Source organism: Microtetraspora fusca, assembly GCF_001570365.1.
Taxonomy (GTDB): domain Bacteria; phylum Actinomycetota; class Actinomycetes; order Streptosporangiales; family Streptosporangiaceae; genus Microtetraspora; species Microtetraspora fusca.
Window position 1 is genome coordinate 1 of the sequence record NZ_BBYK01000050.1, and the last position, 55,073, is coordinate 55,073.

General features: G+C 71.9%; 56 protein-coding genes (1 of these 56 running past the window's edge). 29 read left to right on the forward strand and 27 right to left on the reverse strand.

All coding sequences use genetic code 11. From position 1 onward, the window contains the following. Window positions 1-17 precede the first annotated feature (17 nt). Both AWQ68_RS19905 and AWQ68_RS19910 read right to left on the reverse strand, forming a co-directional pair. Window positions 18-2,810 (reverse strand): SpoIIE family protein phosphatase, encoded by a 2,793-nt coding sequence (locus AWQ68_RS19905; RefSeq protein ID WP_218006938.1) that lies wholly within the window; start codon window positions 2,808-2,810, stop codon window positions 18-20. Between the two features lie 423 nt (window positions 2,811-3,233). Next, window positions 3,234-4,253 (reverse strand): helix-turn-helix transcriptional regulator, encoded by a 1,020-nt coding sequence (locus tag AWQ68_RS19910; RefSeq protein ID WP_066942387.1) that lies wholly within the window; start codon window positions 4,251-4,253, stop codon window positions 3,234-3,236. Between the two features lie 143 nt (window positions 4,254-4,396). On the opposite strand from AWQ68_RS19910, the gene AWQ68_RS19915 reads away from it, so the two are divergent. Together AWQ68_RS19915 and AWQ68_RS19920 are read left to right on the forward strand one after the other, a co-directional pair. Then, window positions 4,397-4,834 carry a VOC family protein gene (locus AWQ68_RS19915; RefSeq protein ID WP_066942388.1) on the forward strand — a complete coding sequence of 146 codons (438 nt, stop codon included), beginning with the start codon at window positions 4,397-4,399 and terminating at the stop codon, window positions 4,832-4,834. A 215-nt stretch (window positions 4,835-5,049) separates the two neighbouring features. Beyond that, the gene (locus AWQ68_RS19920) at window positions 5,050-5,262 is read left to right on the forward strand and encodes a helix-turn-helix domain-containing protein (protein WP_084464200.1); all 213 of its coding nucleotides are present in this window, start codon (window positions 5,050-5,052) and stop codon (window positions 5,260-5,262) included. A gap of 63 nt (window positions 5,263-5,325) precedes the next feature. Here AWQ68_RS19920 and AWQ68_RS19925 read toward each other — a convergent pair whose 3' ends face one another. Both AWQ68_RS19925 and AWQ68_RS19930 read right to left on the reverse strand, forming a co-directional pair. Further along, the gene (locus tag AWQ68_RS19925; RefSeq protein WP_066942390.1) at window positions 5,326-6,111 is read right to left on the reverse strand and encodes a hypothetical protein; all 786 of its coding nucleotides are present in this window, start codon (window positions 6,109-6,111) and stop codon (window positions 5,326-5,328) included. Then, complete coding sequence (locus tag AWQ68_RS19930; RefSeq protein ID WP_066942391.1) at window positions 6,108-6,821, reverse strand: ATP-binding cassette domain-containing protein; 714 nt, start codon at window positions 6,819-6,821, stop codon at window positions 6,108-6,110. The genes AWQ68_RS19925 and AWQ68_RS19930 overlap by 4 nt, the downstream gene beginning before the upstream one ends. A 161-nt stretch (window positions 6,822-6,982) precedes the next feature. Between AWQ68_RS19930 and AWQ68_RS19935 the strand changes: the two genes are divergently transcribed. Both AWQ68_RS19935 and AWQ68_RS19940 read left to right on the forward strand, forming a co-directional pair. Continuing rightward, window positions 6,983-8,131: a sensor histidine kinase gene (locus AWQ68_RS19935; protein WP_169808954.1), complete on the forward strand. Its 1,149-nt coding sequence runs from the start codon at window positions 6,983-6,985 to the stop codon at window positions 8,129-8,131. A 4-nt stretch (window positions 8,132-8,135) separates the two neighbouring features. After that, entirely contained in the window at window positions 8,136-8,783 is a 648-nt protein-coding gene (locus AWQ68_RS19940) for a response regulator (RefSeq protein WP_245656004.1), read from the forward strand. A gap of 117 nt (window positions 8,784-8,900) precedes the next feature. On the opposite strand, the gene AWQ68_RS19945 is transcribed toward AWQ68_RS19940, so the two are convergent. From AWQ68_RS19945 to AWQ68_RS19960, 4 genes are all read right to left on the reverse strand, one after another. After that, complete coding sequence (locus tag AWQ68_RS19945) at window positions 8,901-9,686, reverse strand: helical backbone metal receptor (protein WP_066942392.1); 786 nt, start codon at window positions 9,684-9,686, stop codon at window positions 8,901-8,903. A 287-nt stretch (window positions 9,687-9,973) separates the two neighbouring features. Then, window positions 9,974-10,390 (reverse strand): VOC family protein, encoded by a 417-nt coding sequence (locus AWQ68_RS19950; protein WP_066942393.1) that lies wholly within the window; start codon window positions 10,388-10,390, stop codon window positions 9,974-9,976. Between the two features lie 251 nt (window positions 10,391-10,641). Next, complete coding sequence (locus tag AWQ68_RS19955) at window positions 10,642-11,838, reverse strand: MFS transporter (protein ID WP_218006939.1); 1,197 nt, start codon at window positions 11,836-11,838, stop codon at window positions 10,642-10,644. Window positions 11,839-11,967: 129 nt separating this feature from the next. Further along, window positions 11,968-12,279, reverse strand: coding sequence for an ArsR/SmtB family transcription factor (locus tag AWQ68_RS19960; protein WP_066942395.1), 312 nt, complete (start codon window positions 12,277-12,279; stop codon window positions 11,968-11,970). A 330-nt stretch (window positions 12,280-12,609) separates the two neighbouring features. On the opposite strand from AWQ68_RS19960, the gene AWQ68_RS19965 reads away from it, so the two are divergent. After that, on the forward strand, window positions 12,610-13,548 hold the full coding sequence (locus tag AWQ68_RS19965; protein ID WP_066942396.1) for a GlxA family transcriptional regulator: 939 nt from the start codon (window positions 12,610-12,612) through the stop codon (window positions 13,546-13,548). 124 nt (window positions 13,549-13,672) lie between these two features. Continuing rightward, the gene (locus AWQ68_RS19970; RefSeq protein ID WP_066942397.1) at window positions 13,673-14,386 is read left to right on the forward strand and encodes a GntR family transcriptional regulator; all 714 of its coding nucleotides are present in this window, start codon (window positions 13,673-13,675) and stop codon (window positions 14,384-14,386) included. A 26-nt stretch (window positions 14,387-14,412) separates the two neighbouring features. On the opposite strand, the gene AWQ68_RS19975 is transcribed toward AWQ68_RS19970, so the two are convergent. The 3 genes from AWQ68_RS19975 to AWQ68_RS19985 all read right to left on the reverse strand — a co-directional run bounded on the left by AWQ68_RS19975 (window position 14,413) and on the right by AWQ68_RS19985 (window position 17,662). Then, entirely contained in the window at window positions 14,413-15,657 is a 1,245-nt protein-coding gene (locus tag AWQ68_RS19975) for an amidohydrolase (protein ID WP_066942398.1), read from the reverse strand. Window positions 15,658-15,839: 182 nt separating this feature from the next. Continuing rightward, window positions 15,840-16,463, reverse strand: coding sequence for a response regulator (locus AWQ68_RS19980; RefSeq protein WP_066942399.1), 624 nt, complete (start codon window positions 16,461-16,463; stop codon window positions 15,840-15,842). Then, complete coding sequence (locus tag AWQ68_RS19985; RefSeq protein WP_066942400.1) at window positions 16,460-17,662, reverse strand: sensor histidine kinase; 1,203 nt, start codon at window positions 17,660-17,662, stop codon at window positions 16,460-16,462. The genes AWQ68_RS19980 and AWQ68_RS19985 overlap by 4 nt, the downstream gene beginning before the upstream one ends. Window positions 17,663-17,860: 198 nt before the next feature. Here AWQ68_RS19985 and AWQ68_RS19990 point away from each other — a divergent pair, with 198 nt between their 5' ends. Both AWQ68_RS19990 and AWQ68_RS19995 read left to right on the forward strand, forming a co-directional pair. Beyond that, window positions 17,861-18,403 (forward strand): GlcG/HbpS family heme-binding protein, encoded by a 543-nt coding sequence (locus tag AWQ68_RS19990; protein WP_066942401.1) that lies wholly within the window; start codon window positions 17,861-17,863, stop codon window positions 18,401-18,403. 121 nt (window positions 18,404-18,524) lie between these two features. Continuing rightward, complete coding sequence (locus AWQ68_RS19995) at window positions 18,525-19,199, forward strand: ankyrin repeat domain-containing protein (protein WP_084464203.1); 675 nt, start codon at window positions 18,525-18,527, stop codon at window positions 19,197-19,199. A 108-nt stretch (window positions 19,200-19,307) separates the two neighbouring features. On the opposite strand, the gene AWQ68_RS20000 is transcribed toward AWQ68_RS19995, so the two are convergent. Both AWQ68_RS20000 and cynR read right to left on the reverse strand, forming a co-directional pair. Beyond that, window positions 19,308-20,582, reverse strand: coding sequence for an amidohydrolase family protein (locus tag AWQ68_RS20000; protein ID WP_084464204.1), 1,275 nt, complete (start codon window positions 20,580-20,582; stop codon window positions 19,308-19,310). 150 nt (window positions 20,583-20,732) lie between these two features. Beyond that, window positions 20,733-21,638, reverse strand: a complete 906-nt coding sequence (gene cynR, locus AWQ68_RS20005) for a transcriptional regulator CynR (protein ID WP_066942402.1) — start codon at window positions 21,636-21,638, stop codon at window positions 20,733-20,735. A gap of 123 nt (window positions 21,639-21,761) precedes the next feature. Here cynR and AWQ68_RS20010 point away from each other — a divergent pair, with 123 nt between their 5' ends. The 3 genes from AWQ68_RS20010 to AWQ68_RS20020 all read left to right on the forward strand — a co-directional run bounded on the left by AWQ68_RS20010 (window position 21,762) and on the right by AWQ68_RS20020 (window position 23,536). Then, the gene (locus tag AWQ68_RS20010; protein ID WP_066942403.1) at window positions 21,762-22,367 is read left to right on the forward strand and encodes a carbonic anhydrase; all 606 of its coding nucleotides are present in this window, start codon (window positions 21,762-21,764) and stop codon (window positions 22,365-22,367) included. An 82-nt stretch (window positions 22,368-22,449) separates the two neighbouring features. After that, window positions 22,450-22,920 carry a cyanase gene (gene cynS / locus AWQ68_RS20015; RefSeq protein WP_066942404.1) on the forward strand — a complete coding sequence of 157 codons (471 nt, stop codon included), beginning with the start codon at window positions 22,450-22,452 and terminating at the stop codon, window positions 22,918-22,920. A 118-nt stretch (window positions 22,921-23,038) separates the two neighbouring features. Next, complete coding sequence (locus tag AWQ68_RS20020; RefSeq protein ID WP_066942405.1) at window positions 23,039-23,536, forward strand: nucleoside deaminase; 498 nt, start codon at window positions 23,039-23,041, stop codon at window positions 23,534-23,536. A 118-nt stretch (window positions 23,537-23,654) separates the two neighbouring features. Here AWQ68_RS20020 and AWQ68_RS20025 read toward each other — a convergent pair whose 3' ends face one another. After that, complete coding sequence (locus tag AWQ68_RS20025; protein ID WP_066942406.1) at window positions 23,655-24,152, reverse strand: MarR family winged helix-turn-helix transcriptional regulator; 498 nt, start codon at window positions 24,150-24,152, stop codon at window positions 23,655-23,657. 73 nt (window positions 24,153-24,225) lie between these two features. Here AWQ68_RS20025 and AWQ68_RS20030 point away from each other — a divergent pair, with 73 nt between their 5' ends. The 4 genes from AWQ68_RS20030 to AWQ68_RS20040 all read left to right on the forward strand — a co-directional run bounded on the left by AWQ68_RS20030 (window position 24,226) and on the right by AWQ68_RS20040 (window position 26,566). After that, window positions 24,226-24,645: a DoxX family protein gene (locus AWQ68_RS20030; protein WP_066942407.1), complete on the forward strand. Its 420-nt coding sequence runs from the start codon at window positions 24,226-24,228 to the stop codon at window positions 24,643-24,645. 488 nt (window positions 24,646-25,133) lie between these two features. Further along, window positions 25,134-25,814, forward strand: coding sequence for a phosphatase PAP2 family protein (locus AWQ68_RS20035; protein WP_066942408.1), 681 nt, complete (start codon window positions 25,134-25,136; stop codon window positions 25,812-25,814). Between the two features lie 184 nt (window positions 25,815-25,998). Beyond that, a complete protein-coding gene (locus AWQ68_RS42605) occupies window positions 25,999-26,175 on the forward strand; it encodes a hypothetical protein (protein ID WP_157545501.1) in 177 nt (58 codons plus the stop codon). A 7-nt stretch (window positions 26,176-26,182) separates the two neighbouring features. Then, window positions 26,183-26,566, forward strand: coding sequence for a hypothetical protein (locus AWQ68_RS20040; protein ID WP_157545503.1), 384 nt, complete (start codon window positions 26,183-26,185; stop codon window positions 26,564-26,566). A gap of 306 nt (window positions 26,567-26,872) precedes the next feature. Here AWQ68_RS20040 and AWQ68_RS20045 read toward each other — a convergent pair whose 3' ends face one another. Genes AWQ68_RS20045 through AWQ68_RS20055 form a run of 3 tightly spaced genes read right to left on the reverse strand, consistent with a single transcriptional unit; the run spans window position 26,873 to window position 29,805 of the window. Then, complete coding sequence (locus tag AWQ68_RS20045; RefSeq protein WP_066942410.1) at window positions 26,873-27,463, reverse strand: NADPH-dependent FMN reductase; 591 nt, start codon at window positions 27,461-27,463, stop codon at window positions 26,873-26,875. A 33-nt stretch (window positions 27,464-27,496) separates the two neighbouring features. Continuing rightward, complete coding sequence (locus AWQ68_RS20050; protein ID WP_066942411.1) at window positions 27,497-28,861, reverse strand: DHA2 family efflux MFS transporter permease subunit; 1,365 nt, start codon at window positions 28,859-28,861, stop codon at window positions 27,497-27,499. Further along, a complete protein-coding gene (locus AWQ68_RS20055) occupies window positions 28,858-29,805 on the reverse strand; it encodes a zinc-binding dehydrogenase (protein ID WP_066942412.1) in 948 nt (315 codons plus the stop codon). Before AWQ68_RS20055 ends, AWQ68_RS20050 begins: the two co-directional genes overlap by 4 nt. Before the next feature lie 89 nt (window positions 29,806-29,894). Here AWQ68_RS20055 and AWQ68_RS20060 point away from each other — a divergent pair, with 89 nt between their 5' ends. Then, window positions 29,895-30,593, forward strand: coding sequence for a TetR/AcrR family transcriptional regulator (locus tag AWQ68_RS20060; protein ID WP_066942413.1), 699 nt, complete (start codon window positions 29,895-29,897; stop codon window positions 30,591-30,593). A gap of 63 nt (window positions 30,594-30,656) precedes the next feature. Here the strand turns inward: AWQ68_RS20060 and AWQ68_RS42610 are convergent, their stop codons facing one another. Both AWQ68_RS42610 and AWQ68_RS20065 read right to left on the reverse strand, forming a co-directional pair. After that, a complete protein-coding gene (locus AWQ68_RS42610; RefSeq protein WP_157545505.1) occupies window positions 30,657-30,818 on the reverse strand; it encodes a hypothetical protein in 162 nt (53 codons plus the stop codon). A gap of 288 nt (window positions 30,819-31,106) precedes the next feature. Further along, window positions 31,107-32,039, reverse strand: coding sequence for an IS630 family transposase (locus AWQ68_RS20065; protein WP_157545507.1), 933 nt, complete (start codon window positions 32,037-32,039; stop codon window positions 31,107-31,109). Window positions 32,040-32,281: 242 nt separating this feature from the next. On the opposite strand from AWQ68_RS20065, the gene AWQ68_RS20070 reads away from it, so the two are divergent. Both AWQ68_RS20070 and AWQ68_RS20075 read left to right on the forward strand, forming a co-directional pair. Continuing rightward, the gene (locus AWQ68_RS20070; RefSeq protein ID WP_066942414.1) at window positions 32,282-32,881 is read left to right on the forward strand and encodes an RNA polymerase sigma factor; all 600 of its coding nucleotides are present in this window, start codon (window positions 32,282-32,284) and stop codon (window positions 32,879-32,881) included. Beyond that, complete coding sequence (locus tag AWQ68_RS20075; protein ID WP_066942415.1) at window positions 32,874-34,040, forward strand: CU044_5270 family protein; 1,167 nt, start codon at window positions 32,874-32,876, stop codon at window positions 34,038-34,040. Before AWQ68_RS20070 ends, AWQ68_RS20075 begins: the two co-directional genes overlap by 8 nt. A 28-nt stretch (window positions 34,041-34,068) precedes the next feature. Here the strand turns inward: AWQ68_RS20075 and AWQ68_RS20080 are convergent, their stop codons facing one another. Both AWQ68_RS20080 and AWQ68_RS20085 read right to left on the reverse strand, forming a co-directional pair. After that, a complete protein-coding gene (locus AWQ68_RS20080) occupies window positions 34,069-35,364 on the reverse strand; it encodes an MFS transporter (protein ID WP_066942416.1) in 1,296 nt (431 codons plus the stop codon). A 17-nt stretch (window positions 35,365-35,381) separates the two neighbouring features. Next, the gene (locus tag AWQ68_RS20085) at window positions 35,382-35,981 is read right to left on the reverse strand and encodes a mycothiol-dependent nitroreductase Rv2466c family protein (RefSeq protein WP_066942686.1); all 600 of its coding nucleotides are present in this window, start codon (window positions 35,979-35,981) and stop codon (window positions 35,382-35,384) included. Window positions 35,982-36,332: 351 nt separating this feature from the next. On the opposite strand from AWQ68_RS20085, the gene AWQ68_RS20090 reads away from it, so the two are divergent. Beyond that, entirely contained in the window at window positions 36,333-36,710 is a 378-nt protein-coding gene (locus AWQ68_RS20090; RefSeq protein WP_066942418.1) for a response regulator, read from the forward strand. A 104-nt stretch (window positions 36,711-36,814) separates the two neighbouring features. Continuing rightward, window positions 36,815-37,930, forward strand: a complete 1,116-nt coding sequence (locus tag AWQ68_RS20095; RefSeq protein ID WP_066942419.1) for a PP2C family protein-serine/threonine phosphatase — start codon at window positions 36,815-36,817, stop codon at window positions 37,928-37,930. A gap of 53 nt (window positions 37,931-37,983) precedes the next feature. Here AWQ68_RS20095 and AWQ68_RS20100 read toward each other — a convergent pair whose 3' ends face one another. After that, window positions 37,984-38,517, reverse strand: a complete 534-nt coding sequence (locus AWQ68_RS20100) for a DUF421 domain-containing protein (RefSeq protein WP_066942420.1) — start codon at window positions 38,515-38,517, stop codon at window positions 37,984-37,986. 300 nt (window positions 38,518-38,817) lie between these two features. Here AWQ68_RS20100 and AWQ68_RS20105 point away from each other — a divergent pair, with 300 nt between their 5' ends. Continuing rightward, a complete protein-coding gene (locus AWQ68_RS20105; RefSeq protein WP_066942421.1) occupies window positions 38,818-39,225 on the forward strand; it encodes a four-helix bundle copper-binding protein in 408 nt (135 codons plus the stop codon). Between the two features lie 51 nt (window positions 39,226-39,276). Here AWQ68_RS20105 and bioB read toward each other — a convergent pair whose 3' ends face one another. The 3 genes from bioB to AWQ68_RS20120 form a co-directional block, all read right to left on the reverse strand. Then, on the reverse strand, window positions 39,277-40,419 hold the full coding sequence (gene bioB / locus AWQ68_RS20110) for a biotin synthase BioB (RefSeq protein ID WP_066942424.1): 1,143 nt from the start codon (window positions 40,417-40,419) through the stop codon (window positions 39,277-39,279). 174 nt (window positions 40,420-40,593) lie between these two features. Then, window positions 40,594-41,280 (reverse strand): hypothetical protein, encoded by a 687-nt coding sequence (locus tag AWQ68_RS20115; RefSeq protein WP_157545509.1) that lies wholly within the window; start codon window positions 41,278-41,280, stop codon window positions 40,594-40,596. Window positions 41,281-41,607: 327 nt separating this feature from the next. Beyond that, entirely contained in the window at window positions 41,608-42,588 is a 981-nt protein-coding gene (locus tag AWQ68_RS20120; RefSeq protein WP_066942428.1) for a patatin-like phospholipase family protein, read from the reverse strand. 233 nt (window positions 42,589-42,821) lie between these two features. Between AWQ68_RS20120 and AWQ68_RS20125 the strand changes: the two genes are divergently transcribed. Together AWQ68_RS20125 and AWQ68_RS20130 are read left to right on the forward strand one after the other, a co-directional pair. Further along, window positions 42,822-43,373, forward strand: a complete 552-nt coding sequence (locus AWQ68_RS20125; RefSeq protein ID WP_245656005.1) for a GNAT family N-acetyltransferase — start codon at window positions 42,822-42,824, stop codon at window positions 43,371-43,373. A gap of 291 nt (window positions 43,374-43,664) precedes the next feature. Beyond that, window positions 43,665-47,222, forward strand: coding sequence for a serine/threonine-protein kinase (locus AWQ68_RS20130; RefSeq protein WP_066942432.1), 3,558 nt, complete (start codon window positions 43,665-43,667; stop codon window positions 47,220-47,222). 405 nt (window positions 47,223-47,627) lie between these two features. On the opposite strand, the gene AWQ68_RS20135 is transcribed toward AWQ68_RS20130, so the two are convergent. After that, on the reverse strand, window positions 47,628-48,587 hold the full coding sequence (locus AWQ68_RS20135) for a MurR/RpiR family transcriptional regulator (RefSeq protein WP_066942434.1): 960 nt from the start codon (window positions 48,585-48,587) through the stop codon (window positions 47,628-47,630). Between the two features lie 91 nt (window positions 48,588-48,678). Between AWQ68_RS20135 and AWQ68_RS20140 the strand changes: the two genes are divergently transcribed. The 5 genes from AWQ68_RS20140 to AWQ68_RS20160 are packed head-to-tail and all read left to right on the forward strand — an operon-like array spanning window position 48,679 to window position 53,700. Next, a complete protein-coding gene (locus tag AWQ68_RS20140; RefSeq protein WP_066942436.1) occupies window positions 48,679-49,776 on the forward strand; it encodes a C45 family autoproteolytic acyltransferase/hydrolase in 1,098 nt (365 codons plus the stop codon). A 34-nt stretch (window positions 49,777-49,810) separates the two neighbouring features. Next, complete coding sequence (locus tag AWQ68_RS20145) at window positions 49,811-50,815, forward strand: ABC transporter substrate-binding protein (RefSeq protein ID WP_066942438.1); 1,005 nt, start codon at window positions 49,811-49,813, stop codon at window positions 50,813-50,815. Then, window positions 50,812-51,834: a FecCD family ABC transporter permease gene (locus AWQ68_RS20150; protein WP_066942440.1), complete on the forward strand. Its 1,023-nt coding sequence runs from the start codon at window positions 50,812-50,814 to the stop codon at window positions 51,832-51,834. Before AWQ68_RS20145 ends, AWQ68_RS20150 begins: the two co-directional genes overlap by 4 nt. Further along, the gene (locus tag AWQ68_RS20155) at window positions 51,831-52,859 is read left to right on the forward strand and encodes a FecCD family ABC transporter permease (RefSeq protein ID WP_066942442.1); all 1,029 of its coding nucleotides are present in this window, start codon (window positions 51,831-51,833) and stop codon (window positions 52,857-52,859) included. Before AWQ68_RS20150 ends, AWQ68_RS20155 begins: the two co-directional genes overlap by 4 nt. Before the next feature lie 7 nt (window positions 52,860-52,866). Continuing rightward, the gene (locus tag AWQ68_RS20160; RefSeq protein ID WP_066942444.1) at window positions 52,867-53,700 is read left to right on the forward strand and encodes an ABC transporter ATP-binding protein; all 834 of its coding nucleotides are present in this window, start codon (window positions 52,867-52,869) and stop codon (window positions 53,698-53,700) included. Here AWQ68_RS20160 and AWQ68_RS20165 read toward each other — a convergent pair. Further along, entirely contained in the window at window positions 53,667-54,221 is a 555-nt protein-coding gene (locus tag AWQ68_RS20165) for a Chromate resistance protein ChrB (protein WP_066942446.1), read from the reverse strand. The two genes, AWQ68_RS20160 and AWQ68_RS20165, sit on opposite strands and share 34 nt — an antisense overlap. 89 nt (window positions 54,222-54,310) lie before the next feature. Here AWQ68_RS20165 and AWQ68_RS20170 point away from each other — a divergent pair, with 89 nt between their 5' ends. Beyond that, window positions 54,311-55,073 carry the 5' portion of a COG4280 domain-containing protein gene (locus tag AWQ68_RS20170; RefSeq protein WP_066942447.1) on the forward strand. The gene runs 29 nt beyond the window's last position, so 763 of the gene's 792 nt are visible here — the first part of the coding sequence; its start codon is at window positions 54,311-54,313; its stop codon lies beyond the right edge, outside the window.

Here is a 55,073-nt window from a genome sequence, read left to right on the forward strand (position 1 = left end):
CGTGCCGAGCCGCGGGGTCACTTCGCCGGAGCGACGGCGGGAAGGGACTGTTCGGTCCAGATGACCTTGCCGCCGGCGGTGTGCCGGGTGCCCCAGCGCTGGGCGAGCTGGGCGACGAGGAACAGGCCGCGTCCCCCTTCGTCCGTGGTGGCGGAGCGCCGCAGGCGCGGTGAGGTGCTGCTGCCGTCGGAGACCTCGCAGATCAGCGCGCGGTCGCGCAGGAGCCGCACCTGAATGGGGGCGCCCGCGTACCGAATGGCGTTGGTGACCAGCTCGCTGATCACCAGCTCCGTGGAGAACGCCAGCTCCTCCAGGTCCCAGTCGGCCAGTTGCCGGGTGACCTCCGTACGTATGCCCGAGACGGCCGCCGGATCGACGGGCACGTCCCACTGGGCGACCCGGTCGGCGTTCAGCGCACGGGTACGGGCGACAAGCAGGGCGACGTCGTCGCTCGGCTGGGTGGGGAGGAGCGCTCCGAGCAGCGCGTCGCAGGTCTCGTCCGGCGAGCGGAGGGGGTGGGTGAGAACGCGTCGCAACCGGTCGAGCGCGTCGTCGATGTCGCGGTCGCGGTGCTCGATGAGCCCGTCGGTGTAGAGGATGAGCTGGCTGCCCTCGGGTATCGCGATGTCGACGGTCTCGAACGGCACGCAGCCCAGCCCGAGGGGCGGGCCCGCGGGCACCTCGGGAAGCTCGACGGTGCCGTCGGGGAGGACCAGCGCCGGCGCGGGGTGGCCGGCGCGCGCCATGGTGCAGCGTTGCGAGACCGGGTCGTAGACCGCGTACAGGCAGGTGGCGCCGATGATCCCGGCTCCGCCCGCGCCGTCCGGGTCCTCGTCCAGGTCGAGACGGCCGACGAGGTCGTCGAGGTGGGCGAGCACCTCGTCCACGGGCAGGTCGAGGTCGGAGAAGTTCTGGACGGCGGTGCGCAGACGGCCCATCGTGGCGCAGGCGAGCAGGCCGTGGCCGACGACGTCGCCGACGACCAGCGCCACGCGGGCGCCCGAGAGCGGGATGATGTCGAACCAGTCCCCGCCCACGCCGGCCTGCGCGGGCAGGTAGCGGTGCGCGGCCTCGACGGCGTTCTGCTCGGGCAGGCCGTGCGGGAGCAGGCTGCGCTGCAGGGTCAGGGCCGTCGAGCGTTCGAGGGTGAACCGGCGGGCGTTGTCGATGCACACGGCGGCCCGGCCGGCCAGCTCCTCGGCGAGGGACAGGTCGTCGTCCTCGAAGGGGCCCCGGTGCTCCAGCCGAAAGAAGGTCGCCACGCCCAGGATGACGCCCCGGGCGAGCAGGGGGACGGCGATGGCGCAGTGGATCCCCGACGCGCGGACCCGCTGGGCGCGCCCGGGATCCTCCGGCATCCACTCGGACGCGGGGGTCGGCAGCGCTGAGAGCACCGACTGCCCGGTCGCCAGGCACCGTGCCTGCGGCGTCGCCTGGACGAACGTGACCAGATGGCCCGCCGGGTACAGCTGCGAGTCCGCGTCGACGGCGCCGAGCGCCACCCGGCGCATCGCCGCCCCGTTCACGTCGGCCGGCTCCTCCCCCACCAGCACGACGTCCGGCAGATCGACGGCGACGAAGTCCGCGAGCCTCGGGATCGCGACCTCGGTCAGTTCCTCGGCGGTCCGGGTCACGTCGAGCGTGGTGCCGATGCGGACGCCGGCTTCGGTGAGCAGTTCCAGACGCTGCCGCGCCAGCAGGGCGAGCCGGCCGACTCCCGGCTCACCCACCGCGATCAGGCACTCGTCCGTGACACTGGGCGGCTCGGCGACGGCGGTCCGGGCAAAGGGGACGGTCGCGCGCGGCGGCGGCAGGACGACCGCGTTCGCGACCCGTTCGTACGGCACGGCGGAGCGAGCGGTGGCGAGACGGCGCAGCGCGCCGCCGGGCAGGACCGCCTCGACGGCGATGCCGGTCTCCCCTGAGGAGCCCGTCACCGGCCGGCTCAGGAGCGTGGCCACCCGGCCGTGCGGGAGCGCCACCTCGACGACGGCCGCGCGTCCCGAGGAGATCAGCTCCGCGGCCTTCTCCTCCAAAATGAGCCGGTCGGTCCGGTCGAGCGGGTCGCTACCGAGTGCTCCCGGGCCGGCGAGCTCGCCCGCGTCCGGCAGGAGAAGGGCGGCCTCCGGGGCGCCGCCCGCCGCGAGGCGGGCCTGGACGAACGTCTGGAGCAGTGCCCGCTCGCGCTCCGCGGTCTGCGCCAGCAGGCGCCGCTCGATGTCGCGGGCCCCCTCGCGGACGAGGGCCACCATCGAGGGGTCGGCGTCCTCACGCAGGCAGGTCAGGTCCAGCAGACCGCGGCTCTGTCCGCTCAGAGGGTCGCGGATGGGGACGCCCGCGCAGGTGAACACCTGCAGGGCCTCGACGAAGTGCTCGCGTCCGTGGACGAGGGCGGGCCCCCGCTCGACCAGCGCGGTGCCGATGCCGTTGGTGCCGGCGAACTCCTCGGCGTACGTAAATCCCGGGGCGATCCCCCGCGCATCGAGCATCTTGCACAACGACGGATCGTCCACGCGCCGCCCGACTATCCGTGCCTGCTCGTCACAGACGAAAACGCTCATCCGCATGTCGCCGAACCCGGAGTTCAGCCGATCGAGCACGGGGGTGGCGGCGCGGACGAGATCGCTTTCCAGATCCAGATCCCGGTGGTACGGAACCTCGATGCGATCGGCCGGAATACCCAGGAATTGACAGCGGTGCCACGAGGTCAGCACCGATGCCCGCACACCCGCGCCGACCGGCCTGCCTGCGAGGAGACGTTCACGGGCGTCGGCGAGAGCGTCGTTGTCGCTCCACTCGACCGTCACCACGACCACTCCCCCCAATGGCGGCAAATTACGGCATTCCATGCAGGTATGGCAGCATTTACCCGATTCAGTGCAATAGTGAAGCCTATTAACTCTCCGCAAAATCAGGGGAGATTCCCGCTCTTGATTTCATCGGATTGAGCAAAATCCGCGCAGCCGTACCGGAGCGGCGGCCGGAGGACCGAATTCGCGTCCGTACCAAGGAGCGCTCGTCACGGGTGGCCAGTACCGGCGACAGGCCCCGCGCTTGCTGGGTTCACGTTTCTACGCAAAACGATCAATGGGGAGACATGGACCGCGGCACCCGACGTACCAAAGCCCTGTGGACCGCCGTCACGCTGGGGACGGTGGCACTGCTCGCGGCACCGTTCTGAACAAGGTCGCGGCCGACGTGGGGTGCCGCTGACGACAGGTCCGGTCGTGGGGTCAGGATTCCCATGGCCACCACACCACCCGGCGGTGCCGGTCGCTGCCGAGACCGGGTCCGTCACCGATCCCGGCCATCGCCGTGAGGCGGTGGGCGAGCCGGGCGACGGCCTCCCGCAGCTCCGGAGGGTCCAGCACCTCCGCCTCGAAGCCCAGCCGGGCCACGTGCAGAGCGAGCCAGTCCAGGTCCTCTCCGCCGACGACGAGCACGCACCACCCGTCGCGATCGTCCTCGACGCGCCCCACCTGAGGCGGCACCAGCTCCCGCACCCGTTCGGGGTCGGCGTGCACCCGCACCCGGGCGAGATACCGGTACGCCGCCTCGGTCACGGACCGCTGCACGTAGGCGACCGGGTCCGGATGCTCACTCGTCCGGAAGCGCCAGGTCGTCGCCACCACATCGCGCATCCGGTCCAGCCGGAAGGTGCGCCAGTCGTCGCGGTCGACGTCCCGGGCCATCAGGTACCAGCGGCGGCCGGTGGTGACCATCCGCACCGGCTCGACCGTGCGCTCGCGCTCCCCGCCGACGCGGCCGGCGTACCGGAACCGGACCCGCACGGCGTCGCGACAGGCCCGCGCGAGCGTCATCAGCAGCTCCGCGTCGATCTCGATCCCGGGGCCGACGAGGGTCTCGGTGGCGCCGTACACCGCCCGCACCTCGGCGCGCAGCCGGGGCGGCATCACCTGGTCGAGCTTCGCGAGCGCCCGCAGTGCCGCCTCGCCCGCCCCGGTGACCGTGCCCCCCGCCGCCAGCCGCAGGGACACCGCCGTCGCGATCGCCTCGTCGTCGTCGAAGAGCAGCGGGGGAAGCCGGGTGCCCGCGCCGAGCTGATAGCCGCCGCCGACGCCCGCCGTCGCGTGCACGGGGTAGCCGAGCGAGCGCAGCCGCTCCACGTCGCGGCGCACCGAGCGGTCGGTGACCCCCAGCTCGGCGGCAAGCTCCGCTGCGGTCCAGGACGGCCGGCGCTGCAGCAGCCCCAGCAACCGCAACACCCGCTCGGTGGTCGCCTCGACAGTCACGTGCTCATCGTTCCACAGATCACGGAACGATCCTGTCCGCTATATGTGCGAGGGTGGCACCATGATCGACCAGACCCGGAGCCCCCGGCTCCGCGACCTCCACTTGCACACCCACCACCAGAGCCGTCGGGAGGCGAGCTGAGATGGCGCGCGACGTCCAGATCACTTTTGACTGCGCCGACCCGGCCGGATTGGCGGCGTTCTGGGCCGAGGCCCTCGGCTACCGGCTGCAGGACCCGCCCCAGGGCTTCGAGTCGTGGGAGCAGGCCATGGAGGCGATGGGCGTGCCGCCTGAGAGGCGCAACGACGCCTCAGCGGTGGTCGACCCCGAGGGCTCCGGGCCGCGGCTGTTCTTCCAGCGGGTGCCGGAGCACAAGCAGGCCAAGAACCGTGTGCACCTCGATGTGCGAGCCGCCCCCGGGCTCGTGGGCGACGCGCGGATGGCGGCCCTGGAGGCGGAGGCCGAACGGCTCGTCTCCCACGGCGCCACCCGGCTCCGGCGCCACGAGCCGGCTCCCCCGCTCGGCGCCGGGCACATCGTGATGGCCGACCCCGAGGGCAACGAGTTCTGCCTCGACTGATCAGCCACGCGACGGGGTGGCCGGCATCAGCGCGGCACGGACCGGGATTCCCCGGTCACGAGTACGCGGAACCAACGGTCACCGCCGCGACGCATGAGGCGGCGGCTCCCGCGCGGAGATCGCGCGAGGGCCGCCGCCGTCCCGGCCGACGGCGAGGGGAACCGAAAGACAGCGGCCCGGCAGGCCCCCACCGCCTGTTCGGGCGCACCCGCGCCATGGTCCTGCGGACACTGGAGGGAAGGGTGCGCACGACGGGCGAGATCGCCCGCGTCCTCGACATCTCCCCCGCCTCGGCCAGCGAGCACGCCTCGCTGCTGCGCGACGCCGGGCTCGTGTCCAGCGAGCGCCGCGGCAACCGGGTCTGTCACCGGCTCACACCGCTCGGGCTGGAGTTCCTCCACGGCCCTCGGGGCCAGCTCGACCTCTGACCCGGCGACGTGCCTCGGCGATCAGCAGCGGGTCGAGGAGCGTCCGTCCGGCGAGCTCCGTGCTCAGGTCACCTCTCTGCGGACGGCGCGCGCGAGACCCGCCGCCATCGGCGCGGCGATCCAGAAGGCCACGGACACGACCAGCCGGGCGAGGTCACCGCCCGTCATCTCCGCGGACGCCAGGGGTGCCGCGGTGGTGTTCAGATCGAGCCACCCGGCCACAGCCTCCCCGGCGGCGCCGAGCCTCGCGACGACCCCCCACATGAGCGGGCCGGCCAGGCAGACGACGATCGCGGCCGGGGCGTTCATGAGCAGCATGCCCAGGGCGAGCCCTTCCGCGACCACGAGGACGTTCACCCCGGTCCAGCCCAGCAGGACGAGCGGGGAGACGTCCCAGGTCGCCGGGACATGCCGGACCTCGGCGACGACGGCCGTGACGAGCACCGCCGCCAGCAGCGCGAGCAGCGACGCGGCCACCGCGGCGATCAGCGGCGGCAGGCACTTGGCCGCCAGCACACGCACCCGCCGGGGTTCCAGGGCGAACGTGGTCAGGGCGGTGCGATGGCTCCACTCGGCGGTCACCGTGAGGATGCCGAGCACCGGGAGCAGCGTGCCGAGCGCGATGCCCGCCGTGCCCAGCGCGGTGAGCGCGCGGGGGCCGACGACGACGCCGCGCGCCACGACCGACGCCACCGTCAGGCCGACCAGGACGGCGGTGAGGATCAGGCCGCTGCGGGTGTCGACGAGCTTGCGCGCCTCCACGGCCACGAGGCGTCGGAACGGCGTCGGCTCCCCCATCGGGACCGGTGCGCCGCCGTCTTCGGTGACAGGGACCACGTGATCGCTCATGCCGTGCTCCGGTCGGCGCCGGCGGTCAGGTCGAAGAAGGTCTGTTCCAGGTTCCGGCCCCGGTTCAGCTCGTCCATCGTGCCCTGGGCGAGCACCCGGCCGTGGCCGACGACCACGACGCGGTCGGCGACCTCCTCGACCTCGTGCAGCAGATGGGAGCTGAGGAGCACCGCGCATCCGGAGTCGGCGAGGCCGCGGAGCAGCCCGCGCATCCATCGCATGCCCTGGGGGTCCAGTCCGTTGCCGGGCTCGTCCAGGACCAGTACGCCGGGCCGCCCGAGGAGGGCGTGCGCGACGCCGAGCCGTTGCCGCATGCCCAGGGAGTAGCCCTTGACGGCGCGCCGGCTCTCCCGGTGCGTCAACCCGACCAGGTCGAGGACCTCGTCGACCCGCCGCCTGGGCAGGCCGAGCGTCATCGCGCCCAGAGTGAGGGTCTCCCGTCCGGTGCGTCCCGGGTGGTACGCGTTCGGGTCGAACATCGTGCCCACCCGGTGGGCCGGGCCGTCCAGCTCGGCGTACGCGCGGCCGAACACGGTGGCCGCCCCCGATGTCGCGAGGGACAGCCCGACCAGGATGCGCAGCGCCGTCGACTTTCCGGCGCCGTTGGGGCCGAGGAACGCGGTGACGCTGCCCGCCCCGACGGTGAAGGACACGTCGTCGAGCGCCTTCACCCCTTTGTAGAGCTTGCTGACATGGTTGAACTCGATCACCCGTCCAGTCCAGCGGAGGGGCCGTCACCCGTCATCGGCCCCGGGGCGAGTCCGCTCCGTCCTCGAGGCCGGTTCCGCCGCGCCGATCTCGACCTGAGGCCATGGTGATGTCGACCATGGTCGCTGACGCGCCGGCCGCCGGGCTACGTAGGCTGTGGCGCGTGCACGACCGTACGGACGACCAGCCACCCTTGGACCGGACGGATGTCGCGCTGCGCTATCTCTGCGCCGTGGTCCCGATGCTGTTCTACGGCGTCGTCCTGGTCTGGCTCGTCCTCCGGGAGCCCGACCGGCTCCTGCCGGCCGCGATCGATGTGGCGATGGGCGTGCTCGGGCTGGTCCTGATGCGCTGGCGGCGGCACCGGCCCCTGCCGGTCGCGCTGGCGACCGCCCTGCTCACCGTGTTCTCGACCACGGCGACCGGCCCGGCCCAGGTCGCGTACGTGTCCCTGTGCACGCACCGCCGCCCGCGCCAGATCGTCCTGGCCGCCGCCGTCTCCTGGCTGTGCCTGGCGGGGCATGCCGTCTGGCACGGCATCGGCCAGGCGGCCGTCGTCTCCGTGGCGACCGGGACAGCGCTCCTCGGCGGGCTGACGATCTTCGGCCTGTACCTGCGCGGACGGCGCGATCTCGCCGCGTCGCAGCGCGCGGCGGCGCTGGCGGCGGAGCGCGAGCAGCTCCACCGGATCGAACAGGCCAGGCTCGCGGAACGGGCGAAGATCGCGCAGGAGATGCACGACGTCCTGGCCCACCGCGTCTCGCTGCTGTCGATGCTCGCGGGCGGCCTCGCGTACCGGACGGACCTCGGTCCCGAGGAGACCCGCAAGATCGCGCTGGCGATCCAGGAGAACGCGCACCAGTCGTTGAACGAGCTGCGTTCCGTGCTCGGCGCGCTCCGGCGTGACAGCCCCGTGGAGGCGCCGCAGCCGACCCTGGCCCGGGTGGGCGACCTGTTCGACGAGGTACGCGCCGCCGGGCAGCACGTCGAGGTGGACGACGGCATACGCGACGCCGATCTGCTTCCGGGCCCCACCACCCGGCACGCGTACCGGATCGTGCAGGAGGCCCTGACCAACGCGCGCAAGCACGCACCGGGCAGCCCGGTCACGGCCCGGCTGCACGGGCGGCCGGGGCGTGGCCTGCACATCCGGGTCAGCAATCCGGTGCCACCGGGGACGTCAGCCGGCCCCGGAAGCAGGTTGGGCCTGGTCGGGCTGGCGGAACGGGCCCGGATGGCCGGAGGCACCATCAGCCATGCCGTCCGGGACGGGCGCTTCGTGCTCGACGTACGGCTGCCGTGGGAGGTATGACGCCGTGATCCGACTGATGATCGTGGACGACGATCCGATGGTGCGCACCGGGCTGCGCCTCATCTTCGGCGGGGATCCCGACCTGGAGATCGTCGGCGAGGCCGGGGACGGGCGGCAGGCGATGACGCTGATCCGCGACGTGCGGCCGGACGTGGTGGTGATGGACATCAGGATGCCGGTCCAGGACGGTCTGGCCACCACCGAATCGCTGATGGCCGAGCCGGACCCGCCCCGGGTCCTCGTGCTCACCACCTTCGACGCCGACGACATGGTGCTCCGCGCCCTGCGGCTCGGCGCCTGCGGCTTCCTGCTGAAGGACACTCCTCCGCCGAAGATGATCGAGGCGGTGCGGGCGGCGGCGAACGGTGAGCCGGTGCTATCCCCGAGCGTCATGAACCAGGTGATCGACGCGGCCACCGGCCGGCAGGAGCCGGACCGTTCGGACGCACGCCGGGAGCTGGCCGGCCTCACCGAACGCGAACGTGAGGTCGCCGTCGAAGTGGCGCGGGGCAGCTCGAACGCGGAGATCGCCGAGCGTCTCTACATGAGCGTCGCCACCGTGAAGGCCAACATCACGCGGATCTTCGCCAAGCTGGGCACCGACAACCGCGTCCGCGTCGCGATGAAGGTGCGCGACGCCGGCCTTCTCTGATGCCGGCTTCCGGCCCGCGCCGAGGCGGAGCCTTCTCCCGGGCCGCTTCCGCCGAGCCCGGCCGGGACGCGCGCCTCGCAGGGGACGCGGCCGCCGGATCAGGTGACACGCGCGCGATCAGGCGTCGGCGAGCGGAAGCCCCAACTGCTCCGTGAGGACGCGGCGCGCGTCGGCCATCGAGGGGCCGTACCAGGTGAGATGGCGGCCGCTGACCAGGGCCGCGTCGACGCCGGGAAAGCTCTCCGGCCCGTCGCCCGCGGTGAAGCGGTACGGCTCGTCAGGCAGGACGGCCAGCTCGGGCCGCGCGGCCATGATGTCGGCGAGGGGGATCTTCGGATACCGCTCGGGGTGCGAGGCGAAGACGTTGTCGATCCCCAGCCGGTCCAGCACGTCTCCGGTGAAGGTGTCGCGGCCGACGACCATCCAGGGACGCCGCCACACGGGGATGACGGCACGCCGCCGGAGGGTCGGCGCCGGTGCGGCCCATGCCCGGGCCGCCTCCTCCAGCCAGGCGGGGCGGGGAAGCCGGCACGCCAGGGTGAGCATGCGCTCCAGCGAGGTCAGCGCCTCGTCCACGGTGCGGATCGCGGTCGTCCAGACAGGGACGCCCGCGCCGCGCAGCGCCTCGAGGTCGACGTCCCGGTTCTCCTCGAAGTTGGCCAGCACGATGTCCGGGCGAAGCGACGTGATCGTGGCGAGGTCGGGGTTCTTGGTCCCCCGGACCCTCGTGACGTCGAGGTCTGCGGGATGGCTGCACCAGTCGGTGGCCCCGACGAGCACCTCCTGCCGGGTGGCCGCGACGGCCTCGGTCAGCGAAGGGACAAGGGAGACCACCCGCCGTACCCGCGTGGGGACGGGGACGGCCCGGCCGAGATCGTCGAATGCCACCTCGTTATCCGTCATGCCAGGTAATCGTAGAAGCCCGCCTCGCCCCCGCGTGAAGCCCCTTCCTGAGGCGACCATCGGGCGCGGCGGCGACGCTCACGGCGGCGGGCGGTCATCGAACCGGGGTCTCCCCCGGCGTCACTCACCCGCGGTCTCCTTCTCGTTGTGGTCGAGGGCTGCCCGGATCCACGAACCGCGGCGGCACGTGGAAGTTCCGGCTCACGCCGGGCCGTGGCCTGATCGTCCTGCGCGAGAAGATCTGCCGCATGCGCTGACACCCCCGGGAACCGGGCGGGGATGGCCCGTCACGACTCGGGCACGAGGTCCAGTTGCCAGGCCACCCCGAACCGGTCGACCACCCAGCCGTACTTGGCGCTGAAGCCGTAGTCGCCCAGGGGCATCAACTCCGCCCCCTTCTCCGAGAGCGCCGCATAGAGGCGGTCGATCTCCGCTTCCGTCCCGCACCGGACGTAGAGCGAGATCGCCGGGGTGAAGGTGAAGTCGTGCTTCACCGAGCTGTCGATGCAGGCGAGGCGCTGACCGGCGAGGGAGAAGGCCGCGTGCCGCACGGTGCCCTCGGCTCCGGACTCGCCGGCGCCGTAGCGATCGACGCTGAGAATCCGGGAGTCGTCGAACAGTGACGTGTAGAACGTCATCGCCTCTTCGGCGTCCCCGTGGAACATGAGGAACGTTGTGATCTTCTGCGGTCCGGTCGTGTCCATCGTCGCCTCTCCTGATCAGGGACGGGGCGGCCGGTAGGCCCCTGATGCGGCATCCTGCCGCAGAGGACCGACAAAATCCGGCACGCGTCGCACGGTCCGTGACCAACCCCGCATTCGACGGAGGTTTCCGGTCCGCGGTGCCGGCGCGAGGCCCGTGGGTGCTCCCCGGCAAACCAGTCGAAGTCGCGTTCGAGCCCGGACGACGAGGCCCTCCACCGCCGACGAGCGGCCGCGGCACCAGCGCCGGTTCGTCACCGTGCCGGTGCCGGTTCCCCGATCTCGGGCCCGATGCGCTCCTGGGCGCGCTTGGCCAACGCCAGGCGCGCGAGGACGGCCACCACGGCGGCGAGGGCGAACGCGGCGCCGGTCCAGGGAAGGAGGCGGGCACCGAAGGAGGCCAGGGTCCAGCCGCCGACCGCGGTACCCACGGTGATGCCCAGGTTGGAGAACGAGACGAACAGGGCGTTGCCGAACTCGGGGGCGTCGCGCGCGTCGCGGCCCAGCCAGATCTGGCACACGATGAGGCCTCCGGAGTGGATGGCCGCCCAGAGCGGGACAACCACGATCATCGGGGCGAACCGCGGGCCGAGGGCGAACACCAGGGCGAAGACGGCGAGGCACAGGACGGGATAGGCGAGCACGGTGCGGACGACGCCGGACCGCAGCAGCGCCGCGAAGGCGAAGTTGCCGAAGATCATCACGATGCCGAACACCAGCAGCATCGCGCTGACCCACGACTCGTTCATCGCCGTGACGGCACCCAGGTATTCGGCGAAGTAGCCGTACACCGAGAACATCGCCGCGAACACGCAGACGACGGACAGGAGCGACCACCACATCCCTGGGCTGCGCAGCACACCCAGCTGGGCACGGTAGGAGAGCCGCTCGTCGGCGGGCATCGCGGGAAGGAAGCACAGGATGCCGATGCACGCGGCCAGGTTGACGGCCGCGCCGAACCAGAACGCGGCCTGGAGAGTGACATGCCCGGCCAGGTAGGACGTCACGGGGACGCCGAAGGCGAAGCCGACGGTGACTCCGGCGAAGACCCGCGCGGCGGCGCGGGCCGGGTCCGAGGCCGGGGCCAGCCGGACGGCCGCCGCCAGGGCGACCGAGAAGAAGACCGGGTGGACGAGCGCGGGGATGACGCGGAAGGCGAGCATCACCTCGAAGTACGCGGTCAGCGCGTAGACGGCGTTCGAGACGGCGAAGACGGCCATGGTCGCCGCCAGTACGGTCCTGCGGTCGATGCGGGAGGCCGCGAGTGTCATGAAGGGGCCGAGGGCGGCGACGACGAACGCGAAGGAGCCGACGAGCAGCCCCGCCGTGGACGTGCTGACGTCCAGCCGGGCCGCGACCTGGGGGAGCACTCCGACGATGCCCATCTCGGTCGTGATGATGCCGAACACGCCCAGGGCGAGCGTCAGGAGGGACAGGGAACTTCTTCTCATGATCAGCTTTCGTGCGGAGCGGCCGCGGCCACCATTGATCTACGTATCGCTTTTTCTAGATATGAAAGGGTGCGCCGCACCGCCGCAATCAGGCAGGAGGCACCACCCGGATCGAGGGGCGTCCCGAGGTCAGAGCTCGTCGCGGACGTACGCGGCGTAGGCGGCGATGGTCTGCTCGTTGCGCCGGTAGTACGTCCACTTGCCGATCCGCTCGGACTCCAGCAGTCCGGCGTCCTTGAGCGTCTGCAGGTAGCCGGAGACCACGGACTGGGAGAGGCCGGACCGGGCCTGGATGTCGCCGACGCAGACCCCGATGTGGAATCCCAGCCCCTGCCGCAGGTAGGCGCTCTCGTCGAAGTACTCCGCGGGCGTCTTCAGCCAGCGCAGGAACTGCAGGCGCGCGGGGTTGGCCAGTGCCTTGTGCACGGTCAGCGGATCCACGACGTCCCCCTTCCGGTCGGCACCAGGTCGGACATCACATCTACTTTTCTCGATTTGTAGTGGAGTGTCAAACCAGCGGGCCCTCCCTGACGCCTCGGGGAAGGTCGGTCGGGCCCGTGGTTGAGCGGCCACCGCACTCAGATTTCCTCCGGGTGTACCCCCGCTCGGTGGGCCGCGGATCGCCCGGGGCGGCCGTCGGGAGACGCTGTCCGGGCGGCGTTTTCGACACCTGTCAACGAGATCACGCCACACGGCTCAGCCGGGGAATGTCTCACATAGCTGCAGGTCCACGGCCTTGGCGGGATATACGCGGGCGCGTAAGGTTCCGCCATGCACACCGTGGCCGTCCTCGCCCTCCCCCAGGTGATCCCCTTCGATCTGTCCACACCGATCGAGGTCTTCACCCGTACGCGGTTGCCCGACGGCCGTCCCGGCTACCAGGTGCGCGTCTGCGCCGAGGACCCCGAGGTGGACGCCGGCGCCTTCACCCTGCGAGCGCCCTGGAGGCTGGACGGGCTGGAGGGCGCCGACACGATCATCGTCCCCGGCGTCGCGAACCCGACGGCCCCGCTGTCGCCGGCCGTCCACGACGCCCTCAAGACCGCCGCCGCCGAGGGCACCCGGATCGCCTCCATCTGCACGGGCACATTCCCGCTGGCGGCCACCGGGCTGCTCAGCGGCCTGCGCGCCACCACCCACTGGGCCGGGGCCGGCCTGCTGGCCGCCGCGTACCCGGACATCGAGGTGGACCCGGACGTCCTCTACGTCGACAACGGGCAGATCCTCACCTCCGCGGGCGCCGCCGCCGGGCTGGACCTGTGCCTGCACCTGATCCGCCGCGACTACGGCTCCGCGGTGGCCGCCGACGCCGCCCGCCTGTCCGTCATGCCGTTGGAGCGGGAAGGCGGGCAGGCCCAGTTCATCGTCCAGCCGCTCCCCGCGACGCCCCGAGGGGCCACACTCGAACCCCTGCTCACCTGGCTGCAGTCCTCCCTGGCCCGCGAGCTGACCGTGGACGACATCGCCGCCCACGCCGGCATGAGCCCCCGCACGCTGATGCGCCGCTTCCGCGAGCAGACCGGCACGACCCCGCTTCAGTGGCTGCACCGCGCCCGCATCCGCCAGGCCCAGCACCTGCTGGAGACCACCGACCACACCGTCGAGCGCATCGGCGCCCAGGTCGGCTTCGGCTCCCCCACGGCGTTCCGCGACCGCTTCAAGCGCGTCACCGGCGTCAGCCCCCACAGCTACCGGCGCGCGTTCCGCTGAGCCGGCCGCGGCCGTACACCGGAACCGGCACGTCCGGCAGCCCCCGTCTCGGGCTCGCCGACGGCCCGGCAGGTATGCCACCACCTTGCGGTATACCTTCGGCGCGGGCACAATCGGCCGGGAGATGAACCAGCCCACGCCCGCTCCCGGCTCCTTGCGCGACCTCGCCTACGAGGCCATACGCGAGCGGATCGTCGAGGGCGTGTGGCACCCCGGCCGTCGGATCGTCGAACGCGATGTGGCCGCCGAGCTCGGCATCTCACGCATCCCGCTGCGCGAGGCGCTGCGGCGGCTGCACGACGATGGGCTCGTCATCCTCGTCCCCCGCCAGGGGGCGCTGGTCAGCCCCTTCACCCCGGCCGACGTCTCCGACCTGTTCGACATCCGCGAATACCTCGAAGAACTGGCCGCCCGCCGCGCCGCCGAACGTGCCGACGAGACCATCCTGTCCCGCCTGCGCGAACCCCTCCAGGCGGCGGAGGACGCACGGGAGCGCGGGGACGAGCGCGGCCTGGCCCTCGCCAACGCCACGTTCCACACCGAGGTCGTCAACGCCTCCGGCAACGCGCTCCTCCAGTCGATCATGGATCCGCTCGCCACCAAGCTGCGCTGGCTCTTCCGCCTGACGTCCGTGCGCGACCCCGGCCGGCAGTGCGCCGAGCACGCCCAGCTCTACGAGGCGATCGCCGCGCGCGACGCGGAGAAAGCCGGCACGCTCGCCCGCGCGCACGCCGCCGCGGGTCGCGAGCTGTCGATGCGCATGGCCGAGGAATGGAGCGATCCGCGCTTCAACCCGATCACGGCCACCCGAACCCGGCGGCGCGGCCCCAAACCCTGACCGAGGACGCCTCCCTTCGGGGGTACTCAGACGAGCCGGCCGTCGCGGGCCACGACACGTCCCGCCCGGACCACCACGTCGCGGCGCGGCAGGTCGATCACGACCTGCGGCAGGCACTCGCCCTCGACCAGCATGAAGTCGGCGGGCGCCCCCGGCCGCAGATCCGCCTTCGGCAGCCCGAGCAACTCGGCGCCGCCGTCCGCCGCCAGCCGGAAGCACGCCTCCAGCTCCTCGTCGAGGCGCACGCCGACGGTCCAGCCCAGCAGCCAGGCGCGGTGGAGCATGTCCGCGTTGCCGTACGGGCTCCAGTTGTCGCGTACGCCGTCCGAGCCGAGACCGACCCGCACGCCGCGCTCGGCCAGCCGCCGGAAGGGCAGCACGGTCCTCGCCGACGGCGCGACCGTGGTCAGCGCGATGTCCGCCGAGGCCAGCAGGTCGGCCGTCGCGTCCAGCTCCTCTCCGGAGAGGGCGGCGACCGCGAAGGCGTGGCTCACCGTGACCTTCCCCCGCAGGCCGAGTGCCTCGGTCCGCGCGGCGATCTCGCGCAGCGGGCCGAGCCCTCGCTCCCCGACGTCGTGCAGGTGGATGTCGACCGCCAGCCCGTACCGCTCGGCGATCCCGAAGACGACGTCGAGCTGCCGGTTCTCCCCGGACGCGCCGCCGCCTGACACGCGGTCGAAGCCCGCGGGGTCGATCCCGCCCACCGCGTCGATCAGGCCGGCTGCGGCCGCCTCCTCCAGCAGTTCGGCGGCGCCGGGCGTCCGCTCCACCCCGTGCTGCGGGAACGCCACGAGTTGCACGTCGAGGACGCCGCGCAGCTTCTCACGCGCCTCGGCCACGCCGGCGACCCCGTCCAGCCCGTACGCGGGCGCCACGTCGGCGTGGGCGCGCATCGCGCGCGTGCCCTGCGCGGCGGCGTGCGCCATCAGCCGCCGCGCGCGCTCGGCCACCGGAGTGGGCAGGTCGCGGTACAGCTCCACATCCCCGGTCACGTACTCGGCGATGCCGCGGGCCGGCCGGCGGCTGTGCCAGGGCTCGCCCCAGGCCGTCTTGTCGGGATGGATGTGCGCGTCCACGAGCGTGGGCAGGGCCAGCCGCCCGCCCCCGTCGACGTACTCGACCACGGCACCGTCCGGGACGGCGTCCGCCAGCACACCGTCCACGGCGACCAGATCGACGGCGGGCCCGCCGAAGGGGCGTACGTCGCGGAAGACGGTGGCGGAAGCACCGGCGACGGTACGGGTGTCGGCATCGGCGGCGTGGTTCGTCATCGCGATCTCCCTCGAAGGTTTTTGGTATACCAGTATCGTATCCCCCGGCCGTCCGGGCCCGGCCGGAAGCGTCGCCGGACCGGTCGACTCGACGCGCCCGCGCGTCCTGAACTCCATCGCGGCTGGCGTGCCCCACACGGAAGGGGGCCGGTCGGGGGACGCCACAGTGGCGGGACGCCGGATCAGAGGAGCCGGATCAGACGCCGCTCGACCGCGGCCGTGACGGCGGCGGTACGCGTGTCCACGCCGAGCTTCCCGTAGATGTGCACCAGATGGGTCTTGACCGTCGCCTCGGTGATGAAGAGCCGCCGGGCGATCTCCCGGTTGCCCGCGCCGCCGGCCAGCAGCTCCAGGATTTCGACCTCACGGGCGCTCAGCGCCGAGCCCGGGTCGCGCATCCGCTCGATCATCCGGGTCGCCACCTTGGCGGACAGCACCGTCTCGCCCCTGGCCGCGGCCCTGATGCCCTGGAACAGCTCCTCGGGCGGGCACGCCTTGAGCAGATAGCCGGTGGCACCGGCGTCGACGGCCCGCATGATGTCCGCGTCGCTCTCGTACGTCGTCAGCACCAGGACCCGCGGCGGCGAGGGCAGCTCCCGGATCCGCCGGGTGACCTCCACGCCGTCGACGCCGTCGCCGAGTTGCAGGTCCATGAGGACGACGTCCGGCTTCCGCGCCGCGATGCCGCGCAGCGCCTCGCCTCCGTCGGCGGCCTCGCCGACGATCTCGATGTCGTCCTCGCCGCCGAGCAGCGCCACCAGCCCCGCCCGGACCACCGGGTGGTCGTCCACCAGAAACAGCCTCATCGCGTCTCCATCCGACCCGTCGCACCGTCCGCGACGCCTGTTCGTCCGCTGTGCCGGCGCTCGGTGGGGACTGTGGCCGCGACCGCCGTCCCCTCGCCGGGGACGCTTTCGACGACCAGGACGCCGTTCACCTCCGCCAGCCTGTCGCGCATCGCCCGCAGCCCGTATCCCCGGCCCGGCGCGGGGGTCGGCGCGGCGAAGCCGACGCCGTCGTCGAAGACGTCCAGCGTGACCTCGCCGTCGAGGTAGGACAGGGTCACCGTTGCCGTGCCGGCGCGTGAGTGGTCGCGGACGTTGGCCAGCGCCCCTTGCGCCACCCGGAGCAGCGCCGCCTGCACGTCCGGCTCCAGCGCGTACGGCCCGCCTTCCTGGCGGAAGCGGACCCGCGACCCGGCGGCGTCGCCGGCGCTCGCGCAGAGCCGGGCGAGCGCCTCGGGCAGTGAGACGTCCACCAGGCCCGGGGGCTGGAGGTCGCGGACGAACCGCCGGGCCTCGTCGAGGTTCTCCGCGGCGGCCGCGGCCGCCCGCCGTATGTGGGCGCGGGCCAGCTCGGGATCGGACGCCCACACCCGGTCGGCGGCCTGGAGGAGGATGCCCATGCTGGTCAGCCCTTGCGCGAGGGTGTCGTGGATCTCCCTGGCCAGCCGCTCGCGCTCCTCCAGGACGCCGGTGCGGTGCCGGGAGTCGGCCAGCGTCCCCCGGGTGCTGATCAGGTCGTCGATGAGGAGCTGCCGGGCGGCGCTCTCGCGCTGGAGCTCCCAGAAGATCACCGCTGTCATGGCGGCGATGCCGATCGGCGCGAGGACCAGGCTGAGATCCACCTCCCGGGCGATCGCGAGCTGGGCCGCGATCACGACCAGCGTCAGGGCGGCGGCGGCCACCGCGAAGCCGCGTGCGTTCAGCGACCGCAGACACAGGAAGAGCAGCGGAACCGCGCACCAGCTGAACGACGGCGCGAGCACCACGAGCGCGAGCCAGACCGCCGCCACTCCTCCCAGCCAGACGAGACGCCTCCGCCCGAGGCGGCTCCAGAGGGCGACGCCGAGCGCGTAGGCCAGAGCGAGCAGGCCGGCGACGGCCAGCGAGGCGACCGTACGCGGTCCCATGTCGTGCCGGGACACCAGCCGCAGGGCGGAGGCGGCGAGCAGCAGGTAGAACCCCGCGTGCATCGCCCGGTTCAGCCAGCCACGCTCCCTCATCGCACTCCCTATCGGTTCGCTCCGACACTTTCCGCCACCGAGGATCCGCCCCGCCGCTGCGGCGGCGCGTCAACCGATCGGTTGACCGCCGTCTCAGCCGACCGGCGCCAGGGAATCGCCCATGCTCGCGATGCCCTGCGGCGACACCCCTGGAAGCCTTGAGTGCACCCGACCTCACCACGCTGAACTGGAGAAACGATGACTGGTTCCCTCCGCACCCGCCTGATCGCCGGCTCTCTCGCGGGGTTCGCCGTCATGGCCGGCGCCATCGGCGCCGCACCCGCCCAGGCCGCCCCCGCGGAGAACGGTCGCGCCGCGCAGGCCGTCGTGCAGACCGGTTGGCTCTCCGCCGACGCCGCGCTGACGATCGCCGACGCCGCGATGAAGGAGGCCGTCAAGCAGAAGCAGCGCGTCACGGTGGTGATCGTCGACCGATCCGGCGCGACCCGGCTCGTGCTGAAGGGCGACGGCGCGGGCCCGCAGACGGAGGAGTCGGCCCGGCGCAAGGCCTTCACCGCGGTCTCCTTCGGCAGGACGACCAGCGAGCTGGGCAAGGGCGTGACCGGCGGGGGCCCGACCATCGCCGACATCCCGGGCACCCTCTTCCTCGGCGGCGGCGTGCCCGTCGCCTCCGGCGGCGCCCCCATCACGGGCATCGGCGTCGGCGGAGCGCCGAGCGGCGACATCGACGAGGCCATCGCCCAGGCGGGCCTCAAGGCCGTCGCCGGCCGGCTCCGCTGAGAAGCCCGCCGCGAACGGTCGGCGAGTGGGAGAACGGTCACGCATGACACCGTTGAGGCGCCGGACGACACGGGTCGTCCGGCGCCGCGTCCGATGGTGGGAGCGCGGAAGAACGATGTGGATGAAGCGCCGGGCGATCCTGGTCTCCGGGCTCGGCCTGCTGCTCGCGGCCTGTGGCGGCCGCACGGTGAGAGGAGAGAGTGTGCTCAACGAGGAACTGCTGGCGCGCGCCGGGCGCGGTGACGCCGCGGGCGTCCGGGACGCGCTCGCGTCCGGGGCCGACGTCGAGGCCCGCGATGGGCTGGGCCGTACCGCCCTGCTGCTCGCCGCGGCGGCCGACCACGTCGAGGTCGCCGACGTGCTGGTCGCGGCCGGCGCGGACCCGAACGCGCGGGACTCCCGGCTCGACACGCCCTGGCTGGTCACCGGCGTCACCGGAAGCGTCGCGATGCTGAACGCCCTCCTGCCCGCCGACCCCGACCTGACCGTACGCAACCGCTACGGAGGCGTCTCCCTCATCCCCGCCTGCGAGCGCGGGCACGTGGACTACGTCCGCGAGGTGCTGAAGACCGGCATCGACGTCAACCACGTCAACGACCTCGGCTGGACCGGCCTGCTCGAGGCCGTCATCCTCGGCGACGGCGGCCCGCCCTACCAGGAGATCGTCCGGCTGCTCGTCGCCGCGGGCGCCGACGTCGACCTCGCCGACCGCGACGGCGTCACCCCGCTCGGCCACGCCGTCGCCAAGGGGCAGACCGCGGTGGCCGGCCTGCTCCGCGCCGCCGGGGCACACTGACCCGCCGCCGGCGGCCGCGGCCTTGATGCTCGGCGCGCGGGCACCGCGAACCCGTTCAGGGGAAGGCGCCGTGCGGCCGCGCCCGCCGGTCGGCGAGAGCATCGCGGGCTACCAGGCCTGTTGGACGCCGGGCTCGGGGGCGGGCAGGCCCGCCACCGGGCAGCCGTCGGTCGCCACGACCCGCCCGGCGTGCATCACCATCAGGCGCCGGGGGTGCGCGGCCACCGCCTCGGCGACGCTCGCCGCCGCGACGGCGACGAGGTCGGCGCGGCTGCCCGGCTCCAGCCCATAGCGGTCCAGGCCCAGAGCGGCGGCGGCCTCCGTGGTGACGAGCGAGGCCGCGACGCGCAGTTCGTCGTCGGTCATCAGATCGCCGCGCAGGCCGATGATCGTCGCCCGCTCCAGCATGTCGCCCGTGCCGTACGGCCACCACGCGTCGCGGATGTTGTCGGACCCGGCGAAGACCCGGACGCCCGCCTCGCGCAGTCGCAGCACCGGCGGCATCGACCCGGCGGGGCCGTTGGTGAGGATGGACACGCCCGCGGCCGCGAGCGCCGAGGCCGTACGGGCGAGCGTGGCGTCGGCGACCTCGCCCAGGCAGTAGGCGTGGCTCACCGTCACGCGGCCACCCAGGCCGAGCGCGGCGGTGCGGGCGGCGATGTCCCGCAGCTGCCCGGCCCCGATCTCCCCCGGATCATGCAGGTGGATGTCGACGCCGACGCCGTGCCGCTCGGCGAGCCCGAAGACGACGTCGAGCTGCCCGTCCACGTCGCCGTCGAAGCCGTGCGGGTCGAGGCCGCCGACGAGGTCGGCGCCGTCGCGCAGCGCCGCGTCCAGCAGATCGGGCACGCCGGGCGCGGTGGTCACCCCGCTCTGCGGAAACGCGACGATCTGTACGGTCATCAGGTCGCGGACGCGTTCGCGTACCTCGAGCACCGCGTGCAGGTTCGCCAGGCCGGCCTCGGGATCGACGTCGACGTGGGACCGGATGTGACCGGTGCCGTGCCCCACCATGCGATGGGCCAGCCGCAGGGCGCGCTCGGCGACCGGGACGGCGAGCCCCCGCCGGATCCGCAGCTCCGCCTCGACCCGCTCGCGGATCGTGCCGCCGGGGATGTGCGGCTGCCAGGGCGCTCCGAGGAACGTCTTGTCCAGGTGGGAGTGGCCATCCACGAAGGCGGGGAGCAGCAGCGCGCCGCCTAGGTCCACACGACCGTCGCCGACATCTCCGGCCGCCCGGACGCCCTCGATGGGCGCCCCGCCATCCGAGGCGCGTTCGTGGATGGACGCGATGAGGCCGTCGCGGAGGAACACGTCGGCACGCCGGCCGTCCGGGAGCGTGACGTCGGCCAGCACCGAAGGGCGAGAACGGCTGCTCTGCATAGGGGCTCTCCCGGGGCGTGAGGGTGGGCGATTCGGGCGTGCGGGATCGCGAACGCCTGTTACTGGTATACCAAAATCCAGGCTAGCCGGTCCCCGGGACGACCGGTCACCACCCGGACGCGCGGCATGTGGATCTCCCGCCGCCTCCACTCAGGCGGGGGCGTAGCCCCGGGCGCGGACGTGGTCGGCGACAACCGCGGCGAAGGCGCGGGCGGCGGCGCTCTGGTAGGCGTTTTCGCGCCGGAGCAGGGTGACGGTGCGGGTGGGCAGCGCCGGCGCGAGCGGGATCGGGCGCAGGGCCGGGTGGTCGTGGGTGACTGCGTCGGGGAGGACGGTGGCGACGGAGCCGCGCTGGACGATCTCGATCAGGGCCTGGACGGAGTTGGCCTCCACCACGACGCGCGGGCTGACGCGCTGCCGCCTGAAGTACGCGTCGATGTGCCCTCGGGTGGCGAACTCGCCGCTGAGGAGCGCGAGCCGGCGCTTGGCGAGATCATGGGCGGGCATCGGCCGGACCTGCTCGCCGTCGGAGTGGTCGGCGCCGACCACGAGACTGAGCGTCTCCGTGAACAGCGCCGTGCCGCTGACGCCGGGCAGGTGCTGGCCGTCGAACGCGATCCCGAGATCGAGCTCGTCGGCCAGCAACCCCGATTCGATGTGGTCCTGCGTCATGTCCTTGACGTCCAGGGTGATGCCGGGGTGGCGGGCGTGCATCTCCGCGATCAGCGGCCCGACGAGATAGGCGGTGAACGTCGGGGTCACCGCCAGCCGCAGGCTGCCGCGGGAGAGGTCGGCCACATCGACGACGGCGCGTTCGGCCGCGCTCAGGTCCCGCAGGGCGCGCCGGGCATAGTGGACGTACGCCTCGCCGGCGTCGGTGAGCCGTACGCTGCGGCCGCTCCGGTCCAGCAGTTGCACCCCCACGACGCGCTCAAGCTGCTTGATCTGCTGAGACAGGGTGGGCTGCGAGACCCGCAGATCCTCGGCGGCGCGGGTGAAGTTGCCGTGCTCGGCCACGGCGATCAGATAGCGCAGATGACGCAGTTCTGGGGCCACGACACCAACTATAGGCGCGACCTATAGAGGTCATGGCTGTTTCGTCTTGGACACTATCGATGCACGTCATGCATGGTGGATGACGTCAGACAAGGAGACCTGCCCCAACCGAAGGGAGGGACCGTGCAGGACCTCGAACAGGGGGTCGCGCGTTTCCGGCGGGACGTCTTCCCCGCCAAAACGGAGCTGTTCACGCGCCTGGCGACCACCCACCGACCCGCGACCCTGTTCATCAGTTGCTCGGACGCCCGCGTGGTGCCCGAGCTGATCACCCAGAGCGAGCCCGGCGAACTGTTCGTCATCCGTACCGCCGGCAACCTCGTGCCCGCCTACGCCCCCGGCTCCGCCGACGGCGTCGCCGCCGGCATCGAGTACGCCGTCGCCGTACTGGACGTCTCGGACATCGTGGTATGCGGGCACTCCGGCTGCGGCGCGATGACCGCCGTGGCCGACGGCCTCGACCCCGCCGCGCTGCCGGCGGTCGCCGGGTGGCTGCGGCACGCGGACGCCTCCCGGGCGCGCACCACCGCGGAGGGCGGCGCGGGCACGGTGGCCGCTCTGGTTCGCCAGAACGTGCTCGCGCAACTGGCGAACCTGGCCACCCACCCCTCGGTGGCACGGGCCCTGGCCGGCGAGACGGTCGCCCTGCACGGCTGGATCTACGACATCGGCACCGGGACCGTGGAGGAACTGGACGCCACCGGCCGCCCCTCCGCTCTCGCGGTCTGACCCGCCCCACGCATGAGGTCCCGCCGCCGTCCGGCGCCTCGGGATCGACACCCACCACCCGTACACGGAAGGAACCACTCCCATGGCACACGCCCAGTTGGACCCCGGCGCCCGTCAGGCTCTGGCCGCCGTCGCCGTCGAGGCCAAGACGAACAAGGATCTGACCTGGCAGCAGATCGCCGACGCCGCCGGCCTGTCGGTCGCCTTCGTCACCGCCGCCGTGCTCGGCCAGCACGCCCTGCCCGCGGACGCGGCGAAGGCGGTCGCCGGGCTGCTCGGCCTGGACGACGACGCGGTGACGCTGCTGCAGACCGTCCCGACCCGCGGCTCCATCGGCGGCGCCGTCCCCACCGACCCGACGATCTACCGCTTCTACGAGATGCTCCAGGTCTACGGCACCACCCTGAAGGCCCTCGTCCACGAGCAGTTCGGTGACGGGATCATCAGCGCGATCAACTTCAGGCTCGACGTGCAGAAGGTCGCCGATCCCGAGGGCGGCGAGCGCGCCGTCATCACCCTCGACGGCAAATACCTGCCCACCAAGCCCTTCTGACCCGATCTCCGAGACCGGGGCGGGCCGGGCGGGTCTCCTTCACATCCATCAGGCCCACCCCACCGTTCGTTTTCCGCCATCTGTCGGCGGGCCCCGTTTCCCACATGGAGGACGTCCCATGGACTTCGCACAGCGCACCATCGACCTCGCCCGCAGCAACGTCACCGAGGGCGGCCGTCCGTTCTCGACCGTCATCGTCAAGGACGGCGAGATCCTGGCCGAGAGCGCGAACAAGGTCGCCCAGACCTCCGACCCGACCGCGCACGCCGAGATCCTCGCCATCCGCGAGGCGTGTACGAAGCTGGGCACCGAGCACCTGGTCGGCACGACCGTCTACGTCCTCGCCCACCCCTGCCCGATGTGCCTGGGAGCGCTGTACTACTGCTCTCCGGACAAGGTCGTCTTCCTCACCACGCGCGACGCCTACGAGCCCCACTACGTGGACGACCGCAAGTACTTCGAACTCGGGACCTTCTACGCGGAGTTCGCCAAGGACTGGGACGAGCGGCGCCTGCCGATGCGCTACGAGCCGCACGAGGCCGCCGTGGACGTCTACCGCCTGTGGCAGGAGCGCAACGGCGGCGAGCGGCGCGTGGCGGGCGTTCCCACCGCATAGCGGTCGGCGCCGGGGCGGCGCCGGGCGATCCGACCTGCCGGCAATCCGCCATCGGATGACTTGGCGGGCGGCTACCGACGGCGAATCGCAAGCAGCTCCGGGAGGCGAGCCGGCCGGCTCATCCCTGCCCGGGTCCGACCGATGTTCCGGAGGGCGGCACGGCGGCCCCCATCGCCGACGCGACCTTCCGCATGATCCGCGTCATGGACGTCAACTCTTCCGGGCTGAAGTGGTCGATCAGGAAGGCGCGGACGACGGCCAGGTGACCCGGCGCGGTCTTCTCCAGGCAGCGCACTCCCTCACTGGTGAGCACCGCCATGACGCCCCGCTCGTCCGAGGGGCAGGCGACCCGCTCGACCAGCCCGATCTTCTCGAGCTGGCCGACCTGGTACGTGAGCCCGCTCTTGGAGACGACCACCAGGCGGGCCAGCTCGGTCATCCGCATCCGCTGGTCCGGGGCGGACGAGAGCCGGGCGAGGATCTCGTACTGCGGGTGGGTCAGCCCCGAGTCGGCCTTGAGCTGTTCCTCGATTCGGCGTTCCAGCAGGTGCGACGCGGTCAGGTAGGCCAGCCAGGCGTCCATCTCCCGCGCGTTGAGCCAAGGGGGTTCCGTCACTCCCCCAGTCTACGGTTTGTTCAAATTTGAACCAGCCGCTAGGTTTGGTGCAAATTCGAACGAAAGGACCTCCATGCTCGCGCGGATTCGACCCGTCGCCCTGCTGATCGGCCGGGTCGGCATCGGGATCATCTTCCTCGTCCACGGCTGGCAGAAGCTCACGACCATGGGCTTGTCCGGCACCACGGCGTTCTTCGAGCAGATCGGAATCCCCTTGCCCGGTCTGGCGGCGCCGGCGGTCACCGTGCTGGAGCTGGCCGGCGGCGCCGCCCTCATCCTCGGCGCCGCCCTGCCGGTCGTCGGGACCCTGCTCGCGCTCGACATGCTCGGCGCGATCGCCTTCGTCCACGGCGGGAACGGCTTCACGGTGGACAAGGGCGGCTACGAGTTCGTCCTCGCCCTCGCCGTGGCGGCCCTGGCGATCGGCTTCAGCGGAGGCGGGACGCTCGCCCTCGACGCCCTCTGGGGGAGGCGCGGCCGGTCGGGCGCGTGAGACGAACCGCGACGGCCTCCGATTGTCGTGACGATTTCTCCACGACAACCGGAGGCCGTCTTATCGATCAAGCCCGGCCCGTGTGAGCCACACGGGCAGTGGGCGGGCAGCGTCCCTGGATGCCACGGCGGGCCCGGCCGAGCGATTCTCGGGCGAGCCGCGCACGGCGTACGAGCCGGCGCCCGCCTCGACATGGCCGGCCGGAACATCGCGACCACCGGGCGAACCGAATGCCTGCCCCGGGTGAGGTGAGAGTCCCGGCCGCGCGCCGTGCCGAGCACTCGGACGGCCTTCCTGGCCGAAGTCGCGACCGTGGCCCCGGCTCCCTCGCCGCGTGACGGCCGTCACATATGCTCGTCCCTGTCCTGACCAGGGACGTCGGCTCTCCGCCGAGCGCGCTCTGCCATGAAGCCGTCCCGACGGACCTACGCGGTGTCGTGACGGCGTGGGCGAGGCGTCTCCGGCCCGATCCGCGACCAAGGAGTTCCGTGCTCGTCAAGCGTCTGCGTGTGCCGGCGGTCCTCGTCGTCGCGACGGGCCTGCTCGGGGTCGCCGCGCGTACGCCGCTGGTCACCGAGCACGACCTGCGCGCCGACGAGGCCGTGAAGACGCTGCGCACCCCGGCCCTGACGCTGATCGCCGACGCTCTCAACTACGCCTTCATCCCCCTGGCCGGGTTCGCGACCGTCGTGCTCCTCGCGGTCACGCTCGCCCTGATGGGACGCGCCCGTACGGCCGTGCTCGTCACCCTGATCGTCACGATCGGCTGGGCCACCGGCTCGGTCTTCAAGCGGATCATCGCCCGGCCCCGCCCGCCGGCGGCGGGCCAGCTCGTCCACTTGATCGGTCACGACAGCTTTCCCAGCGGGCACGTCACCCTGACGCTCTCACTGGTCGTCGCCGCGGCCTTCCTCGCCGCCGGCACCCACCGCTTTTCCCTCGTCGTGTCCGTCGGGGCCGTCCTGGTGGTCGCGCAGGCGTTCGCGCGCGTGTATCTCGGCGTCCACTACCCCACCGACGTGATCGGCGGGATGCTGGCCGGCTCCGCCGGAACCTCGGCCGTCATCGCGCTGCGGGACAGCGTCGATCGCTGGCTCGGCCGGGTGCCGCTCCCCCTCGGGCGCCCGGCGGATCGACGGCGATCCGGGAACGCGGGCGACGACACCTGATGACCCCGTCCGGTCCCGGTGAGGCGGCACCGCCGACGGCGACGTCGGCGGTGAGCTCGACCACGGATCGTTCGTCGCCGCCTACGGAGGCCGGCGAGAAGGTCGTCCGGGCGGGGATCCGTGGAGCGGCCGTGGCCGGCGGCTCCTACGCCGGGGCCAGTATCGTGGCAGCCGCGCAGCCCCGGTGTCGTGCTCGCCGCCGTCTGCGGAGCCCGCGGGCGCCTACGTCGGCGGCGTCGTCGGCGGCCTGGCGGGCGACACGTTGATCGCAGGCTACGACAAGCTGCGCGGCCCGGCGATCAGCGTCGCCAAGTCGGTCGGCTCCGGAATCAAGAAGGGATGGCACCGTCTCTTTGGATGAGAGCAGCGTGGCAGTGGGGTACCCGCACGCGCCGGTGTGGGTGGTGCTCGTCACCGCCCTGCTGGCGATCATCGGGTTCGTCAACCACGTCCGGTTCGTCCGCGGCGGGCCGGAGAGCTCCTGGGCGTGCCGCTACTTCGACGAGGACAACGCGAAGGAGTGGCGCAACCTGCCCTTCGCCCAGCTACCCGGTGCGATCATGCTGTCCATGTGGGCGATCATGTCCGCCTACACCTGGGTCTCGGGGCAGGAGACGCTCGACGCCCTCATGGGCCTGTTCATCTTCGCCTCGCTGGTGTTCGGCGGGATCGCGGTGAAGCGGCTGTACCGGCCGCCGCGCCGCGCGAAACCGCGGTGGCTGGTCGAAGCGGAGACCCGCCACGACCACTGAGAGCGTCCCACCGCCGGTGGCGTCCGCCGCCTGACGCCCCGGCGAGGGATGGCGTGGCTGACCGGTGATTCGGTCTGTCATTCCAGCGTGGTACGGACGCCGAGGCCGAGCGGAATCGCACCGGCCGGCCCGGCAGCGCGCGGACGCGCCGGACAAGCCGCCCAGGCGCTGCCCGCCATGGCGGGATGGCGGCGGCACACCGCGCAGCCACCCGGTAAACCCCGGCCCGGGGTAGGACGTAACGGGCCTGGTGCTCGGGGGCGGCCGCACACACCTGGCGGACCGGGCCTGGAGTGGGCGCGGTTCCTACGCGGTCCTCGACATGCCTTTCGCCTGCCACGTGTCACGCAGTGTCTTCAAGGCACCGCCCCAGGCGAGGAGCTCGTCCAGCATGGCGGTGACCGTATCGGCGTGGTGGGCCGCTGGGGTAAGGACGTGGAAGTTCTCGAAGTCCGTGGCCAGGGACAGCGCGATCTGGGTGCGTACGTCGGCGACGTGCAGTTCACCCATGATCAGGCGCAGGTGCTCCACAGCTCGGACACCTCCCGCACTGCCATAGCCGACGAAGGCGGCGGCTTTGTTGTTCCATTCGGCGTACAGGAAGTCGATGGCGTTCTTCAGTACGCCTGACGTCGAGTGGTTGTACTCGGGGGTGACGAACACGTACGCGTCAAAGGACGCGATCTTGTCGGCCCAGGCCCTGGTGTGCGCGTTGGCGTAGCGGCCCGTCGCCGGTGGCAGCGCCTCGTCCAGGTGCGGCAGGTGGAACTCCTTGAGGTCGACGATCTCGAACGAGGCGTCGTCCCGTCCGGCCGCCAGATCGTGAACCCAGCGTGCTACGGCCTCGCCGTTGCGTCCCGGGCGGGTGCTGCCGATGATGATGCCTACTTTGATCATGAATACGTCCTTGGTGGGTTCGACAAGTGCCGATCATTTGCGGCCGGGCAGGCTTGCGGCCATGACCAGGCCGGTCACGGTGAGGATGAACATCCAGGCGAGGGCTGGGGTGAAGCCGCCGGCCTGGAGGACGACGGCCATCAGCGCGGTGCCGGTGGCGGCGCCGATCCGTTGCACGATGGTGCTGGCGCTGGTGGCGTGCGGCATGGCGGCCGGGCGCAGGGTGCGGTAGACGGCGACGCTGACCGGCAGGCTGGCGACGCCGAATCCGACTCCGCGCAGGAGCAACGCCACGCTCAGCGGGAGGGTGCCGTTGCCGGGGGTGGCGAGGACGAACGGAAGGGTGCCCACCGTGGCCGCGGCCATCCCGGCGAGAGCCAGCGGACGCGGCGGCAGACGGTCGGCGTACCGCCCGACCAGCAGGGACGCCAGTGCGATACCGAGGGTTTGAGGGGCGAGCGCCAGCCCCGCGTCGAGCGCGGAGAGGCTATGCAGGCGCTGGTAGTACAGCGGCAGCAGGAACATCGGCCCCCAGTTCGTGACGCCGAGGACGAACATCATGACCGTCCCCGACCGGAAGGCGCGGTCGGCGAAGAGCCGCAGGTCGAGCAGGCTCGCCCCAGTCCGGCGGAGCGAGCGTGTGATGAACGCGGTCAGGAGCCCGGCCCCTGCCACCGCCGTCAGGGTCGCGGCCCCGATCCCGGCCTGCGTCCCCAGCCCGGTCAGCGCGTGCAGCAGGGCGACCACTCCGGCCGGCAGCAGGAGCAGCCCGACAAGGTCGAGACGACGTCCGTCGCGTTCCTCATCCGGGGGGAACCACCGCCACGTCATGGCCAGCGAGACCAGGACGAGCGGCACGTTGACGAGAAAGACCCAGCGCCAGCCCCAGGCGTCGATCAGCACGCCGCCCAGCACAGGCCCGGAGATCGGGGCGATCTGCCCGACGAAACCGACCTTGCCCATCACCCGGCCCAGGCGTTCCGGTCCCGCGGCCCGGGCCAGGACGAGCTGCGTCACGGGAAGGATCATGCCGCCGCCCAGCCCTTGCAGCGTCCGGAAGGCGATGAGCGAGCCCGTCGACCACGCGCCGCCGCACAGGAGCGACCCGAGCAGGAACAGCCCCAGGGCCGTCAGCCACACGGCGCGGGCGCCGAAGCGGCCGACCGACCAGCCCACCAGCGGAATGACGGCGGTCATCGCCAGCACGTAGGAGGTGGTGACCCACTGGATCACCGTCACCGGCGCGGCCAGGTCCCTGGCCAGCTCGTCCAGCGCCACCGCGACGATCGTGGTGTCCAGCAGCGCTGCCATCGCGCCCACCAGGACCGTCGCGGTCAGCGGCAGGAGCGCGCGGACGGTCGTGGCAGAGGAGGCCAGGCTTGCGCTCGGCGTGCTCACGGGATCAGCAGGGTCTTGCCGATCGTGGCGCGGGCTTCGATCGCCCGGTGCGCCTCGGCGGCCTCGGACAGAGGGTAGGTCTGGCCGACGACCGGGCGCAGCCGACCGGCCGCGGCGTGCGCGAGCGCCTCCTCGGCCAGCGCCCGGATCTCGGCCGGAGCGGGCACGCCACCGTCGGGGACGACCGTCACATGAGTGGCCGGCTCCGTCCAGGAGCCGGAGGCCATGCCGTACACACTGGCCCGGCCGCCGGGCCGCACGGCGCGCATGCCCTGCGCGCCCACGATGCCGCCGACTCCGTCGAAGACGAGATCGACGCCTCCGCTCATCTCGGCGACCTCGCGTTCCCACCCCGGCGTGGAGTAGTCCACGTAAGCGAGAGCACCCAGCGAGGTGACCAACGCCTCCTTGCCCGGACCGCGGGCGGCGCCGACCACCTTCGCCCCCGAGGCGGCGGCCAGCTGGACCAGCAGACTGCCGACACCACCGGCGGCCGCCTCCACCAGCACCCACTCGCCCGGACGCACCTCGGCCTGCCGGTGCAGGAGCACCGCTGTCCGCCCATCGGCCAGCAGCGCCACCGCATCCCGTAGCGTCACCTCCGCCGGGACGGGGACGAGGTCCTGCGCCCGGGCCACGGCCAGCTCCGCATAGCCGCCGGTGCCGCCTGTCGTGGTCACCACGGTCTGTCCGACCAGCGCGGCATCCGCCCCCGGGCCGACAGCCGAGACGCGCCCGCCCACCCCGTTTCCGGGGATGCGCGGAAGCGGTGGCCGCTGGTGGGCCGCGGGACCGCGACCGGCCCGCACCTGGGTCTCGACGTACGTGATCCCGGCATAGTCCACCGCCACGAGCACCTGCCCCGGCCCCGGCACCGGGTCTTCGACCTCCCGGATGCGCAGCACCTCCGGCCCGCCGAAGCGGTCCATGACCACAGCATGCATGACTGCCTCCTCAATAGGAGCAAAATGCTCCGATTGGAAGGACCTTATAACCGGAGTAATTCGCTCCGCAAGTTCGGTATGCTGCCGACATGACCGAATCCAAGCGCCGCGGTCCCCGGCAGGCGGAAGCCGAGCGCAACGACCGGGCCCTCCTGCGGGCGGCGCGCCAGGTGCTGGCGGCCGACGGGGGACACGCTTCGGTCGCAGCCATCGCAGCGGCCGCCGGGGTCGGCATAGGCAGCCTCTACCGCCGCTACCGCACGAAGGAGGAGCTCTTCCAGCGGCTGGCCGAACTGTCCCTCGACAACTGGAATCAAGCCGCCGAACGAGGTCTCGCCGAGGACGATCCATGGGAAGGGCTGGCCTCCTTCATCGTCACCTGCGCCGAGTTCGGCCAAGGTTCGCTCGCCCCGATCGCCGGCACCATCGAGGTCACCAAGGAGATGCGGGCCAAGTCCGACCGCTCGGATGAACTGCTCGCCGCGCTCGTCGCGCGCGCCCACCAGGCCCGCGTGCTCAGGCCGGACGTCACTGCCGTCGACATCTCGCTGCTGATCGAGCAGTTCGGCAGATCGCCCGCCCTGGACCAGCTGCGCAAGCAGGGCCGCGAGGACCTCATCCAAGCCGCCGCCGACGCTCACAAGCGCGTTCTCGCCATCGCCGTGGACGGCCTGCGCGCCTGCCACTCGCGTCCGCTACCCGGCAACCCGCCCACTGACCAGCTCTTCACCGAACGCTGGGCACACGAAACCGGCCAATCACGCCGCGCGTCATCGACGAGCGCCTGATCGCTTCCCAGGTCTCGATCCAGCGACCAACCCGTGATCAACGATTCCCGGCCGGCGGTCACCTCAGCTGGGCCCACGCCGGGGAGTGCGGGGTTCTGGCCGGTCGGCCACCCAGCGCAGCAGCCGGAACGCTCGCTCGCACACCGTCGTCGAGCCGAAGAGTGCGGCCCACACGACCGAGACCACGAGCGTGACCTCTATGAGAGCGAGGGCAAAGTCCATCACGGGGTGCGCCCACCCGCCCAGGATGGGCCGCCGAGGCTGGCGGCGCTGAGCTGAGCCGACGAGCGTGACGAAACCCCGACAGCGACGCAGCTTGGCCCTGAACCCGGGGAATGCGAGGGATGCGGCGGCCTCCTCCAGCGCACCAGCACCGGCCGCCGGGCCCGCTTCTGCTCTCAGGCATGCCGCCAGCGCGGCTACGGATCCGCAGCGCGCCGGCGACCGCCACCGCGCCGGCGCACCACCTGGCCGAGCAGGTCGCCACCTCCGCACGACGAGCCGTCGACACCATCATCGCCCGCACCGACGCCGGTCCCGACCTCTGCCGAGCATGTGCCGCGCTCGCCGACCTGGCCGCCATGCGCGGGCGTTGCGCCAGCGCACGTAGGCACCGATCGCCGCGTTCTGCTCGTCATGACTGCGATGGTCGGTGCCGTTCAGCGCGTAGTAGCGCAGCGCGGCGAACTCCGACTCGATCCAGTTCAACCAGGAACCGTAGGTCGGCAGGAACACCAGCTCAACATCATTGCCGACTGCACAGGCGCGGACCGGGGGGTGTTTGTGGGGCGAGTGGTTGTCGGCGATCACATACAGCTTCTCGCCGGGCCAGCGAGCCCGCAGCGTCTTGAGGAACGACAACACCTCCCGCCAGCGCTTGCGCAGGCGGATCCGGTAATACAGCTTGCCGGTGGCCAGATCGAGCGCGGCGATCATGTGCATGACGCCGTTGTAGCGGTGGTAGGTGGCCCGCAGCCGGGCCGGCGAACCCGCCGGCCGCCACCGCTTGCCCTTTCGAGGCATCAGGTTCAACGGCCCGAACTCATCAAGACAGATCACCCGCCCATCGCCGGGCAGGTGATCGTAGAGGTCCAGGACGCGCTGCATCTTGGCGATGAAGTGCGGGTCGGTGGAGGACTTCCACGTCGTGGTGGTCTGCCAGGTCACCCCGCCTTTGCGGAGGATCCGCCGCAGGTGCTCACGGCTGATCGCCGCCACCACCCCGCGGGTGATGAGGTGCTCGGCCAGGGTGCGCAGACTCCAGGTGGAGTGTCCGGTGATGCCCCATTCGGCGGGGACCGTCTTGGCGATCAGGCAGATGTGCTCACGCACTTCAGGACTGATCGACGGTGGACGGCCCCCGTTCCATTTTGGGTCCAGCGCGTCGAACCCCTTCTCGTTGACGGCGTGGATGACATCACGCACGTAGTCGTCGCTGACCTGCATCAAAAGGTAATGTCCGGGCGCCTGGGAGGAGCGGAGCACCAGCGCGGCGAGGCCGACCGCGGCCAGGGTGGCGTGCGCGCAGAGGCATCCGTGTTCAGGAACCTGACGGGGCCTGACGGAGAAGGCGTGAAGGGAAATCGGCTCCGCGGCGGAGTACAGGGTGTGATCACACTGAAGGGGCGCCCCCTGCCCGACGGCACGAGTAGACGCGGCCCCGGTCGCCGGACGGACGAGGAGGGCCCGTGACATCGGAGAGAGACGGGCTGTCCGCCGTGATCGACGACGCGGCCCTGATCGCGCAGTCCCGCCGCCGTCCCGACCGTTTCGCGGAGCTGTACGACCGATATTTCCGGGAAATATACGCCTACATCAGCGGGCGGCTGGGCGGCCAGATCGCCGACGATCTGGCCGCCGAGGTCTTCCTCGTCGCCTTTCGCAAACGGGACAGCTTCGACCCGGCGCGCGGATCCGTACGGCCCTGGCTGTACGGCATCGCCACCAATCTCGTGGCGCAGCACCGCAGGAGCGAGACGCGGAGGCTGGAGGCGCTCCGGCGGACACCGCGGGACACCACCGCGGAGCACGGCCACGAGGACCTGGTCGCCACCCGGGTGACCGCGGCGAGCGCACAGGGACAGCTCGCGGCGGCCATCGGCGACCTTCCGGACGGCGACCGCGACGTGCTGGTGCTCGTCGCGCTCGCCGAGCTGACCTACGAGGAGGTGGCCCAGGCGCTGGACATCCCCTTCGGGACGGTCGGGTCCCGGCTCAACCGGGTCCGCAGAAAGCTTCGGGCCCGCTTCGGCGACGTCAACCCCATGCTCGGAGAGACCCATGGATGACCTGACGAATGTCCGCGACCTGCTGTCCGCGTCCCCGCCGAGCGAGGAGGTCGTGGAAGCCGGCCGCGCCCGGCTGCTGGCCGCCCTCGGCGACGCCCCGGCGCCTGCCCGGGTACGCCGCACAGGGCTCAGAACCGCCAGATGGACGGCCCTGGCCGCCGGGCTCCTCGGCGTCGCCGCCGCGGCCGCCGTGGTGATCGCCTCAGGGGTGTCCCCACAGCACCTCCGGCCGCCGATCACCGCCACCGCCCCGGCCGAGCGGCTGTCGGCCCGGCAGATCCTCCTGACCGCCGCGAACGCGATCAGGAACACGGCGGACGGCGACCACTGGGTGCAGCGCATCCGCCGGGGCAGCCTGGAGAAGGACCCCACCGGCCGCTACACGCTGCTCCTGACGTACTCCTTCGAGATGTGGGTTCCCCGGGCGGCGGACAAGCCCACCTGGGTGATCACGCGGTATCTCGGCGCGGCGCCCGCGACGCCGGCGGACGAGGAGGCGTGGCGCGCCGCCGGAGCGCCGACGGTCTGGACGTACCCTTCCGAAGAGATCGTGAAGGGGGGAAAGACCGTCAGGACCCCGAGCGAGGAGTACCGGGCCGAGCCGGGCGAACCACAGGCGTATCAGTGGCCCAGCGGCGGCTCGGTCGGGCGTCTCCTGCCCACCACCCCGATGACGCTGGCCGATTTGGAGAAGCTGCCGACGACCGGCGAGAAGCTCCGCGCCTACCTGGAGCCCCTCGTAGCGAAGGAGATCAAGCGGACGAACGACGCCGACCCCGACATCGGCCAGTACCTGTTCGACATCGGCACGAACCTCGTCACCAATACCCCGATCTCGCCGGAGGTCACGTCCGCCGTCTACGAGATGCTCGCCTCGTTGCCCGGGGTGACGGCGACGGGCGAGGTCGTGGACCCGCTGGGCCGTACCGGTCAGGCCATCACCCGGATCGAGAAGGGAGTGCCGAGGAAGGAGCGGCTGGTGATCGATCCCGGCTCCGGGAAGCCGCTCTCGTTCGATCTGGTCGCCGGCACGACCACCGACGAGCAGCGGGCGGGGGACGTCTTCTCCTTCCGTGCGATCGAGCAGACCGGCTGGAGGGACGGAGAGCCCGACCTGCCGGCCAAGCGGACCAGACTCCGCGCCCCCCTGTACTTCTGATCGTCCCGGGGCTTCGTGGCCGCCGGACTCAGCAGCCCCGCGCCGGCAGGGGCTCCGGTCCGGCGGTCTCCGGTGCGTCGCCAGGCTCGGGCGGCTCTGTCGCCCGGGTGCGCTCCGCCCAGCGGACGGCCGGACCCATCGCCGCGCCCGCCGCCAGGAACAGGCCGCCGAGCAGCAGCCAGCCGGTCGTCCCATGGCCCATGACCAGCGTGGTCAGCAGCACCGGCCCCAACATTCGGGCGATCGCCGCGCCGCTGCCGAAGAAGCCCTGGTACTGGCCCTGCTTGTCCGAGGGCGCGAGGCCGAAGCCGATCTCCCACGCGCCCGCCGACAGCGTCATCTCACCGATCACCTGCAGAGCGGCGCCCGCGAGCAGGACGGCCGCGGCCGTCCAGGCCGAGGTGCCCGCGGCCGACACTGCGAAGACGGCGCACGCGGCGAGCATGACCGCGCCGGAGCGCCGGACGAATCGCGACGCGGTGCGCAGACTGGTCACCCCGCGGGCCACCCGCACCTGGAACAGCACGACGCTCGCCGTGTTGACGATCAGCAGTGCCGACACCGTCCAGTGCGGGGCCGATGTGTGCCCCACGATCCACAGCGGCAACACCAGGCTGAGCAGCGGCATGTACAGCATCATGATCGTGTTGAGGAACGTGACCAGCGCGTACGGCCGATCCCGCAGCACGGCGAGCTTCGGACCCGCGGCGACGACCGGCGATGCCCCCGGCGCCGGAGCGGCGGGGACCGCCACGGCGGGCAGCCGGCGCAGCACCAGGGCGGCCACCAGGAAGCTCGCCGCGTCAATGGTGAAGATCGTGAGATATGCCTCGCGGGTGTCGAGCTGCAGGGCCACCCCGCCGAGCGCCGCACCGATCGCCAGCCCTCCGTTGACCGTCGACTGGAGGTAGGCGCGGACCTCGGTCCGCCGCTCCCGGTCCACAAGCCCGGCGAGCAGCGCCTGCCGGGCGGCGGTGAGCCCGGACTGGCAGCTCGCGTACAGGCAGGCCGCCACCGCGAACGCCCAGGGCGACCGGACGAGGAGGAACGATCCGACCGCCGCGGCGGTCGCGACCGCCAGCAGGATCGCCGTGCCCCGGGGCCCCCGCCGGTCGGCGAGGTGGCCGAGCGGGATCCCGGCCACGGAGCCGACGCCCCAGCCGAGCGTCAGGCCGAAGCCGACCTGGGTCGGCGACAGCCCCACGATCCGGGTGAAGAACAGCGCCGAGCACACGATGAACGCGCCGTCGCCCACGGCGCTGGCGAGCTGGGCCAGCGCGAGCAGGCGCGGGGGTCCCTGCGGCGGGAGGATCCGGCGGAGCATCGGTCCCCTCGCCCCCCTCAGCCGACGACCGGACGGGTGCGGACGCGCTTCAGCTCGGAGAACCCTTCGGTGCCCGCCGTCAGGAGCACGCCGTCCCAGAGCCGTCCGGCCGCCTCGCCCCGGGGCGTCGGCGTCACGACCGGCCCGAAGAACGCGATCGTCCGGCCGTCCGGCCCCGGCACGTGGATCGCCGGCGTGCCGAGGTCCTCGCCCACCGGGTCCAGGCCCGCCCGCTGGCTGACCCGCAGCGCCTCGTCGTGCTCCGTGCCGTCCGCGGCGTCCGCGAGAGCGGTGGACAGGCCGACCTCGGCCAGCGCGGCGGTGTAGAGTTCGCGGCCGATCGGCGCCTTCTCCAGGTGGATCCGGGTGCCGAGCGCGGTGTAGAGATCGCGCAGCACCTCGCTGCCGTACTTCTGTTCGGCGGCGATCGCGACCCGCACCGGGCCCCAGGCGTCGCGGAGCCACTCGCGGTACCACTCCTCCAGGTCGTCGCGGCCGTCGTTGAGCATCGCCAGGCTCATGATGTGGAAGCGCACCCTCACGTCGCGTACCTGCTCGACCTCCAGCAGCCAGCGCGACGCGATCCAGGCCCAGGGGCACTTCGGGTCGAACCACATGTCCGCGATCGTCACGTCGCCGTCTCCTCGTTCGTGTCACCAGGTCTCGCCTCAGGCGGGCGAAGTCCGACACCATTAAGGTAAAGTCCCGCTTGGCCCAATGGCAGAGCCAATTTCGATCGACTTGATCGGGCCAACATGCCCTCCGCCGGTCCCCGGCTACGACGGGTGCCCCCGTCCACGAGCAGATGCCCGAGGCCGTCCCTGCGCGGCGCCCCGCCCGGGTCTCGGCGGGCGACGAAGGTCCCGTCCTCGTTGCGGGAAACCGCCGTCCCGGCTTGGCGGCAACGGCACCCCAGGATTCCTGCTGGCTGCGATGTCCTTCGCCGCTCCGGTTGCGATGCTTGATTCATGCGTCCGAGCTGCCTGATCGTCGATGACAGCGATCACTTCACGAAGGCCGCTCGCCGTCTGCTCGACGCCGAGGGGATCGCCGTCGTCGCGACGGCGGCCACGGCGGCCGAGGCCCTTGCCCGGTACACCGAGCTCAGGCCGGATGTCGTCCTGGTCGACGTCGATCTCGGCGAGGAGAGCGGGTTCGACGTGGCCGGGGAGCTCGCGGACGCGGCGACGGGCGCCCCACCGCGCGTCATTCTGATGTCGGTCCACGACGGGCAGGACTTCGCGGACATGACCGCGGCCAGTGCCGCCGTCGCGTTCCTGCCCAAGCTGGGGCTGTCGGGGCGAGCGGTCCGAGAGATCCTGCGGCAGTCGAGCCCCCCGGCGTGACCGCGCAGCCGGCCTCTCCCACCTCGTCAGCCCATCCCGCCGCTCCGGACCGCGCCGTGGCACCTGCCGCGACCGCACGGCAGGGCCGGGTGTAAGCAGGAAGTATGCGCCCCCGGCGGCTGATACCGCACCGGCATCGCCCCTGGCAGGCCAGCGACGCCCTGCTGGCGTTCCCGCTCGGCCTGATCGCGGCCATCGTGGTTGCCGACCTGCTGACCCCCATCGGCATCCCGATGGGACCGCTGCTGGTCGTGGCGCCCGCGATCACCGCGTCGTTCGCCGGCGCCCTCGCCACCGCGATGGTCGCCGCGATCGCCGTCGTGGGCCTGGTGGCCGTCGGGGTGATCCTGGACCAGCACCTGTTGAGCACGATGTACTTCCAGTCGCAGATCATCTCGCTGGTGGTGGTCTCGGTGATCGTGACGACGTTCCGCTACCTGCGAGATCGGCGCGTTCGTGAACTGGCGCAGGTGCGTACGGTGTCGGAGGCCGCGCAGCGGGTGGTGCTCCGGCCGTTGCCGCAGCGGCTCGGACCGCTGCGGGTGGCGTCGGTGTATCTGGCGGCGCAGGAACAGGCGCAGATCGGCGGCGACCTGTACGCGGCGGCGCGAACGGCCGACGCCACCAGGCTGATCGTCGGCGACGTGATGGGCAAGGGCCTGACCGCGATCAGCGACGCCGCCCTGCTGCTCTACACCTTCCGCGAGGCCGCCCACCGCCAGGCCTCCCTGTCCGATCTCGTCACCTATCTGGACCGCAGCGTCTGCTGGAACCTGGCCGAATCCTCGGAACCGGAGAAGGCCGGGGAGTGCTTCATCACCGCCGCGGTCGTCGACATCCCGGACACGCCGCAGCTGATGCGCATGGTGACCTGCGGACACCCGCCGCCCCTGCTGATACGCGGCCGGCAGGTCACCACGCTTCATCCCACGTCTCCCGCGCCGCCGCTGGGCCTGGGCGAGCTGACCACCCCGGACTACCGCGCGGACACCTTCGCGCTCGAACCCGGCGACCTGCTCCTGCTGTACACCGACGGCGTCATAGAGGCCCGGAGTCCCGGGGGCGTCTTCTACCCGCTCGCCGAGCGTGCCGCCTCCTGGTGCGGGGACAGCCCTTCGTCGCTCGTCCACCACCTGCGCGCCGATCTGCTCGCCCACGTCGGCGGACGCGTGACCGACGACGCCGCCATGATCGCCATCCAGCGCGCCCCCGATCACTGACCGGCCGGGTCCCGCGTATGTCCCCAGGACGGCCGCGTCAGCAGGTCGTGGAGTCATTCACCGGCGGCCGGCCGTTCCGCGCGCTCCAGCGCTTCCTGGGTGACGTCCCCCACGTCGGTGCCGCCGCCGACGACGCTGATGACCCCTTTCGGCTCGAAGATCACATAGCGCACGGAGGAAAGGGACATGACACCCCGCCGGCGCAGGATCGTGTACAGATCCCTCTCGGTGAGCCCCGAACGCCTGAGCTGCCTCGGCTGGATCTTCCCTTCGGCCACGAGAACGCGCGGCGCGTGATCGAACCAGTGGGGCAAGGGGTAGCGCAGTCTCAGTTGCGTTATGGCGGCGTGGGCGGCGATCACCGTGAGGAGGGCCGCCGCTCCGGTGAGATAGGAGGTGTCCAACGCCGTCGCGGTGCGCCCGACGATCGCGCCGACGGCGACCGCGGCCACGAAGTCGAACGGCGACAGCTCGGCGATCATGCGTCGCTTGCTCAGCCGGAGGCCGGCCACGGCGGTGACGTAGAGCAGGAGCGTCTTGACGGCCACCCACCCCAAGGTCGCGACCTGCCCGAACAACAGGGACACGGTTCCTCCCAAGGATCCCGGGAGAAACACGGCCGAGGCGCCGGGCGGCCGCCGTCCTCCCCCACTGGATGGGCCTTCCCCTTGCCCCCGGCGCCGCTATCGCCGCTGGTGAAGGACTGGAACGCGCCATGGACGACCTTGATTCGCGGGCCGTTCAGGAAGCCGAGGCCGCGCCGAAGGGGTTCCGGCACGCCAGCGGCGCGTCTCCGGCCGCACACACCCCACCAACCGCCCGATATCTCCGGAAATATGTTGATATGCGAAGGTGGTAGGTGACGACCATCTCGATGAGGAGGAGCCATGGCTCAGACCCGCGAGTTGTTCGACACCGTGACCGGCAAGGCCGGTCTGAACAGCGAGGTCCTCGCCCGCGTCGTCGACACCCTCCAGGAGTGCGAGGAAGTCGTCGCCGCCTGCGCGATGGGCATGCTGGGCGAGCAGGACGCGCTGCAGATGGCGTCGGCGATCAGCCGGGACCTCGACTGCGCCGACATCGTGGAGACGACACGCCGCGTGCTGACCCGGGGCAGCGGCCCCGACAACAGGCTGATCAGCGCACAGTTCCAGTCCTGCATGCTCGCCTGCGAGCGCAGCCACGAGCTGTGCAGTCAGCATGCGGCGCACCACGCTCACTGCCGGGTGTGCTCGGACGCCACGCGTCGCTGCGCGGACATGTGCCGTGAGGTCCTCGACGCGATTCACGGATAGATCCACGAACCCGCCGCCCTCCTGGGTGGCGGGCCGAGGACGTGCGGTACGTCAGGCGTTCGGCGGCAGATCCGTACCGGCGCCGCGGCGGCGCACCGCCACCAGGTCGGCGCGGGCGGATCCGGCGGCTTCCTGCCGCCCGCCGTCGCCGTCGCGTTCGAGCGCACCGCCTGCGGCGGCGACCGCGTCCCTTCGATGCTCCGGCAGCGTGGCGGCTCCCCTCTCCTCCACCTCGAAGCCCGCGTCCGCGATCATGTCCAGATCGGCCTTGCCCGCCTGGCCCTCGCTCGTCAGGTAGTCGCCCAGGAAGATCGCGTTCGCGATGTGCAGCGCGAGCGGCTGCAGCGTCCGCAGATGGATCTCCCGGCCGCCGGCGATGCGGACCTCGATGTCCGGGCAGACGAACCGCACCATCGCCAGGATCCGCAGGCAGCGCTGCGGGGTCAGGGCCCATTCGTCGGCCATCGGGGTGCCCTGGAAGGGGATCAGGAAGTTCACCGGGACCGAGTCCACGTCCAGCTCGCGCAGCGCGAACACCACGTCCACCAGGTCCTGGTCGGTCTCGCCCATGCCCGCGATCAGGCCGGAGCAGGCCGACAGACCTTCGGCTCGGGCCCGCTGTACGGTGTCGACCCGGTCGGCGAACCCGTGTGTGGTGCAGATGTCGCCGTACACCGCCTCGGCGGTGTTGAGGTTGTGGTTGTAGGCGTGCGCGCCGGCCTCTCGCAGCCGCGCCGCCTGCCCGTCGGACAGGAGTCCGAGGCAGACGCAGATCTCCACGTCCGCGTCCCGATCCTTGATCGCGGCGATCGTGTCGGCGACCCGCTCCACGTCCCGGCCGGTCGGGCCGCGTCCGCTCGCCACCAGGCACACCCGCTTGGCGCCGCCCGCCACGCCCGCCTCGGCGGCGGCCGCCGCCTGCTCCGGCTTCAGCCACGTGTAGGTCAGGACCTCCGCCTTCGACCCCAGCCGCTGCGAGCAGTACGAGCAGTCCTCGGGGCACAGCCCCGACTTCAGGTTGACGAGGTAGTTGAGCTTGACCCGGCGGCCGAACCAGTGCCGGCGCACCTTGCCGGCGGCGGCCACCACGTCGAGCAGGTCGTCGTCGCCGGTCGCCAGCACCGCCAGCGCCTCGGCCCGGGTCGGCGTCTCGCGCCGCAGCCCCTTGTCCACCAGAGTGTTCAGCAGGTCCATGGCGCCGATCCTCACCCGATCGGGCGAGCGGTCCAAGGACCGGCACCTACAAGGCGGACCGATCAAGATTGTGTCCGTACCGGAGCGTGATCGACACCGGGTCCCGCTATGGCCGCCGCCCGGGCCCGATCCCGCCGGCGACCTTCCTCGACCCGCGACCACGGCGCACCCGGTTCATCTCGCCCGGCGCCGTGCCCTGATGTATCCCGCAACGCACACCAGCAGGAGGGCGGCGAGGACGGCCAGCAGCGGGTTGACGAACCCCGGCACCGTGTCGGCGCCGCATGAGGTGTCGCTGAGCGGCAGCAGGCTCTGCCCACCGCGGGGTCCGGCCGGGCGTGACGGGTCGAAGCGGCACACCCGGTCCTTGACGTCCACCATCTCGGCGTCCAGGCGGGTGAGTCCGTATCCGTAGGTCGCCAGGAGGCCCAGCAGCCAGGTCCACGACAGCCGCGCCCACGCCCGCCGGGCCGCCGTCGGCCCTGACGACCGCAGGGATCTCACGGCCGCGACCGCCATCACGCAGGCGGCGGTCGCGGTCAACGGCCACCCCAGGATCAGGAACAGCGCGGCAGCGAGCACCGGCAGCAGCGCGAGCCTCGGCGCGAACGCGGCCAGGAGCAGCAGCCCGCCGCCCAGCAGAGCGGCGGCCCACCACCCGGTCCGGCGCAGGCCGCGGTGGCGGACCGCCGACCGGAGCGGCAGGACGAACACCGCGACCAGCAGTCCCGGTACGACGACCAGAAAGAGGATGTTCAGGGCGCCCTCGCCGTACGCGGCGAACGCCAGTGCCATTCCGCCGACCAGCATGACGGCGGCGGCCGCCGCGCGTTTCACCAGCGCGGCCCGCTCGTCATTCACCGCGCGTTCCCGGCGCCCGAAACCGGAGCCGACACGGGCGTGCCCCACCGGCGTCGGCGCGTTCGCGTGCGGCTCCGGGAGCACCGGAGGTGCTGTGTGGTCTGCATCATGGCCAGCAAGTCCAGCAATATCCGATAAAGCATGTCAAATATTGCTACCAATAATGAACAGATATCCGATCGCATATCGGCCCTGGTCATCGCCCTACGGCCGACGATCTGACCGCCGCACGCCGTCGGTAACGGTCACGTTCAGGGCGTCGATGAAGGCCGCCGAGGTACGGCCGGACCGGTCCGGGTCAGGCCGTCCTGGCCCGCGCCCCGTCGATCACCTGCGCGCGGCGTGTGCGTGGGCCGGATGCCGGGCATGGCGTTCGCCCAGGGATCGGGCGAGGCCCGGGTGAGGCTCTCGCCGCTCCAGCCAGTGCGCCGTGGCTCGCGTGGCGCGGTCGATCAGGTCGGCTGTCTGCGCGAAGTCGATGGGCAACACCTCCACTGGGCACAGCGGCGGCAGCACGTGCATCCGCGTGCGTGACGTGTTGTGCCGGATGGCGGCGCTGATGCGCTGCTCGCTGAGCAGGTTGTATCCGTGCAACGCCATGGCGATCGCGGTGGACGGTGGGGCCGGGAGATGGCAGGAGAAACCGGGCGCGAGCAGGTACACCTCGTCGACCCCCGCGTCCACCGCGTAGTCAAGAGTCGTCGTGTCCGCGACACCGCCGTCCATCAACACCCGGTCCTCTATGGAGACGGTGGGGTAGAGACCGGGGATGGCGGCGCTGGCGAGCAGGGCTGACAGGGCCGATCCGCGGGAGAGGACGACGGCGTGTCCGCTACGGACGTCGGCGGTCAGCACCGACAGCGGGACGAGGGTCTCCTCCAGATCGCTGATCGGAAGTATGCGCTGGAGGAACCGCCGCATCGAGTGGTTGTCGAACAGGTAGTTGCGGCGGCCCAGCATCGCCTCGGTGACCGTGACCGGATTGAGGGGGAACGCGTAGTTCAACGCGCCGAACGCCTGCAGAACGCCGCGAAGAGGGTGGAAGGGAAGGTTGGCCGCGAAGGTATGCAGCGCCTCCGACCTGCTCAGCGGGTAGACGTCGTGACTGCTCACCGACAGCCACAACCGGGCGAGCTCCTCCACGCCCTCCACATCGGGCCGCGCGGCGTAGTACGCGCCGTTGAGCGCGCCCACCGACGCGCCCACCACCAAGTCGGCGTGGATCCCCTGCTGGGTGAGCGCGCGGAGCATGCCGACCTGGACGGCGCCGAGGCTGCCGCCTCCCCACAAGATGAACGCTGTCGTCATGGTCTCCCCCCCGGGTTCCCCGTACCGCCCGCCTGATGACATGCCCTGGATGCGGTCGTTCGCTCGCGTCCCGCAGGCGGGCTGAAGAGGTGCGACGCTCGGGGGGAGCCACCGTACGCGTTCGGCCCATACCGGACGCGTACGTGTCGCAGCAATCAACTACGAAGGTAGCGAACCGCTCCGCCGACCGACGGCCCGAGTCGGTGGCGATTGTCCGCTGCGATACTTCTCGTGTGGATCTGAACAGGGGGAGCGAGACCCAGCAGGGCCCGGCGGCGCCCGGGAGCGGATCCGGCCGTCCGATGAGGTGGGCGCTGCGTCCCGCCGAACCGGCGGACGTCGAGGTGATCGCGGAGCTGCGGGCGGTGGTGCTGCGTCCCGACCTGGAACGGTTGGGCCGATTCGACGAGCACCGCGTCCGGCAGCGGCTGCGGGACGCCTTCTCGCCGCGGTACACGTCGGTCATCGTGGCCGACGGCGCGTTCGCCGGGTGCGTGACCGTACGGCCGGCCGAGGGCGGGCGCCGGCTGGAGCACTTCTACCTCGACCCGGTCGTCCAGGGCCGGGGGCTCGGCTCCGCCGTTCTGCGAACGCTGCTGGATCGCACCGACGCCGAAGGCATGGCCGTCCGCCTGATCGTCCTGCGCGGCAGCGCCGCCCGGCGGCTGTACGAACGGCACGGATTCACCGTGGAACGTGAGGACCCCGTGGACATCCTGATGGTGCGACAACCGGCCGCCCGCGCACGCCGGTCGTGGGAGGGTGGCACGCCAGGGGCCGAGTGAGCCCACACCCCGGGCGGCTCCACCGGCCTTTCCACGCCTGAACCGGCTCTGACCCGGATTGATCGACGGACGGCCCGGCCGGACGCGGCAGGGCGTCAGCGAGCGGCGCGCAGGCGTTCGAGGTACGCCGGCGGCTCGGCCCACGTTCCTTGTCGCGGCAGTCCTTCTCGCGGGCCGGCGTCCGCCGCCCGGACCTCATGGCCCCAGCGCACGGCGAAAGAACGCGGAACTTCTCCCTCTCGTCCGGTGTCTAATCGCTCGTACTCGTGATCAGCCGGAGGGAGTGATCGCATGGCGCCCGCATCCGCCCTGCTTCCGGGAGACCCTCCGCGGCTGGGGGACTACTGGCTGGCCGGACGTGTGGGCGCGGGCGGGCAGGGCGTCGTCTACGAGGCCTACGACCCCGAAGGCGTCCGTGTCGCCGTCAAGGTCCTCCACGGCGACGCGGCGAGCGACCCCGACCTGCGCGCCCGGTTCGGCAAGGAGGCCACCGCGGCGCGCCGGGTCGCCTCCTTCTGCACGGCCCGCGTCCTCGCCGTCGACCTCGACGGGCCCAAGCCGTACATCGTCAGCGAGTACGTCGAGGGGCCGAGCCTGCGCAGGGCGATCGTGGAGGGCCGCCGGTTCGGCGGCGACGACCTGCACCGCCTGTCGACGGCGGTGGCGACCGCGCTGGCGGCCATCCACGACGCCGGCGTCATCCACCGGGACCTCAAGCCGGACAACGTGCTCCTCGGGCCGGACGGCCCGCGGGTGATCGACTTCGGGGTCGCCAGGACGCTGGAGATGTCGCTCACCGCGAGCGGGCTCGTCACGGGTACGCCCACCTACATGGCGCCGGAGGTCTTCATGGGCCGGCGCGCGGGAGCCCCGGCGGACGTGTTCTCGTGGGGCGCGATCGTCCTGTACGCCGCGAGCGGCGACGACCCCTTCCGCGCGGAGAGCCTGGGGGCGGTCATGCACCGCGTGCTGGCGACCGACCCCGATCTCGGCGTGCTGCCCGGCTCCCTGCGCCCGCTCGTCGAGGCCGCCCTCAGCAAGGACCCGCTCGCGCGGCCCACCGCACGAGAGCTCCTCCTCGGTCTGCTCACCGGCGCCGGCGACAGCTCCGCCGACCTCCTCAGGGCGGGCAGCGCCGAGGCGGGACTGCTGGGCCTCGACCTCGCCCCCGATCCCGGTCTGTCGACGCTCGCCGAGGACGCGTACGGGTTCCTCAGCGAGACCGAGCGCAACCTCGTGCCCGACGTCTTCCTCCGGATGGTGCGCGCGGCCGAGGGCGGAGAGATCACGCTCCGGCCGGTCCCCCGTGCCGAGCTGTTCGACGGCAGACCCGCCGACGAAGTGGCGGCACTCCAGCGGATCCTCGACGTCTTCGCCTATCTGGTCGCGCTCCGGGGCGACGAGATCGCGCTCGCCCGTCCCGGGTTGCTGCGCGCCTGGCCCCGCCTGCGGGCGTGGGTGGACGACGAGCGTGACGGCCTCGCCGTTCACGAGATGATCCGGGCGGCGGCCCGGCAATGGGACGGCCACGGGCGACGCGACGGCGACGTCCTGCAGGGCGGCCGGCTGGAGACCGCCGTGCGCTGGGCCGCGACCGGCCGCCGCCACCTCAGGCTCGGCCCGCTGGAGCGTGACTTCCTCGACGCCTGCGACGCGGCCACCCGCCGCCGGCTCCGCCGCCGGAGGCTGCTGACCGCCGTCCTCGCCGTGCTGCTCGTCGTCTCGGTCGCGGCCGGCGCGACGGCCGTACGGCAGAGCGGCGTCGTCGCGGAGCAGCGCGACCAGGCCCTTGCCGGCCAGGCCGCCGCCGAGGCCGACCGCGTCCGTACGGAGGACCCCGTGCGGGCCATGCTGCTCAGCGTCGCCTCCTGGCGGCTCGCCCGGACCCCGCAGACGCGGGGCGCACTGCAGAACTCCTGGGCACAGCGTGAGCGCGCCGTCTTCACCGATCCCGTCGGCGACTCCGTACGGATGATCACCGCCGATGGGCGCAGGCTCTTCAGCGTGACCCCGCGGGGTGTCCGGATCTACGACCTCAGGAGCGGCAAACCGGTCGGCGGATGGGACGGCCTCAGCTTTCGGAACGGGGACACGCTGCTGGACGCCGGGCTCAGCGCGAGCGGCAGGATCCTCGCCGTGGCGTCCGGCCGAGTGGACGGCCCGCCGACCGAAGTCCGTGCGTGGGACACGACGACCGGCAGGCCGACCGGCAAGGTGTTCAAGCTTGAGCCCGCGGTGCCGTTCAACGGCGTGGAGACCGGTGCCGATGACCGCTATCTGCAGGTCCACCAGGGCGACGGCACCGCCCTGTGGGACATCCGCACCGGCGCGACCTACGCGTCGCGATCCGGGGTCAGCGACGCGTCCTTCAGCCCATCGGGCAACCTGGTGGCGTTCGCGGACCTTCTCGGCAGCTTCCACCTGTGGCGCCTGCCGGGCGGCCACCCGGTGCGCCGATGGCACGAGAAGGACGCCTGCACGGGGACCGCCTACTCCATCGCGATCAGCCCGGACGGCCACACCCTGGCCTGCTTCGCGAAGTCGGGCCTCTCCCTGATCGACCTCAGGACCGGACGGCTCCTCCCGGCCCAGCCGGGTCCGGTCGGCGGCCGGGTCCTCTTCAGCCCGGACGGGCGGCTCCTTGTGGCCCGGGAGGACAACGACTTCCGGCTCATCGAGATCGCGACGGGAAACACGTTGCTGACGTACCGGGCGGAGGCGCAGGGATTCGGCTTCGACGGCACGGCCCTGCGCTACCTGGCGGACGACACGGTCGTGACGCTCGACATCTCCGACCTCCTCGCCCGGAGGCGGCTGCCGGGGGTCACGCCCGATGTCGCGCTGTACAGTCCCGACGGCCGGCTCCTGGTGATCCACGAAGCCGACGCCCGTGACCTGGTGCTGTGGGACGCCGCGCGGCTGCGCCGCTCCGGCCCGCCGATACGGCTGCTGGAAGCGGACGCGCCGATGCTGTCGCTCGCGTTCAGCGGCGACGGGCGCCACCTCGCCTTCGTGGACGGCCTCGGCGCCGATGTCATCCGGGTGTGGGACATCGAGCGGCACGTCCAGACGGACCGTATCGCCCTTTCCGGGAACTGGTATGCGAGGAGCCTGGCCGTGAACGCCGACGGAAGTCTCCTCGTCGTCATAGCCGCCGACCCCGAAACGGAGGGGATGCAGGAGCAGCACGAGCGGCTGCTCGTGCGGGACATGCGGCAGGACCGCTGGATCAAGACGATCGACCTGCGGCGCGAGATGGAGGCTGTCTTCCGCCCTGGAAGCACCATGGTCGCGCCGTTCGACTCCACGGTCAACCGCCTCATCGATCTGTCAACCGGCCAGCCGTTCGGGCCGGCGACAACCTCCGGGAGCATCGGCATCCGTGCGGTCCGCATCGACCAGGCGGCGTTCAGCCCGGACGGCCGGATCCTCGCGATCGGCGACTCCTCCGGCCGCCTGACCTTCTGGGATCTGACCACGGGCCGCAGACGCGGCCCGGTTTTCAGTGCCGCCACCGCCCCCGCCGACAGAGTGCTGTTCTCGCCGGTCGGCGATGCGGCCGCCACCGTCAGCACGGATGGGGCCGTCCAGCTGTGGGACGCCGCGACGCCCGCCAAGCTCGGGAGGTCGATGCCCGGCACAGGCGCCGACATGGTGGCCGCCGCCGCCTTCGCCTCCGGCGGCCGGGTCCTGCGCGTCCTGGACGAAAACGGGGAGCTGCGGGAGATCGCCGTCGATCCGGACGACCTCGTCGCCGCCGTCTGCGCCCGTGCCGGGCGCAGCCTCACCAAGGCCGAATGGGCCCGTGACCTCCCCGGCGCGTCGTATCGGGACGTCTGCGCCCCCTGACCGCGGGCCCCGTAGCCCTGGCGGCGTCCACCTCGCGCCCGCGCCGCCTCAGGCCGAGTAGGCCCGTCGGATGCCGAGGACCGGAGCGATCGCCCCCTTGCGCCCTCGCCGTTCCCGGGGCACTATTGCGGTGAGCCTGTAGTAGTCACTACATGAGGAGAGTAATGAATGTAGGCGACACGTCAGAGCTTTCATCGGGCGCCGGGATGGCCTCCTTGGTCGGGTCCGTGGGGGCGCCGGCGATCCCCGTCCGCGGGGATGGCGACGACCGGCGTCCCACCCCTCGGCGCGGTCGCGCATCGGCCGCCGGCCGCGATCTGGAGGAACGCCCTGAAGTGCGACGTCGGCCCGCCACCGGCCGACGCCGCGGCGTCGGCCCTCGTGGTCATCGGCATGATCCTGCCGTCAGGTCCGTTCGGTGCGGGGACCCTCGCCGTGCCCGGGGGGCTCCTCGTCACCGTGTTCTTCGCCGTCGGCCGCACCGACGTCGGGGCCGAGGGATGACCAGCCCGCACGCTCCTGGCGGCCGAGCAGCGCACGGAGCCGCTCCAGCTCCGCGAAGCAGCGCTCGCCGCGCCGCCGCGACCGGGACGCGACCGACAGCGCCAGGGCGTCCGCCACGAGCAGCGACGTCGTGTAGGAGCTGACCATGCTGCTGCGCACGACCGGCGCGCTGAGCACCACCTGCACCTGGGGGCCGAGGACCCGGCCCAGAGAGTCGGTGATCAGGATCACCGGGGCGCCGACCCTGGCGGCCTGCTGGAGCACCACCTCGGTCTCCCGCCGGATGCTGTCGTAGGCGAACATCACCACGACGTGGTGCCTGGTCATGTTCAGCAGGTCGTCGGCGAGCCGGAAACCCGTGGCGGTGGCGCCGTGCGCCGGAACGCCGACGCGGAGCAGCCGCAGCGCAAGGTAGTCGGCGACGAAGCCGAGCGGGCCGATGCCGAAGACGAGCACCGACGAGGCCCGGTCCAGGAGCTGGACGGCACCCCCGAACTGCGCGGGCGACAGCGTGCGCCGCGCGTCCTCGAGCAGGGTCGCGTGCAGGTCCAGGGTGTGCGCGAGCACGGTCTCCGGGTCGGCTCCGGCCCAGTCCAGGCTGCGCTGCAGCCGGCGGACGGGATTCAGCCGGTCGTCGATCGCCTGCTTGACCTCGTCGCGCAGTTCGTCGAGCCCGCTGTAGCCGAGCCGCTTGACGGTGCGGATCACCGTGGCGTCGCTGGTCCTGGTGAGCCGGCCGAGCTCCGCGGAGGAGAGGAAGACCGTGGTTTCGGGATTCTCCAGAAGGAAGTCGACGACGCGCTGAGCCGCGGGGCTCAGCTCTCCGCGCCGCGCCTGCACGCGTTCCAGCAGGGCGTTCACCGGTATCGCTGTAGTAGACACATCACACCCTTGACCGTCTTTGTAGTGACCTCTACCTTACCCGTACACCAGCCGATGCGAAGGAGACATCATGGCTGTTGATCTCGTCCAAATCTCCGGAACCCCTCGTGAACGCGGCCGCCAGTACGGCGAGGCCGCCCGCGACAAGATCGACAAAGCCGTCGAATGGTACGCGCACAGCTTCGCGCGGAAAGCGGACCTGCCGTGGGCCTCCGTCACCGAGCAGACACAGGGCTGGGTGCCGCTCATCGAGGCGTACCACCCCGAGATCCTCGACGAGGTGCGCGGGATCGCCGAAGGGGCCAACCGCACCTTCCACGAGATCCTCGCCCTGAACGGGCGCGGGGAGCTGCACAACGGAAATCCTTTCGCCGCCTCCGATGAGGAGTGCTCGTCCTTCGCCGTGCTCGCGGAGGCGTCCGGCGACGGGCGCGTCTACTGCGGGCAGAACTGGGACTGGCAGTGCGCGACCGCCGAGACGGTCATGATGCTGCGCATCGAGCAGCCGGGCAAGCCGACGATCATGATGCAGGTCGAGGCCGGCCAGGTGGGCCGGCAGGGAGCCAACTCGGCGGGCATCGGCCTGAACGCCAACGGACTCGGTCCCCGCTTCGGCACCGGACTCGGCGTCCCCGGCCCGTTCGTCCGCCGCAAGGCGCTCGACTCCTGGAACATGCACGACGCGCTCGACGCCGTCTTCCACGTACGCCAGGGGTTCTCCACGAACATCCTCCTCACGCACCGCGACGGCTTCGCCATCGACATCGAGACCACCCCCGGCCGCCATCACTGGATGTATCCCGACGACGGGGTCCTGGTCCACGGCAACCACTTCGAGGCGTTCGTGCCCGAGCAGATCAACGACTCCTACAAGCCCTTCGCCGTCGACTCCCTCTACCGGGTGCAGCGCATCCGGCAGGGGCTGCGCGCGGTGCGAGACGCCACGGAGCCGGCCAAGGTCAGGGCGGTCATCCGCGACACGATGTCCGACCACTTCGGCTGGCCGGATTCGGTATGCAATCATCCAAACCCGAACAAGCCGGACACCGACCGCTACCAGACCGTCGCCTCCAGCCTTGTCGACCTCACCACCGGCGACTACTGGCTGACCTCCGGCAACCCCTGCGAGAACGGCTACGACCTGATCCCCGTCAACCTCTACTCCTGAACTCTCGGCGTACCGAAGAGGAGTGCCCCTCACCATGAAGTTCTCCATCCTGAGGCCGGCGGCCATCGCGCTGCTCCTCGTCACCTCGCTGGCGGCGTGCGGGGGCACCGCCGGCTCCACGGGCTCCCAGGGGGCCGCCGGCCTCTCGGGCGGCACGGGAGGCGGCGCCGGGGGCGACGCCGGTCAGTGCGGCAAGACAGACAGGACCATCACGCACGCGCTGGGCACGACGACCGTCAAGGGCGATCCGTCCCACGTCGTCGTGACCGAGTTCTCCTTCGCCGACGGGGCCAGCCTGCTGGGCGTGCGCCCGGTCGGCGTGGCGGACGACAGCGACAGGAACCGCATCATCGAGCCGATCAGGGAGCGTCTGGGCGACTACACCTCCGTCGGGCTGCGCAAGTCGCCCAGCCTGCCGGTGATCGCCTCGCTCAGGCCCGACCTCATCGTCATCGACGCCAAGCGGAACGCCGACATCTATCCGCAGCTCTCGGCGATGGCCCCGACGATCGCGCTGACCAGCCAGGAGGGCGACCTGGCCGCGAACATCGCGGCGATGCGCGCGCTCGGCCAGGCGCTCAACCGGTGCGCCGAGATGGAGAAGGCCGTGACGGGCCTCCAGGACAAGCTCGCCTCGATCAGGACGAGGATCGACGGGCTGCCCGCCAAGCCGAAGGCCCTGTTCGCCGTAGCCGCGGACAAGACGTTCACCGCGCACAACGGCGCGGCGTTCGTGCCCAGCGTGCTGTCGGCGATCGGCCTGGAGCCCGCGCTCCCGGCCGACCAGGCGCAGCCGCAGGCGGACATGGGGCTGGAGACCCTCGTCGCGACCGCCCCCGAGGCGATGTTCATCGCGAACTACACCCCCCAGAACCCGATCACCGCGTGGCGGGCCAACAAGCTCTTCGCGGGGATACCGGCGGTGGCGTCCAACCGGCTGTTCTCCGTCGACCCGGACGTGTGGGCCCGCAACCGGGGGGTGACCGCGGCCGAGATGGTCGCCGAGCAGGCGGCCGACTTCCTCCTGAGCGCGAAATGACGGCGACCGTCCGGCGACGGCACCCGGCGCGGCCGTGGCTCACGGCCGCGGCGGGCGGCCTCGCTCTCGTCGTCGCGGCCGCCGTCTGGCATCTCACGCTGGGGGCCGTACATGTCCCGGCCGGTGAGGTGATCAGCGCGCTGACGGGCCACGCGTCCACACCCGGCGAGATGATCGTGGCCGACATCCGGCTGCCCCGCGTGCTCGTCGCCCTCGCCGTCGGGGCGGCGCTGGCGGCGGCGGGCGTGGTCATGCAGGGCGTCACCGGCAACCCGCTGGCGGCTCCCGACCTGCTCGGCGTCACCGCGGGCGCGAGCTTCGCCGTGGTGCTGGCGCTCACCGTGGTGCCGCGGCTCGCCGAGGTGTCCACCGTGGCGCTCGCGCTGTGCGGCGCCGCGGCGGCCGGCTGCGCCGTACTCGCCCTCGCCGGACGGAGCAAGGGCTCCGGGCTGCGTGAGAACCGCCTGATCCTCGGCGGTGTGACCGTCTCGGCTCTGCTGCTCTCCCTCACCCAGGGTCTGATCATCTTTCACGAGAACAACGCGGAGAGCGTGGTCTACTGGCTGGTCGGCGGGGTCAACCTCAGCCAGTGGCGCGAGGCGTGGACCATCCTGCCCGTCGCCCTGGCCGGGATCGCGGGCTGCCTCGCCATGGCGGGCCGGCTCAACGTCCTCGCCCTCGGTGAGGAGATGGCCCGCTCGCTCGGCCAGCGGGTCGCGCTCGTACGGCTCTGCGGGGCCGCGCTGGTGATCCTGATCACCGGTGCCTGCGTCGCGGTGGCCGGGCCGATCGGCTTCGTCGGCCTGGTGGTCCCCCACATGGCGCGGCGGCTGGTCGGATCCGACCACGTCCGGCTTCTGCCGGTGTCGGCGCTCTTCGGCGGCGCCCTGCTGGTGCTCGCCGACGCGGTCAGCCACTTCGTCAACCCGCCCAACGAGGTGCCCGCGGGCGTCGTCACCGCGCTGCTCGGCGCGCCGTACTTCGTCTGGCTGGCCCGGCGAGACAGGAAATCCGCATGACCGCCCTCGCACCCTCCCCGTCGCCGGCCTCGGCCGTCGCGCCCCGGCGCACCGCACGGGGCAGGTGGTACCTCGCCGCCGCCGGCCTCGCGGTCGTCGTCACCGCGTACAGCCTCACGGTGTCCTCGGTCCCGCTCCCCTTCGGCGACGTGCTGGACGCTCTTACCGGCCGGGCGGACGACGCGCTGAGCCGGCTGGTGTGGGACTACCAGATCCCCCGGATCATCCTCTGCTGGGCGGTCGGCGCGGGGCTCGGCGCCTCCGGCGCCGTCATGCAGAGTGTCATCCGCAACCCGCTGGCCTCGCCGGACGTGCTCGGGGTGACCCGGGGCGCCGGCGTGACCGCCCTGTTCGTGGTGCTGATCCTGCCCGCCACGCCGCTCAGCCTGCTGCCGGTCGCCGCGCTGGCCGGAGGCGTGGCCGTCACCGTCGTCGTGTACGCGCTGGCGTACCGGGGCGGCACCACGCCGATCCGGCTGGCTCTGGTCGGAGTCGCCGCGAGCGCCTGCTGCGAGGCGATGATCCGCTTCCTGCTGATGCGCTATCCGCAGGACGTGAACGGCTCGCTGATCTGGCTGGCCGGCAGCTTCTTCGGGAGGACCTGGCAGACCGTGGCGATCACCGTGCCGTGGGTCGTCGTCTGCCTGCCCGTGGTCGTGCTCCTCGGCAGGCGGCTGGACGTGATGGGGCTCGGCGATCCGATGGCGGTCGGGCTGGGCGAGCGGGCCGAGGGCACCCGCCGGCTGGCCATCGGGGTGGCCGTCGTCCTGGCCTCGGGCGCGGTCGCCGCCGCGGGCACGCTGTCGTTCGTCAGCCTGATCGCCCCGCACATCGCCCGGCGGTTGGTCGGCGGCCGGATGGCGACGCTCACCCCCATGGCCGCCGCCGTCGGCGTCCTGCTCACGCTCGGCGCGGACACCCTCGGTCGCGGGATCAGTCCGCCCCTGGAGATCCCGGCCGGACTGATCACCGCGGTGATCGGCGCGCCGTACTTCCTCTACCTGCTCATGCGAACCGGAAGGTAGGCCCGACATGCGCCTTTCCGCCGAGGGTGTGGAACTGCGCTACGACCGCAAGGTGGTGGCCAGGAACCTCTCCCTGGAGATCCCCGACAACCAGGTGAGCGTCCTCATCGGTCCGAACGGGTCGGGAAAATCCACCGCACTGAAGAGCCTCGCCCGCCTGCTGCGCCCGGCCGGGGGCCGGGTGCTGCTGGACGGCGCCTCCATCCAGTCCCTGCCCACCAAGGAGATCGCCCGGCGGCTCGCGATCCTTCCGCAGGTGCTCACCACCCCGGAGGCCATCACCGTGGAGGACCTGGTCTGGTTCGGGCGCCATCCGCACCGCCGTACCGTGGGCGCGCCCTCCCCGCAGGACCGCGAGATGGTCGAGTGGGCGCTGCGCTCGACCGACACCGCAGCGCTGCGCGACCAGTACGTCGACCAGCTCTCCGGCGGCCAGCGCCAGCGGGTGTGGATCGCGGTGTGCCTGGCACAGCAGACCGACCTGCTCCTGCTGGACGAGCCGACGACCTTCCTCGACGTCACCTACCAGCTCGAACTGCTCGACCTGCTGGCCCGGCTCAACGGGGAGGAGGGCAAGACGATCGCCATGGTCCTGCACGACTTCAACATGGCGGCCGAGTACGCCGACCACATCTTCGTCCTCGCCGCGGGTGAGCTCGTCTGCCAGGGAACGCCGCGGGAGGTGCTGACCAAGGAGACCATGCGCACGGTCTTCTCGCTGGACGTGGAGATCGGCGTCAACCCGCGGAGCGGACGCCCGCTCGTCATCCCGTTACGCCGGCGTCCGGCTCCGCACCGCGTGGCTCGTCAGACCGTGCCGGGGTCGCCGACCCGCTCGTAGACGTCGGCTTCGAACAGGTCGAGAAGCCGTTCGCACTCCGCGACCTTCTCGTGGGCCAGCTCCCTCCCAGGGGCGCCCATCCAGTCGCGCGCCTCGACCTTGCGAAGCCAGCGGCGCAGCTTCTCGAGGTCCTGACGGATCTCCTCGGCCTCCTCGAACGTGTAGTTCTCCCGGAACCGCTCGAACTCGATCTCCTTGAAGAACTTGGTCTCGCACTCCTCCACGATCTCGGCGTACTCCTTCGCCGAGTTCTCGCGGAACGACTCGACGAGCGCGCGGTGCTCGCGCTCCTCGACCTCGGTCAGCACGAAGATCATGCTCTCGCCGCCGAGCTCGTCGATGCGCTCACGGACCTTGTCCAGGCGTTCCCGGACACCGGGGCGGTCCGGCAGCACGCACACCGCCTGCTGGATGTAGAGGGCGCCCAAACGCTTCAGCTCACGCCACACCGCCACCCGGGCGCGCGACGTCGTGGAGGGCACCCGGTACACGAGCTGCAGATAACGCTCGTCGATCGTCATGGCACCCAAGGCTACCCAGTTGACATATCCGGCATGTGCAATGAAGCATTAGATGCAGTGAAACATCTGTTACAAAGCAAGGAGACGCCGTGACAGGCGCAACCTGGGGCCTTGTCGCCTCAACCTTCGCCGCCTCATTCGTCGAATTCGTCGAGGCACTCACCATCGTCCTCGCCATGGGCGTCACCCGCGGCTGGCGTTCCGCCCTCGCCGGCACCCTCGCCGCACTCGTCGCGCTCACCGCGTTCACCGCGGCCGCCGGATACGCCCTCAGCACCTGGCTCCCCGAATCACTCCTCCAGCTCGTCGTCGGCACCCTCCTGCTGATCTTCGGCCTCCAGTGGCTCCGCAAGGCCGTCCTGCGCTCCTCAGGACTCAAGGCCATGCACGACGAAGAAGAGGAGTACGCCACCCAGACGGCGGCGGCGCGGCAGGCGGCCCGCCAGAGCCGCTTCGGCATCGACACCTTCGCCTTCGTCGTCTCGTTCAAGGGCGTCTTCCTCGAAGGCGTCGAAGTCGTCTTCGTCGTCATCACCTTCGGACTCAGCGCCGCCAACATGCCCGCCGCCATCGGCGGCGCCGCCGCCGCCGGCATCCTCGTCCTGCTCGCCGGCCTCATCCTGCACCGCCCGCTCGCGGCCATCCCCGAGAACGCCCTCAAGTACGGCGTCGGCCTGCTCCTGGCCAGCTTCGGCGCCTACTGGGCCGTCGAAGGCCTCGGCGTGTTCACCCACAGCGGCGAAAGCCTCGAATGGCCCGGCGGCGACTGGGCCATCCTCGCCCTCATCGCCTGCTGGCTCCTCATCTCCCGCGTCCTGGTCCGCTACCTGCCCCGCCTCAAGCCGCAGTCCA

Excerpts from the sequence above, each read along its gene's own strand:
- bioB (WP_066942424.1), bottom strand. The coding sequence starts at position 40,419 with ATGGACCTGCTGAACACTCTGGTGGACAAGGGGCTGCGGCGCGAGACG.
- AWQ68_RS19920 (WP_084464200.1), top strand. The coding sequence starts at position 5,050 with ATGGTCCTGCGGACACTGGAGGGAAGGGTGCGCACGACGGGCGAGATC.
- AWQ68_RS20095 (WP_066942419.1), top strand. The coding sequence starts at position 36,815 with ATGCGCCCCCGGCGGCTGATACCGCACCGGCATCGCCCCTGGCAGGCC.
- AWQ68_RS20030 (WP_066942407.1), top strand. The coding sequence starts at position 24,226 with ATGCTCGCGCGGATTCGACCCGTCGCCCTGCTGATCGGCCGGGTCGGC.
- AWQ68_RS19945 (WP_066942392.1), bottom strand. The coding sequence starts at position 9,686 with ATGACGGATAACGAGGTGGCATTCGACGATCTCGGCCGGGCCGTCCCC.
- AWQ68_RS20150 (WP_066942440.1), top strand. The coding sequence starts at position 50,812 with ATGACGGCGACCGTCCGGCGACGGCACCCGGCGCGGCCGTGGCTCACG.
- AWQ68_RS20020 (WP_066942405.1), top strand. The coding sequence starts at position 23,039 with ATGGACTTCGCACAGCGCACCATCGACCTCGCCCGCAGCAACGTCACC.
- AWQ68_RS20065 (WP_157545507.1), bottom strand. The coding sequence starts at position 32,039 with ATGCAGGTCAGCGACGACTACGTGCGTGATGTCATCCACGCCGTCAAC.
- AWQ68_RS19970 (WP_066942397.1), top strand. The coding sequence starts at position 13,673 with ATGAACCAGCCCACGCCCGCTCCCGGCTCCTTGCGCGACCTCGCCTAC.
- AWQ68_RS20155 (WP_066942442.1), top strand. The coding sequence starts at position 51,831 with ATGACCGCCCTCGCACCCTCCCCGTCGCCGGCCTCGGCCGTCGCGCCC.
- AWQ68_RS19995 (WP_084464203.1), top strand. The coding sequence starts at position 18,525 with ATGAAGCGCCGGGCGATCCTGGTCTCCGGGCTCGGCCTGCTGCTCGCG.
- AWQ68_RS20090 (WP_066942418.1), top strand. The coding sequence starts at position 36,333 with ATGCGTCCGAGCTGCCTGATCGTCGATGACAGCGATCACTTCACGAAG.
- AWQ68_RS20075 (WP_066942415.1), top strand. The coding sequence starts at position 32,874 with ATGGATGACCTGACGAATGTCCGCGACCTGCTGTCCGCGTCCCCGCCG.
- AWQ68_RS20080 (WP_066942416.1), bottom strand. The coding sequence starts at position 35,364 with ATGCTCCGCCGGATCCTCCCGCCGCAGGGACCCCCGCGCCTGCTCGCG.
- AWQ68_RS20060 (WP_066942413.1), top strand. The coding sequence starts at position 29,895 with ATGACCGAATCCAAGCGCCGCGGTCCCCGGCAGGCGGAAGCCGAGCGC.
- AWQ68_RS19955 (WP_218006939.1), bottom strand. The coding sequence starts at position 11,838 with ATGAGAAGAAGTTCCCTGTCCCTCCTGACGCTCGCCCTGGGCGTGTTC.
- AWQ68_RS19985 (WP_066942400.1), bottom strand. The coding sequence starts at position 17,662 with ATGAGGGAGCGTGGCTGGCTGAACCGGGCGATGCACGCGGGGTTCTAC.
- AWQ68_RS19990 (WP_066942401.1), top strand. The coding sequence starts at position 17,861 with ATGACTGGTTCCCTCCGCACCCGCCTGATCGCCGGCTCTCTCGCGGGG.
- AWQ68_RS19915 (WP_066942388.1), top strand. The coding sequence starts at position 4,397 with ATGGCGCGCGACGTCCAGATCACTTTTGACTGCGCCGACCCGGCCGGA.
- AWQ68_RS19925 (WP_066942390.1), bottom strand. The coding sequence starts at position 6,111 with ATGAGCGATCACGTGGTCCCTGTCACCGAAGACGGCGGCGCACCGGTC.
- AWQ68_RS20130 (WP_066942432.1), top strand. The coding sequence starts at position 43,665 with ATGGCGCCCGCATCCGCCCTGCTTCCGGGAGACCCTCCGCGGCTGGGG.
- AWQ68_RS20120 (WP_066942428.1), bottom strand. The coding sequence starts at position 42,588 with ATGACGACAGCGTTCATCTTGTGGGGAGGCGGCAGCCTCGGCGCCGTC.
- AWQ68_RS20145 (WP_066942438.1), top strand. The coding sequence starts at position 49,811 with ATGAAGTTCTCCATCCTGAGGCCGGCGGCCATCGCGCTGCTCCTCGTC.
- AWQ68_RS20140 (WP_066942436.1), top strand. The coding sequence starts at position 48,679 with ATGGCTGTTGATCTCGTCCAAATCTCCGGAACCCCTCGTGAACGCGGC.
- cynS (WP_066942404.1), top strand. The coding sequence starts at position 22,450 with ATGGCACACGCCCAGTTGGACCCCGGCGCCCGTCAGGCTCTGGCCGCC.
- AWQ68_RS20165 (WP_066942446.1), bottom strand. The coding sequence starts at position 54,221 with ATGACGATCGACGAGCGTTATCTGCAGCTCGTGTACCGGGTGCCCTCC.
- AWQ68_RS19980 (WP_066942399.1), bottom strand. The coding sequence starts at position 16,463 with ATGAGGCTGTTTCTGGTGGACGACCACCCGGTGGTCCGGGCGGGGCTG.
- AWQ68_RS19975 (WP_066942398.1), bottom strand. The coding sequence starts at position 15,657 with ATGACGAACCACGCCGCCGATGCCGACACCCGTACCGTCGCCGGTGCT.
- AWQ68_RS19950 (WP_066942393.1), bottom strand. The coding sequence starts at position 10,390 with ATGGACACGACCGGACCGCAGAAGATCACAACGTTCCTCATGTTCCAC.
- AWQ68_RS20105 (WP_066942421.1), top strand. The coding sequence starts at position 38,818 with ATGGCTCAGACCCGCGAGTTGTTCGACACCGTGACCGGCAAGGCCGGT.
- AWQ68_RS20000 (WP_084464204.1), bottom strand. The coding sequence starts at position 20,582 with ATGCAGAGCAGCCGTTCTCGCCCTTCGGTGCTGGCCGACGTCACGCTC.
- AWQ68_RS20160 (WP_066942444.1), top strand. The coding sequence starts at position 52,867 with ATGCGCCTTTCCGCCGAGGGTGTGGAACTGCGCTACGACCGCAAGGTG.
- AWQ68_RS20085 (WP_066942686.1), bottom strand. The coding sequence starts at position 35,981 with ATGTGGTTCGACCCGAAGTGCCCCTGGGCCTGGATCGCGTCGCGCTGG.
- AWQ68_RS19965 (WP_066942396.1), top strand. The coding sequence starts at position 12,610 with ATGCACACCGTGGCCGTCCTCGCCCTCCCCCAGGTGATCCCCTTCGAT.
- AWQ68_RS20055 (WP_066942412.1), bottom strand. The coding sequence starts at position 29,805 with ATGCATGCTGTGGTCATGGACCGCTTCGGCGGGCCGGAGGTGCTGCGC.
- AWQ68_RS20045 (WP_066942410.1), bottom strand. The coding sequence starts at position 27,463 with ATGATCAAAGTAGGCATCATCATCGGCAGCACCCGCCCGGGACGCAAC.